This window comes from Mucilaginibacter angelicae (genome assembly GCF_042434235.1).
GTDB lineage: Bacteria > Bacteroidota > Bacteroidia > Sphingobacteriales > Sphingobacteriaceae > Mucilaginibacter > Mucilaginibacter angelicae.
The window spans coordinates 288,358-331,076 of the sequence record NZ_JBHLTS010000017.1; the positions used below are offsets into that span (position 1 = coordinate 288,358).

Here is a 42,719-nt window from a genome sequence, read left to right on the forward strand (position 1 = left end):
CCATAATGCCGGCTATGTTTTTTTTAGCATTACCGGTAATTTGGATTCCACGCCGGGCCTTTTCCAAAACCGTTTTTATCATTTTGTTCTCGGGCAGCTGTAAAAAAGCATTACCCCAAAAGTTTTCACAAAAATGGGCAACCCTGATATCAACCTCCGCACTATTGTCAGGTGAAAAATAAACATCGTCAAAGCGCCAATAATGCGGCAGATATACCCCTACCATTACAACGTCGCCGGTGTTAAACTGCCTTATGCTATCGCCAATAAACTGGGTTCCGCTACCCTTTTTAAAATGGATCAGCTCAACTTCGGGATGATAATGCCACCTGTTATTAACAGACGGAACCAAATCCTGCCGTACACTAAAAGAGCGTGCAGGGCCGGATGATACTTTTAGTAACTGTGGTTTCATATAACTTCATTTACCGTTAGCAATAATTGCATTTATTAATCCAGGGCGCCTGTTTTGATCTCGCCGGATGGTTTAGCTGCCTGCACATCTATACTTCCTTTAACTACCAGCTTAATTACAGTGGCAATGCTATCACCGGCAGTAGCAGGCAGGTTTACAGTTGTTGCCCCGTTATTTGTTTCAGTTATTAATTTAGTGCTACCGGCAAGCATGGTTGCGCTTACTACTTTGTTTTTCATCCCGGCAATTACCAGTTTACCATCTGCCGGCCAGTCAAATACAGAAAAATACAGGATGGTATTTTCTCCATCCGGCTTTAGTGTACAGCGCCCCCAGCTTAGGGGTTGCAGGGGGCTTGCCTTAGTAGCATATATAGCTTCGCCGTTTACCTTCATCCACTCACCCATTTTTTTTAATGTGGCGATACTCTCCTGCGGAAATTCACCTTCGGCCGTAGGGCCAACATTTAACAGGTAATTCCCTCCTTTTGAGGCAATATCAATTAAATTATGGATCAAAGTTTCGGGGGTTTTCCATTTATGGTCATAGCTTTTATAGCCCCAGGTCCCGTTCATGGTCATGCAGGTTTCCCAGTCCTTTCCATCCAATTCGCTCAGGTTAGGAATTTTTTGTTCGGGTGTTTTATAATCACCTGCAAAATTGGGGCGTTTAAGCCTGTCATTACTTATAATATTGGGTTGCAGTTTTAATAAGTCATGAAGTTTTTGAGCAAACTCGTCTGTCATAGCTGTTGGGGTATCCCACCATATAACAGCAACGTCGCCATAGTTAGTAAGTAGTTCTTTTACCTGCGGTACGGCTACCTTATCAATATATCCGGCCATGGTTACAGATGTTTGTACCGGATCCCAATGGCCGCTGTTTTCTTTAGTATAGGCATCGATCTTTGCCGAATCGGGGTTTGGCCAGCCCTCGCTGCTTACTTTACGGGCCGCCGCCCCTCCGGGATTATTCCAGTCCTGGGCTTGTGAATAATAAAAGCCAAGTTTTATACCATATTTACGGCAGGCTATGGCTAAAGGCTTTAAAACATCTTTACCGTAAGGTGTGGCATCAACAATATTCCATTTACTGGCGTTTGATTTGAACATAGCAAAACCGTCATGATGCTTTGCTGTTATCACAATATATTTCATACCGGCCTCTTTAGCCAGCTTTACCCAGGCATCAGCATCATATTTTACAGGGTTAAACTTTTGGGCATACTGTTGATATTCGGCTACCGGAATTTTAGCCCTGTTCATGATCCATTCCCCGCCCCGGGCCACTTCATGCCCCTTATATACGCCGCCCAGCACAGCATAATCGCCCCAGTGAATAAACATTCCAAAACGGGCTTCGCGCCACCATTTCATACGTTCATCGCGGGAGGACGTATTCTGGGCCAAAACAGTTTGTGTAAGTATATTTAAGAACAAACAAGTTATAACAAGTCTTTTCATATTGGTTTTACTTTTTGACAGGGTTTGCCGTAATGTTTATATTGGTTGCGATTATGTAATTGGTAAATGAGTAGGTATTGTACTGCTCTTATCACACAATACAATCACTGCAATGTTTAGTACTACATCAATCCTGTAATAATCTACGAAAACGTTATAGTAAGGATCCCTACGCCACGCAACCGGGGGAATGTGGCGATTGAAATAGTTGGCAGGTGATTGAATAACAACCGAAACCACATGCAGCACAAAGCCCGATATGAAGATACCGGGCTTTGCTGTTTTGTACAGGTTAGGCTATTTAGCTACAGCTTTGACGAAAATGGCGGGTTGTTCCAAATACCGGTTACTCAAAGCATGAAAGTAAAACACAGGTGTGGTAGTTAAATTTTAAGAAAGATCTTATTACGGTATAATATATACAAGAGTGTTAGCTGCACAATTACAACAGATACAGCAGCCCAAACCGGCTGCCAGTTTTGAGCAAGGTGACTGATGATCCCCCCGAAGAAATAGTTGGCTGTATGCTGAAAATCAATCATGCCCTCGGATGCGAGGTAGATCACAATAGAATTCACCCCGATAAGTACAAAGGGGAAAGCCCATTTACGCCAACCAGCAACATCTATAACCAGGTAAAATACCGACAGAAAAACAAGGCTCCAGCCACCTACAAACAACACGAAAGAACTTGTCCATAAGCGTTTGTTAATCGGGAAAACAAGATCCCAAAACATCCCCAAACCAATAAGGATGATACCTGCTGCCAGTAAACAAATGCCCTTTTTCCACATAGGCCATTTTGCAGATTCATGCTTTAAAAATTGCCCCGTAAAAATCCCCAGCATGGCAGTGCCTATAGCCGGTATGGTGGATAGTACGCCCTCCGGGTCATGAACTTTATCATGCAGCCTGCCGGGGAGCAGCAAACGGTCGATATACGATTCGAGGCTGCCGTTCATGGTTAAAACCCCGGCCCCGTAACCCTGTACTGGAATCCATTCCATAGCCGCCCAATAGCCCAGCAGCAAAATACCAAACCAGAAAATTTGCCCGCGTGTGCCAAAGTTAAGGTAGATGATACCTGCAAAAAACCAGGCAAGGCCAATACGGCCCAGTACACTTGCAAAGCGGGTGTTTTCATACCCGTTAAATTTAAACAGGCCGTTAACCATCATCCCTAAAAAAAGCAGGATTACGGCACGCCCGATCATGGAGCGGTAAATTTCGCCTTTGGCAGCAGCCGGTAAAAGATGAGGGTAAGCCACTCCATATTTTCCGGCTTTGCTCCCCATGGAATATGGCATGGAAACCCCTGCAATAAATAAAAACAAAGGGAAGATCATATCATAAAAGGTGACACCATTCCACACGGTATGGTGCAACTGGCCCGACATCCACACAAAAACCGGCCAGCCGGTGGCTTTGGCAAGGGCATGTACAACCCCTTCCCCGCTCATGATCCAAAACATATCAAAGCCACGGAGTGCATCTAATGACAATAGCCGTGCTGGTTTTGAAACCATATTTTCAGATTTATCTGTTGATGTGCTTAAACTATTCTTCTCCATTATTTAAGATCGTTGCCCATGGTTGCCCTGTATTTTTCATATAGCTGTTGTGCAACCATGGTGCTACTGCCTGCAGGTACAACAGGATAAGTTTTAGATGAATTAACCCATTGCCATTCCCAGTTGCTTATCGATTGGTCAAACAGTTTAAAGTCGGGCTCTTTACCTGTTTCAAGCGATTGTTTCAGCAATTCAAAAAACTTTTGCCAGCGCACTTTGTAAAAATCATTTAATAAGCCGCTCCATTGCCTGCATGAATATTCATGCAGCGGACTATCAGCCCCTCCCCAAAGTGTTATCAGGTTACGGGCATTTTTTTCATAAAGCGCCTTTTCCGCCGGGTTGGTTCCCCAACTACGGGCATCGGCTATCCAGGGGCCAAGCATAAAATCTTTCCGGGTGGCCAGCAGCCTGTCCATATCAGTTATCAGGTTAAGATATTCATTGCTATACTGCTCAAATGCCTTACCATCTTTATCATGATAAGCTTTGATCCATTTTAACTGGAGCGGCCTGCCGTAGTTAGCCAGTATTTGCCGGGTTACATCAACCAGGTCATAATTAAAACCGCTGCTTTGCTTACACGCGGGTATGGCTGCTATCATCTTATCCCAGGCAGGCAGCAGGTCCTTACGGTTATAGTTAAGATGCGTACGTGTCCATACAGCGGCAGAATCAAGGGTAGGCCTGCCTGTGATGATAGACTCGGCGCCGTCACGGATATCTTTACCGTTAAAAACCGTGGTGCGGAGGATCTGCCAGGCATCCTGTGCATCCTGGCTTTTTGTACCATAACGATTGAATAAGTATTGCGGCAGCCATTCATCAAGATTGACAGGTTTATTTTGCCAGGTATTTTGAGTCATTAACTCGTAAAGCACGGGGGTTTGTTCAATAGCTTCCATCGTTAACCCGATGCCTGCCATACGGCCCGACTTAGGGTCATTAAGCGCCTGTGCAGGTTGCACGGCCACGGCCTCTATCCTACCGAACAAACTGTTGTTGCCACCATAGTTATGCAGCATATTCCAGATCCATGGTTTACCGTAAAACGCTTCTGTACGTTTCCATATGGGTTCATAGTCGGTATTAAGGTCAAGCACGATCATGTGATCATTGGGCACAGCATTCAGCAGGGCTTTGATCTGTTCGTTTTGCCAAAATTTACGGTCGCTGAAAAATAACCAGCCCTGCATCACCCAAACCGCTTTAGGATCGGCCCCTTTCATGCCGTCGTAAACCCTTGCGCTCAGTTCTGACAAAAATTTTGGATCATTTGAAGGAGGCTCGTTTTCATTAAACGTGTCGGCCGAATACAGGTGATCGGTTCCATAAACTTTGGTTTGTTCCTGGATGAACTTTTTGCCGATCTCAGCAAATAAAGGGTCTTCCGAATCAAGTATATAAGTATCCGCAAAGCCGTTTTTCCAGTTGGTTTGTTTCAGTTTGGCATTTGGAAAATGCGTTTTGAACGATGCAGGAACATGGCCCGTGAACGCCGGAAGCACCGGCTTGATTCCAAGCTCCCGTTCGCGCTGCAATATTTTAACCTGCAAATCTTTATGACTGCTTATCCAGCTTGCCGGCAGCGGGCCGTCCCACTGATCAACATTGCCCATATAAAACCAGCCAAAATAAGCAGGACCTGTAAAAAAATCATTCATATCCTGACTGGTAAAGCCCATGGATTTATAAACCTTATCCCATACATACTCTTGCCCCGTTATGGCCAGCGGCATATTGATGCCATGCAGGGCCATCCAGTCAATTTCTTTCTCCCATCGTTTCCAGTCCCACCAGCTCATGCTGTAACTGTAAGTACAATAGTTAAGATAGTAGCGGTATTGGTATGGCGTGCTTTTATGGATCTTTTTAGCTGGTATGGGTAAGCTTGCAGGCAGGTTTAAGTTTGTGCCGTTCCAGGTAACCTGGCAGTGAGCGTATTCGGTGAGGTAATAATACAAGGCCGATGCTACAGCTACGCCATTGTTGCCCCTTAATATGATTTTACCTTTGGCCCCTTCTACCTCAAAAACATCCTTTGCTTCTGCCACGGATAGGGGTTGCACAATAAACTTTTGTGCACTGTACGGTATAATCCGTTTTATTAAAGCATAAGAAGATTGTACGTTTAATTGCGCTTTTACTTTAAGTGCAGCACAACACATGCCGCACAGCAATATATAAATGAAAAACTTTATTTTACCACTCATTTATTTTGATGATTTAGGATCAATGGTTTTTATGACCTGCTCCCGTTTATCGGCAGGTTGAATATCCTGCAATAATTTAACCTTAACGTTATTCAAAAACAATAAAGGCAATGTTTTAAAACCAGTAACATTGATCTTATCAGCCGCCAATTCGCTCACATCATCAAAAACAAACGGTACGCGGAAGTCTTGTCCGGTATAATTGATGTTGATCTTTTTCAGGTTGATACCTTCCGCATGCCTTGCATAAAAGGCAGATGCAGGTAATTCGCCAAACATTGAAAATTCCGGATATGCAGCTATTTTTTCAGGTATTTTAGTTAGTGAATCTATGTTGAACCATGCCACCTGCTTTTTAGCGGTACCTTTATAAGTGATATTGATATTCTCCAGCGTAACATCCTTTACCGGCGAACCGGGAATACCCGAAACCGAAGAAGGGAATATGTTATGGGCAAATTGTTCAAGCGGGCCTTCCTCATGATAGCCGGCATCCGGCTTTCCGGCCGGGATCTCAACTTTAACATCGCCAATATAAACGCGACTAATCTCACCTGCCGGCCTTACTTTATTACGTTTTCCCAGCCTGATAAATATGGCGTTACCCGTATTTTTCGCTACAACATGCCTAACGTCAATATCCTGAATAATAGCACCATCCACCGATTCAATGGCAATGGCCGAGCGGTAGGTATCATATACGTAAATATTCCGGACCGTTATTTTTTTGAACCCGCCCCATGACGCTGTACCCATTTTAAAGGCGCTGGCGCTTGAACGTATTTTGCAATTGGCTATGTATATGTTTTCGCAGGCGCCTTGCGGATCGGATGATTTCAGGCAGATCCCGTCATCGGCCACGTTAAAAAAGCTATTGGTAAGCTTAACATTTTTACAATCTACCAGGTCAATTCCATCGTTGTTTAAAAATGTATTGCTGATTACGCTGATACTGTCAATAACCATGTTGGTACAGCTTCTGTAATCCTGGATCCAGCATAAACCATTTTTAATGGTGATATTTTTAAGGGTAACCTTATCACATTTTTCAAAAACAATGAGCTTGGGCCTGTTATCTTCTTCCGGGCGTAATTGGTGCCAGTCGTTATAGGTTTTCCATTCCTTATCTTGTAAGGTGCCGGCATTCAGCATCCGGTAAATATCTTTTATCAGTGCATCACCCTGTCCATCAATAGTTCCTTTTCCGGTGATTGAAATATTTTGCTGTTTATCTGCAACAATAAGTGCAGATGCCTTTTCGGGGCCGTAGGTAATCCGTTTGGCAGATCCTAACAATTCAGCACCGGCAGCGAGGTGCAATTCTACATTCGACCGTAAATGAATAACGCTGGTTACAAATTTACCAGCCGGAAACCAAACAGTGCCCCCTCCTGCTTCAAAGGCCTTGTCAATAGCTCCCTGGATAATACGGGTATTATCCGTTTTGCCGTCAGCTACCGCTCCCAGTTTTTTGATGTTATATACCTTTGGCTGCGCAAACGCAGTATTAATAAAGACTACGGAAAACAGGAATAACAGGATTGCTCTCATACTATTTTATAAAGGCTTTTAATGATCAAAGATATATCGTACTTAAACAAATCACTTTTATCAAAAAAAAATCATAATGATCCCCCGGCCGTTTCCGGCCGGGGGATCATTACGAAGGATTATCAATAACCCGGGTTTTGTGTTAATTTAGGGTTTAACTGCATTTCTGGTCTTGGAATAGGAAAAATGCGTTTATTAGGGTCAGCGTCGGTTTTTATACCCCATGCTTTTTCAAATTGCCCAAACCTGATCATATCGTTTCTTCTCCAGCATTCCATGGCCAGCTCTCTTCCCCGTTCGTCCAATATGTCTTGTAAAGTAACAGAAGCAAGCCCGGTAGCTTTGGCACGTGCACGTACCTGGTTAACCAACGATAATGCTGTTTGGCCATTGGTAGCATTTGCTCCCCTTAATATAGCTTCAGCTTTTTCCAATAAAACATCGGCATACCTGAACATAGGCACATCGTTACTTTGGTTACGGGTGGTGCTCAGGCTATCCGGATAAAATTTATTATTTCTGTACCCTTCTTCGTTAGCAAGCTCATCATTGCCAATATCAAAAGTGGCATTGTTTTTCCATATAATATCCGGGGTAAATTCAAGCTGGTGTACAACAACTCCGTTAGGGTTAGGGCCGCTGTAGCTGGCATCAAGGCCTATATTAGTTGTGGTAATGTTAATAGGCGTTCCGTCGTTATTATATTGTTTGCCAACAAGGTATTGTTTTTTGCGAACGTCGTTAGCATCGTTAAACAGGGCGTAATACTGTTTATAGGTATATACAGGCCCATCGGGAGTGTAAGGCATTTTATACTTGGCAGCTAAATTGGGATTGATTGTCCACCGCGCATAATACATGCCCTGCGCCAGTAAGCCGTCATAGGGTATGGCAAAAATAAAATCTTTTACCGAAGGTCCGTTACTTGGTTTAAACATTCCTAAATAATCACTATCCAAACTATACTGTCCTCCCTGTATAATGTTGTCGCACATAGTAACTGCATCCTGGTACCTTGATGTTCCAATATAGTATTGGGCATTTAAATACATTTTAGCCAAAACGGCGTACGCCAGGTATTTTGTGGGCCTGCCATAAGTTGCGGCACCTACAGTTGTGCTCAAATTGGGAATTTGCGCCAGTAACTCACTTTCAATAAAAGCAAATACCGCGGCTCTTGGCTGTGTGCCCAAATTGGTGGTATCGCCAAAGGTTTTAGATATGGGTACATTGCCAAACAGGTCCATCATATAAAAATAGGATAAGGCGCGCATGGTTTTTATTTCGGCAATGGTTTGTTGTTTGGCTGCACTTTCGGGTGCTGAAGCAAATACCGACAATACCTTGTTACAGTTACTGATGGTAGTGTACCCCCATGACCAGCATGATTCTACCATGCCGTTATCCGGTGTTACGGTATGTAAATTAACGGTGGAGTATGTACCGCCATCTAACCAGTTACCGCCACGGGCCACCAGTACACTTTCGTCTGTACTAAGGTTTTGTAACAGCCAGTACTCGCGTCCCGGCGAGGTGCGGAATGAGGTATAAATAGGGCCGGTTGCCGCCACAAATTGTGCAGCTGTTGTAGGGAAATTACTGGGTGTTAGCGCAGATTTTGCGGTGACATCCAATTTTGTACAGCTTGACAGGTAAACTGCCCCAGCAAGCAAAGCTATGATGCTGAGTTTCTTATATATATTATTTATGTGGTTCATGTCAATTAAGTTTTAGGTATTATAAATCTACTTGTACGCCGGCCAGGAAGCTCCGTGTTTTAGGGTAAAAGTTATTGCTGTCTACTCCTATAAACTGGCCGCTGGCCTGGTTATTCAGGCTCAAGTTCAACTCTGGATCAACACCCTTATACTTTGTAATGATAAAGAGGTTGGTACCTGTAACATATAAACGTAACCCATGTATATAGTTGCCCTGGATTTTGGTTTTGTATGACAAGGTTGCATTACTTAACCGTACAAAAGTGCCGCTTTCAAGGTAACGGGTTGAGTATAAATTTGCATTTACATCATTAGCAGGTTCGCTCAATGTTAATTCAGGTACGCCATGTGCCGAAGCTTGCGTAGGCTGATTAAAGCTTGCCAGCGAGGCATTCATGATCTTGTTACCCCCCTGACCGCGGAAAAAGAAATTCAGGCTGAATTTTTTATAACTAAAATCGTTACCCCAGCCAAATGAATAGGTTGGCTGCGCATTACCTGCATAAGTTTGATCGGCACTTGTTGGTGTGGTAGTAGGCTGGCCATTGGCGCCCTGAAAGGTTGATACGCCATTAGTACGCCCAAGATATTTCAAAGTATAAAACTCACCAAGCGGATATCCCGATTCAATAATAGACGTTTTGATGCCACTTTGTCCCGGGCCTTCCGGATCGCCTACATAAATTTTTGAAAGGTTGGCACCCATTGAAGTGATCCTGTTTTTATTAAAAGCAATATTTCCATAACTGCTCCAGGTGAAATCCTTTGATTTTATAGGAGTTCCGTTTAAAGAGATCTCAACGCCTTTATTGCTCATACTGCCTACGTTAGCTGTAGTAGTACCCACAAAATTATTGATCAGAGCAACAGGAATATCAAAGATCATGTTGGTTGTTTTTTTATTGTAAACATCAACTGATCCGGCTAATCGTCCTTTAAGTATTGAAAAATCAATACCACCGTTTAAGGTTGACGTGGTTTCCCACTTTAAATTTGGATTAGGATTTTGAGTTATACCAACAGCATTGGTAAAGGCTCCATTATAATAAAAGTAGCCTGTTGAGCTATATAATGTTTGCGGTGTATACGGATTGAACCCTAACGCATTACCAGTTTGGCCATAACCTCCGCGGAGTTTTAAATCATCAAACAAAGTTTGTGATTTCATAAACGATTCGTCGATAACCCGCCATGCTGCCGAAACAGCTGGAAAATATCCCCAGCGGTTATTGGTGCCAAACGCGTTTGAACCATCACGACGTATAGAAGCCTGGAAAATATATTTGCCCAGATAGCTGTAATTCAGGCGCGAGTAAAATGATATCAGGCGTAACGTTAAAAGTTGTGTATTGCCAAAATCAGAACTAAGGCCGGTTTGGCTGCCTAAACCCAAACTATAATAACTGGTTGCATCAGATGGAAAACCCTGCGCTGCCGTTTGGAAGCCATTACCTGTTGTTGTTTCATCATATGAGTAACCGAACAGGGCCTTAAAATCATGCTTATCGTTCCAGTTATGGGCATAGGATAAGTAGTTTTCAAAGAGTTTTTTGGTATCCTCATAGGTTGAGCGTATAGCTTTTCCACCCAGGTTAGGCGCCAGTTCTGAAGCAGAATCGTAATAGGTATTATTATTGGTAGTTCTGCTCTGATAGGCCAGATTCAAATTATACAATAAACCAAATGGCAATTGCAGTTCGGCTTTTGTATTGGCTAATAAAAGATTGATTTTTTGTTGATAGGTATCATTGGTGATCAAACCTACCGGGTTATATCCCAATTTTAAAGTAGGGTCATTATACAATGTACCATCGGCATTATAAATTGTACGGGTTGGCAAATATTGTACTATTGATTTAAACAAGCCCGGGCTTTGACCATTTGCTGTATATAACGGAATATCGTTCACCAGCAAACCTGAATTGGTTACTGAGTTACTGACAGAAAAGTCGAGTTTCAATTTATCATTCAATGTTTTTTGAGACACGTTAAGCCTGCCGATAACGCGCTTTAAATTGCTGTTTTTTACAATACCCTGGTTATCCAGGAAATTTATACTTCCGCCATAAAGCGTTTTATCTGTGCCGCCGCCAAATGAAAGGTTATGATTTTGAGAAAAACCACTGCTGCGCTCCACTGCTTTTTGCCAATCGGTATTACCCCCGTTATCGTTAGCCGGTGTAAAACTTTGTCCGTTGGCTTTAACATAAGCCCTTAGCTGATCGGCACTGGCTACTTTAAATGAGTTGGCTATCTTATCCATTGACGCATAAGCATCATAACTCATCCTTAACTGCCCTGGTTTGGCTTTTTTGGTAGTAACAATAATTACCCCATTAGTGGCCCTGGTACCATAAATAGCAGCGGCAGAGGCATCCTTCAATACGTCAATTGAGGCGATATCTGCTGGTGCAAGTAATTTAAAATCGGCATCAGGCACACCATCAATTACATAAAAGGCTGCTGAACCCGCAGGACGTACGGTTGAAGGACCGCGGAGTGTAACTGTTGCAGCTCCGTTAGGGTTACCATCATTGGTAATATTTAAACCAGCTACCTTACCTTCTAACAAATCGGCAGGTGTTGATACCACGCCGGCGTTAAATTGCTCAGACTTAACAGTAGAAATGGCGCTGGTTAGCTGCCTTTTAGTGCTGGTACCATAACCCACTACAACAACTTCATTCAAACCTTTCTGATCCTCATTAAGTACAACGGTAAGCGTTGTTTGGTTCTCCACTGTTATCTCTTTCATTTCAAATCCAATAAAACGGAATTGAATAACACTTCCTTTTTCGGCATTTATAGTAAATGCTCCGTCGGCAGCAGTTGAGGTAATAGTTGAGGTACCTTTGATCTGCACGGTTACCCCCGGAATGGGTACGCCCTTTTTATCTACAACCTTGCCGGTAATGCGTACAGGAACAGGCTTTTCGGCTTGTTCGTTACCTGAGGGCTGACCAGGTTCCTTGATAATGATCGTATTATCATCCAGTTCGTAGGTCAGCGGCTGATCTTTAAATATTTCCACCAGCACCTGGCCAAGCTCGGCATTGGTAACATGGATAGATATAGGCCGGGCTTTTTTAATAACCTGGTTATTATACATAAACAAATACCCGGTTTGTTTTCGCAATTCCTTTAAAACCGATTTCAGGTTACCGTTTTCTTTGGAAAGGCTGACTTTTTGCGCCATAGTAGATGCGCTCAGGTGCATAGTTAGTACCAATAAAAGGACGCCCGTTAGTTTCATTATCCGTAATACCTGTTTAAAATACCTATCGTATAGGTTTCTCTCGTTAAGCCCCAGGCCAATGGGCATAGGGGCTTTAGAATGTAGAAGTTGTTTCATACATTTGAATGTTTGGGTTAAGTTTAAAATCAATGGTTACAATTGTAATTTGGGTTGATCCAATCATTTAGCCTCTTCGGGCGGAATCCGGAGGGGCTTGCTTTTTGGATACCCTTTTGCTGGAGTTATTTCGGGTGCCTGCTCATTTTTTTAAAGTTTAATTGGTTATTGGTTAAATTTTATATATTATTTCTTTTCTACAGTTACTGTATTCCCGTTTATTGTAAACTTTACGCCTCCTGTTGATTCCAGGATTTTAAACGCCCTGGAAAGGTTATTGCTCTTTTTAACCTCTCCTGTAAAATTCAAAGTTGGCTTAGGCCCTTTATAAATTACCTCAACATTGTACCATCGTGCTAATTCAAGCATTACATCGTCAAGATCGGTATTATCAAAAAGGAACAAACCATTTTTCCAGGCTACGATATCTTCGGTATCAACGGTTTTTACATCAAACTTTTTAGCATTGGCGTTATAAACTGCCTGTTGGCCGGGCACCAATAGCTGTTTCTCGTTACCGGTTGATATTTTAACGGAACCCTCTAAAAGCGTTGTTTTGTAGGGCTGTTCCTGGTAGGTGCGGATATCAAAATGTGTTCCAAGCACTTCTACCTTTTGATCTCCAAAGCTCACGATGAAAGGCATCTTCTTATTCTTAGCTACCTCAAAATAAGCTTCGCCCGTAATGGTAACATTTCTTGATTTGCCGGTAAATGCTGTCGGGTATGAAATGGAAGATTCGGCATTGAGCATAACCACGGTTCCATCAGGCAGTTGCAAATTATACTGCCCACCTCTCGGGGTCGACATGGTGTTGATGACCGGAGCCCCAGCAGCCGAACTTCCGGGTACATAAGCCAAACTTCCATTAGCAAGTTTAACTACTGCTGTATTGCCCTGCTGTACAAGCTTGCCTTTTTCTGCACCGTTAAGCTCAATTTTTGTGCCGTTGGCAAGCGTTAATATCGCTTTATTACCGCCAGGTTTAACATCCTGGTGTATTTTATCTGCGGCCAGGTCTTCCCCGCTTTTTTGCGCACGATACTGATATACGCCAAATGAAAGTGCTAAAATCAATAAGGCGGCGGCGGCATAGATTAACGGAGTCAACCGTTTTTTTATCGGGATGATATCGGTATCAGCATAAGATAAGGTGTCGTTAGCCAATGCAGCTTCCAACATTTTTTCACGGGATCCGGCAGGGAAAGGATCCTCTTCAAACTGATGTGATTTATATACTTCCTCCATCAGCCCGTGCACCAGGGCTTCCGAACCCGGCTCATTAATGAGCCGCATTAATTCATCGCGCTCTGCCGGTGTTTCGGTTTTATTAAAATATTGATGGAACAGATATCGTAATCTTTCAGACATTTTTTTTCTCTCTTACAACTAAAGAGTCAAAAAAAATCAAAAAGGGGTAGTCAATTCAAAAAAAATATAATTTATTTCAAAAAATAAGCATCTACCATAATAAACAAAAGAAAAACCAGGTCGTTTTTCTCAGAAATACTGCTTTTTATGAATTTATTGGCGGCCATGATGTGTTTCTTAACCGTTTCTGGCGAAATACTAAGCATTTTGGCAATTTCAATATGCTTTAAATTCCCAACCCTGCTTAACTCATAAACCTTTCTTTGCTGTGGGGGCAGCTTTTCAACCAGCTTATCTATCATCCGGCAAAAATTTTCTTCAGGGGGTACATCGTCCGGCAAATAGTGTTCTTCCTGGTACTGCCTTTCCCACTCCTGCTGCCTTATATGCGCGGTAGCTTTTTCCTTTAAAAAGCGGTAAGCCCTGTTTCGTGTTATGATGAAAAGATAATTGATAAAGCTATCAACTAAGATAAGGTCCTCTCTCCTGGCCCAGATTTTTACAAATACGTCCTGAACAATCTCTTCGGTAGCCTCCGTTGATTCAGTAAGCCTGAAAACATATTGACCAAGATGCTTATAATAGGCATCGAAAAGACAAGTAAACGCCCTTGCATCTCCTGAAGCAACTTTGTTCAGAATTTCATTTTCATTATGAATGGGGCGAATGGACAATGTTAAAACTAATTGAATTTAAAATTATATAAATTTTATCATTCCATTAAGTTTATTGAAAACAATTACAACAAAAATTTTACAAATAGCTTTTAAGCTCTAAACCACTTGCACCTAAAGGAAATAAAGAACCGGGCTTTATTTAATGCCCAGCCTGCTGCGCAAAAGATCGCGGTAAGTGCTGCCAATCGGGATTTTTTCGCCGTTGATGATAAGCTGATGTATTTCGATCATGGCAATATGCTTGATGGCCACCACGTACGATTTGTGCACCCGTAAAAAATCCGTTGCCGGCACCAGGTCAAAAATATCCCCCATGTTTTCACGGATCAGGATATTTCTGTCTTTCAGGTGAATAGTAATGTAGTTGCCGTCTTTTTCCAGGTACAGGATCTCGCCCACCTTAACCTGGTAGGTTTGCGGGCCACTTTTGATGAAAACAGTTGGCTCATCCTCATTGCTTCCATTATTTTTTGAAGACAGTTTAGCCGCAGCTTTATTTATTGCCGCAAGATAGCGTTCAAAGGTGATGGGTTTCAGCAGGTAATCGAGCGCATTAAGGTCATAACTCTCCACAGCATAGTGGCTGTACGCAGTGGTAAAAATGATCATTGGCCTGGGCGATAAGGTTTGCACCAGCTGCATCCCGCTGATATCGGGCATATTAATATCCAGAAAGATGAGATCTATCTTTTCGTGGTTTAAAAACTCAATCGCCTTCACCGGTTCACGAAAAGTGGCTTTCAGGTCAACCAGGCTTGTTTTGTGGCAATAGCGTTCTATCACTTCAAGCGCTTTTGGCTCATCATCAATGGCAATACAGCTTATCATTCCAGGTCAATTTCAAGTTTAACAATATATTTCCCTTCAGCCTCACTTATCTGCAGGGTATGTTTGCCGGGATATAAAAGATCGAGCCGTCGTTTTACATTTTCGAGCCCGATGCCGCTTTTTTCGTCCTCCATCTTTTTGATGGCGCTATATTTCGGGTTTATACAGGTAAAGATCAGCCTGTGATCTGAAAGCACAATGGCGATATTGATATCAGATGTATGGCCAATAGAAACACCATGTTTAAAGGCATTTTCTACAAAAGGGATAAACAGCATCGGCGCAACAGTGACATTTCCGGCATTCGCCGGCTGATCAAATAACACTTTTACCTCATCATCGGCATAACGCAATTTGTTTAGGGTGATGCAATCTTCCAGGTATGCTATCTCCTTATTAAGCGGTACGCCGCCTGCATTGCTGTCATAGATCATATAGCGCATCATGCCCGAGAGTTTGGAGATGCCATCGGCAAGCTCATCGTTCCCTTTTTCCTGCGCCATCGAAAACAGGTTATTGAGCGTATTGAATAAGAAATGCGGGTTGATTTGCGACTTCAGAAATTTAACTTCAATGCTTAACTGGTGCGCTTCAAGTTGGTTCCGTGCCAGCTCGATTCGCGCCCATTTCTTTAAAAAGAAATACGCGACGGCAAGCCCTTCAACCACAAGGAAAATAAGCAGTATGTTAAGCTGTGCATGCCTCCAGTTGCCCTTAGCGAAATATTCAGTATTTTGCCGGATTAGGGCGTCAACGCCATTCCTGTGTATTGTAATCTTTCGAAACGGAGGTTCCGGAGGTACAGCATCTTTCATGTTGGGCCCCAATAAAATCGCGTTAGCAGCGAAAATAAGGGTAAACCAGCCGGTAACAGTAGCAATCCCCATCAAGGTTTTTTTATAGCGGAGCGCTTTTTCAAATATCCACAAGATATTGCCGTAAAAAAGCAGGGCCATGAAACCAACCGTAAACACAGAAAAGCCGGAAACGACATTTGCGTTGATCTTTTGCACAATGGCGCCATTGTGGCTGACCTGCATATTGATTGTTGAACTGGTAAGCGACCTCAGGGTATAATAAACTCCTATCCAAAACGACATGTGGATTAGTATCTCGATGATATGTTTGGCTTTGATGTGCTTCATGAACAACAAATGTAAAATACGCTATGGTTCAATGGTAATAATTGTGATCAATAAACTAAATAAGATGCTGAATAATCCTTTTTGGTGATTTGAGTGTCAGGAGCATTTAAAATAAGACAAATTTTACCAGATCACAAAAATCAGGACTTCATCGGGGGCTGTCTATTGTTTGTACCAAACATTTGTGAGGGCTAAAACCCTGAGCTACAATTGTCGAAAATAAAGCACATGAAAAGACAATTGATATGGATTGTATTCCTACTTACCCTTAGCGTTAGCGTTTCGGCGCAAAAGCCTGACACTGCACGGATACAGGTACATTACAAGTTCACTCATCTGCGTGATACTTTGCGCAGGGCCAACCCTTACTCCGAAAACGTGGTGCTTTTTATTGGAAGTCACTCCTCGCATTATGCGAGCTATGACCGACTGCTGGAAAACGAATCATTAAAAAAACAAATGCAGGCACAATTGGCCAGTTCCCCCGATGGCAGCATCAGGATCAATCACAAAGTGTCAGGCCCGGAATCAGAATATTATCAATGGCCTGGAGACAAAAAACTGATACGCAAGGAACTGCTGCTGACAAGCACATATGTTATCACCGAGGCATTACCCACCATAAACTGGCATATCCTCGGCGATACCGCAATTTTTGGCGAGCTGCACTGCCAGAAAGCAATCTGTCATTTCAAAGGGCGCGATTATACAGCCTGGTTTTGCCCCGATATGCCGGTGCATGTTGGTCCGTGGAAGCTAAATGGCCTGCCAGGTGTCATCGTCGAAGCCTATGATTCAAAGAAAGAGGTTGTATTCAAGTTTGACGGGACGGAGAAAATAGTGCCGGTTATCTCTGGCCCCGGACAACCGGCAGACGAGCATCTGGTGACTTTGCTTGCATCCTTTGGCGTTGACGATGCAGGTGTGTCCCCAATTATCATCCAGGTGCCTGCTAAAGCTATTCAAACAACGGGCAAAGCCTTTATAAAACTTCAGGAGGCTATGCGTAAGGATCCAAATGCCGTTGCCAATATTCAGAATTACGATGGACCCAGACCTGTCCATATTTATTTGCCGGTCATCAACAACCCAATCGAATTACCCGAAAAATAAACACACCATAAAATTTCATTATCATGAAAACACCTTTAATATGCTGCACATTACTGATAGCAGCATTACAGACCACCCAGGCGCAAAAGCCCGACACTGCACAGTTATTAGTGCATTACAAGTTTTCCCATGTCAGGGACACCACCAACCGGGAGCACCCCTACACCGAGAACATGGTTTTGATTGTAGGTAAAAACGCTGGCGCTTACAAAAGCTATGATAAGCAACTGCAGGATGCGCTGTTCAAAAAACAGGTGCAGGAGCAGCTGGCCAACTCGGCCGACGGGCACGTAAACATCCAGCGGAGATCATCAGGTTCGGGTGCAGAATATTACCAGTTTCCGAACGAAAAAAAATTGGTGAGGAAAGAACCGTTGCTGTTCAATAATTATCTCCTAACTGAGGCTTTGCCTGCCATTAACTGGAAAATAAGCGGCGATACAGCAACCTTTGGCGGTTTGCATTGCCAGAAAGCGACAGCTCATTTTAAGGGAAGGGATTACACAGCCTGGTTTAGTCCTGACCTGCCGCTGCATTTAGGCCCATGGAAACTCAACGGACTTCCCGGGGTAATTGTGGAGGCTTATGATAGCAAAAAAGAAGTTGATTTTAAATTTGACGGGATTGAAAAAGCAGTCATTTCCACAAAAAAAGATGACCATCCTGCTAACCCGGCTTCTGATAACCAGGGACGAATGGCAGTTATGATAGGCATGGATGACACGGATGGCGATCCTAATATCATCCAGATCCCCACCAAGGCCATCAAAACCAACGAAAAGGAGTTTGCCAATTTGCAGGAAGCTATGCGAAAAGACCCTAATGCTTTTGCACAGTCGATGGTAAATGCACAATCGGCAGGCCAGAGCGGCAGCAGACCTGCACCAAAAATCGATGTAAGGATAGGCCCGCCGCTTGTGATCAATAACCCGATCGAATTACCCGAAAAGAAATGAGCACGTTTATAAAACACGTCCGGTTGCTGGTTATTGCCTTACTGTTTTCGGCGCCGCTTGCTGCTCAAAACATTCACGGTACGGTGAAAGACAGCACTGGTAAGGCTGTTCCTTATGTTAGTATCAACCTGAAAAACAGCGCTACTAATGGTATTATAAGCTATGCAATTTCTGACGTAAAAGGCACTTATACTTTGCCGCTCCCGGCCAATACGCCGGTGAGCGGCCTGGTGATCGAGGTGCGTTGCATAGGCTATAAAAATCAAAGCAAAAGCATTACGGATTTACAGGCGCCGGTCGATTTTATTTTATCTGCTTCGATCAACCAGTTACAGGCGGTAGTGATTAAAAGCAGTCGGCCGCTGCTGCGAACAAGCGGCGATACGCTGAGCTACAAAGTATCCGATTTCAGCAGCGTACAGGACAGGGTTATCGGCGATGTGATCAAAAAGCTGCCGGGCATAACGGTTGCAGCCAACGGCAGGATCAGCTATAACAATAAGCCGATCTCCAACCTGTACATCGGCGGCGATAACCTGCTTGATGATAAATACAATATTGCTACATCCACCATTCCGCAGGGCGTGGTTGATCAGGTGCAGGTGATTGAAAACCATCAGCCCGTTAAGGTGCTCCAAAATAAAGTAATGAGCGACGATGTGGCGCTCAACCTCAGCTTCAAAAAAGGTGCTAAATTACAGATGGTGGGGCAAGAGAGCATTGGCGCAGGCTTACCTGGCAATTACGACGTTAATTTGAACGCCATGATGTTTAAGGATAAGTATAAGGCAATTAATTACCTCAAAGGCAATAACACGGGTAACGATTTACAGGAGGACCTGGTATCGCACAATTTTGCTGATTACACGCAGCGGATCGATAACAATGTACCGGCTACCGTGCTATCGCTTGGTTCGGTGAATGATCCGGCTTTATCCCGTGAACGGTATTTGTTTGATAGGTCGGGGCTCCTCAACCTCAATAACCTGGTCAACTTTAAAAACCATGTGCAATTGAAAATCAACGCTTATTATTTGCATGATAGTCAGCGGCAGGATTACAGCCAGCACACCACTATCTTTTTGCCGGGCGACACTGTACGCTATAATGAAACCCAGCAAAACCGTTTCTATCCAAATATAATGCATACCCAATTCACCTTGAATATTAACCAGGACAAATATTACCTGAACGATGTGCTGCTGATGGATAATAACAGGTCGGTCAATTATTCGGACCTGAACACCAACGGCACCATGGTAAACCAGGTATTCAGAGATAATGCGCTGAGTTTTTCCAATGAGTTTAACCTCATCAAATCGCTGCGATCAAACAACATTATCCAGGCCTATTCTTATATCAGTCATTCGGCCGAGCCGGAGAGCAGAACAATCGGGCCGGACTATAACAACGCGATATTTAATAACAGTGTCCCCTACAATCAGCTGCTGCAAAATGTGAATGTGCCAACCTGGTTCACCAATAACTATATCTCTTTCAAAATACCATCGAACTTCATTACGCAAAGTTTCAGAACAGGTTTCAACATCCAATCGCAAACCATGACATCAAACCTGAATGTTGTGCAGGCAAACAACACGGTTAACCTGCAATCGGACAGTTCCATCAATCATTTAAACTGGAACAGGAAAAAACTGTATGCCGAAGCCGCTTACGATTTGCCGGGCAGTATCCTTAAAGTAAACCTGACCCTGCCTATAAGCCTGCAGCAGATTGACTATTCGGATAGTTTGTATTCATTAAAAAAGAGTTTGACACGGCTTTATTTCACCCCCCAATTAAGGGTAAAATATCAAACCGGGCTCGAGAACTATCTAACCTTTCTTTACAGTTACCGTAATGAAACAGGTACCATAGAAGATATATACCAGGGCTATATCCTGAAGGACTACCGGACGCTTTACGCCAATAATGCCGCCCTTACCGAGCGGCAGAACCAACTGGCTGCCATTGGCTTTAACTACCGGAAGGCGCTTACCTTGTTTTTCGTCAGCCTGAATGCTACTTATAACCATACTTCTTCTAATAATATTGCTTCGGCAGTGATCACCAACAACCTGCAGCAGCGTGTGGTATTGCCATACCCAAACAACACCGATTCGTGGACGCTGAGCAGTACGGTTAGCAAATATTCCTTTGCATTAAAAACCACTTTTAGTGGCGGCATACAATGGCAAAGTAACAAATCGGTGCAGATCCAGAATAATACATTGCTGCCATTCAATACTACTTCCAAAACTGTTAATATAAGCGCCGATACCAAAGTGAACGAGCAGGTAAACTTTAGCTATAAGGCCGCATTTACCCAAACAGACAGCCACTCGGCAGCCGTAGCATCAGCTTATCATATCAACCAGCTGCTTCAGCAGGCTTCGGTCAATTATACCCCTGTTACCAATTTGCAGTTCAAATTATCGGGCGAACACTATTTCACCCGCCAACAGGGCAACCCTGACCTGAAATACTTTTTTGCAGACGCCACGGCAAAATTGAGAATTGAAAAATGGAAAACCGACCTGGAGCTAAGCGCCGCCAACTTTCTGAATGTAAAAACTTACAACGCGCTTTACTTAACAGCCAATACGCTAACGGCCAGTTCGTATACCCTGCCGGGAAGGATTATACTGCTCAAACTGATGTTTAATATTTGAGTTGTTGATTTTGTTTGATTTTTTGGAGTGGGGAATGCTATATAGGCAGCCATAAATGTGTTCAGATAATTCCGTCCATTTGTTTTTAATTGCACCAAAACTCTTAAACTCTTTTACAAAAGGCACATCTGTTATGTGCCTTTTGCACCTTCCAATCCCACCTTTCACTTAAAATATTGAGTTTACTTATCCAAATTATAGGTAAAGTCAAACAGGCCAAATACATTTCCATTTTTGGGATCCCATTTGAGATCAACTTTTAACCATGGCGTTGAAGGTAGCCTTCCCCTTATCGAAGCATTAAAATAAAATCTCGTTTTTCTGTCATCAACAACAAAACCGCTGGTAGCCTTGTCAAGCTCTGCAGCCCCGCTCAGCTCTGCCATTGATTTTGTACCGCTGGTTATAAGTACCTGGTTGTAACCCGCCTGAACGGCAATTATATTACGTTTAAAATTCCTGACTGCACCGGTCGGATCATTGCTGTTAAGTGTATCGGTAAGGGAAGCCTTTAACTGCCCGCTGTTTTTAGCTTTCCATCCTCCCGTGCCGTAAAGGAAATTGAAACCGGCAACATGACTGGATAATAGAGTCCCTTTACCATGAGTGTATAAATATCCGAATGTTAGCAAGGGCTGACGGCTGACGTAATTGACAAGGTCGGTGTAATCAGTCAATACCTTTTCATTCAGGTCCTTCAAAGTCGAAACTTTGAGGCTGTCATGAAGGAAAGCATTTCCTCTTACTTCTGCATCAATAAACTTCATAAGGTCTGAAGCTTGGGCATCAGTAACATAGCCGTTAAATTTAAGCGGCGACTTGCCCAGGCTATGAATATAATCATTTATCGGACCGTTGATTATTTCATTGGCAAAGTGATCTGTAACCACATGGATCCTGACACTTACGCTGTCATTGAATGGTCTACCATTATTAATATCCACCGTTACCAACGTCAACAGGTAATTCATTGCCTGCAGATCCGAGGGCTTTCCTGTAAAAAGCCCGGGGAGAATGGCAGTAAGATCAGTTTTAGCCTTTTCTGCCGTAACCGGGTTCCGTGTTGAATAAAGCCCTTTAATATAATCTGAAATCTTAGGCTCAATCAAACTTACCACAGTAGGACGCTGACGGGCAACCGCCTTTAGCAGGATTTTATTTTCTTCATTAAAAGGTTTAATAAAGACTTTATCGTAAAAAGCCATCGCGGTATCGCGGCGATTCAAAACATTATAATTAAGCCCAAGCTGAAAAGATTTGACCTTAAAGTCCTTATCCGCACCAAGTGCGCCTATGAATTCCCCATTTCGCTGCCATGCGGTACGCAAAAAGTTGACGTTACTATACTTATCGGCCATACTGTTCAATTCAAACCAGTTCAGTTTCAGCTGCAGGCCGTTTTCATCAGTCGTAATGTTTTTGGCCGCCACCTGGAGATAATTCGTCAAAATGTCCTGAAACGTACCGGTATTGAAGGCGTGGCCATCTTTTAAAGCTTTGTCACGTATGGCTTCGGGGGCTTGCGCGGCAGCTGTACAAGCAAACGACACCGCAATAAGGGTCATTTTGAAACATGTAGTTTTCATGGTGTCAAGTTTAGGTTACGATCATGGACTGAACATTCGGCAAGATGATCCCGGAACCGAAATTATGTGGTGAATTGCTGATGACATCGCCCGAGATACTGAGCTGCACACCACCTCCCGGCCCGTTTGGGGCATTACCCGAAATAGTATAATTTAAAGCCTGCTGCGGAAGATCCAGGGTTTGAGTTCCATCACCGGAAAAGTTTAGCATCCCCAGTCCGTTCTCAAACTGTACAGTCAGGTTACCACCAATCCCGCCGGAAAAAGCTACATCGAACTGAATAGTTTTCTTCACTATTCCAATAGTTCCGCCGGCCGCACTAAAAGCCCGCAAACCATTGTTCCTAAAAGCAAAAGCATCACTTTTCTGCTGTGTTGCAATTTTTTCCTGCGTGATCTTTTCGCCTTGAATATCTTTAATGGCCTTTGTGTATCCGAGCAGGTTTGTCCAGAATGCAGAACCGCCGGAAGCCATCAGTGCGATGATAACAAAAGGAATACATGGTCCCGTAGTACTTAGCAAATAACAACCTCTTAAATCAAACTTTTCATTGAGAAAGGCGGCAGCGATCCATGAAGCAAAAAAAGCGATTAACATTACGATGATCTTCCTGCCCCACTCCCACGGGCCTTTTTCCGGTTCAACGTTTGGGGGCTGAGGCCCTGCCAAAGGCGGGATCAAAGTTTTAAAAAAAGCTACCAGTCTTTCACTGGCAAGGCTGATCGCGAGTACTATCGAGATCAGCTTCATAATTAATGTAAGATCCATAGCGATAATTTTTTATACAAAATTGCAGGGGACCGAATAGCAATTTCAGGGGGCGTAACGCAAAACGGAGGGGGTATTTTTCCCGGTACATAAAACCGTAATTATCACTATATTAGAAGAATCCAAAGGGAATAACTTTGATCCTAAACAATTTAACATCACAGAAAAATGGAACTCACAACAAGACCTTTAATTGGTGAAATCAGCGAGGCTGATGCACAAAAAATGGTAGCAGCCTATGGCGCAGACGCTAAAGGCGTATCAAAATCAGTATGGTTTGGTTTAGACCAAATAGACCAGTTGACTACGCTTTTGAAAGCAGAAAGTTTAATTGGCGCAGGGACAGATGGTTTAAGGGTATATTTCGCCCAGTATACTCAAGATACTTTAAACGGCATGGATCCTTCGAATGAAGGGAAGAACACGGTTGTTTTTGTTTCTACCAGAAAGGCAGTTGATGAAAACAATAAAGAGTTTCACGAAGATTATTTTGAAGGCCTTCAATTGCCTATACATGCAATACCGGAAAACCGGGGCGAATTATGCCAGCCCCAGTGTGCCGGTACAAAATTGTAAACACCTGATATGACGCAATACCTAACCGTTACTATTGCCTGGGAACTTATTTGTTTTGTCTCAGCCATTATCTTTCTTCGAAAGGAAAATAACTTATTGTGGAAAGCCAATATCATATTCCTCCTGATCGTAATCATTATTGAAGAAATGGGGAGGCATTTCAATATCACCGGGCAGGGCAAAAAAAATTATTTGGTTTATAACCTACTGACTATCCCTGAAGCTTTTTTTGTCAGCGGTATGTTCTATCAAATTTTAAAAGATTATACAAAACCGCTTTTGCTGGTTATTGGCGGCCTGGTATTGGTCATGGGATCTTACATTTTTGAAGGCTATAAACACCCTATTGCCCAGGAGTACCTGAACACCACCATCACTGTCATGTCGGTGGTGTTCTCCTTTTATGGGTTTCTGTATATATACCTTCTCATCAGAAGTGAAGGATATGTTGTACTGCGTAAACACGCTCCTTTCTGGTGGGCAACAGGAGCGTTAATCTATTACTTTGGCGGGCTCGCAACCGACCTGCTTTTTGCTATTTTTCATTTACAGGGACATATAAGCAGTAAGCTTTATTCGTATATTTATATGGCCCTGAACACATTGATGTATGCATTCCGGAGCTACTCCTTCCGATGCAGATATCTACAAAAGAACTCGAACTCTTTATAGTACTGATTACCGCAGTTTTTATACTTGCACCTATCACCCTGATCTTGCTGGTAAACCAATATAATCTGCGAAAAAAGAAATATGCTGACGAAAGGATTATGATGAAGCAGAATTTTGAAACGGAAATTGCCAGGGTGCGGGTGGAAGTGCATGAGCAAACCCTGGAAACGGTTGGGTCAGACCTTCATGACCATATTGGCCAGTTACTTAGCCTGACTAACCTCACCCTTAAATCTATAGACGAACACAATCCCGAAAAAACCAGGGAAAAGGTCGACTCCGCTGTTACACTAACAAGCAAATCAATCCAGGAGCTCAGGTTACTGGGCAAACTGCTCCAGGGAGAGCAAATTCTGAAAGACGGGCTGATCAATTCTATCAGGCACGAATTACAATGGCTTGCCAAATCAGGCACCTTATCTGTCGAAATTGATTGCCCCGACAATGTGGGGGCAGACCTCATTGATCCGAACCGGGCACTGATGACCTTCCGCATTTTTCAGGAAGCCATTAATAATATTATGAAACATGCTGAGGCTACCACTATTACTGTGTCAATAGATTGTTCGCCGGAAAAACTGACATTAAAAATTAATGATAACGGCTGCGGTTTCGATGTTGCTGAAAAATCAGCGATGCCCGGGCACATGGGGCTATCCAATATCATGAACCGTGCGGGTATGATCAACGCGACCGTCGAAATCCTGAGCACTCCCGAAGCCGGCACTTCCATTACTTTACACGTTCCTTATCAAGAGCACCATGGAAATGAAACCCATTAAAGTAGTTATAGTAGACGATCACATGCTTTTCCGGCGCGGCCTGATCGCATTACTGAAAGACTACGATGAGCTGGAGGTTATAGGTGAGACCGGCAACGGAAAACAGCTGCAGGAATTGTTTCAATCAGGTAAATCACCTGACGTTGTCCTGATGGATGTAAACATGCCTGTTATGGATGGCTATGAAACCACGGCCTGGCTGAAAGAACACCATCCAACCACTGCTGTACTTGCCCTGAGTATGTACGAGGACGATAACAGTGTTATTAAAATGATAAAAAGGGGCGCTGGTGGTTACGTATTAAAAGAGTGTAATCCTATAGAATTGAGAGCTGCAGTCATCGCCTTAAAAGAGCGGGGTATTTACCTTAACGAAATGGTATCCGGCAAAATGTTCCGGTCGTTCGCTAAACCCACAGATGTAAATATTTCAGCTAAAGAAAATGAATTTCTGAAACTTTGCTGCTCCGAGCTAACCTATAAAGAGATCGCTGAAAAAATGTGTATCAGCCCCAGAACGGTAGATAATCACCGTGAATCACTTTTTATAAAACTACAGGTAAAATCCCGCGTAGGATTGGTGTTATATGCTATCAAAAACGATCTTTACCAAATTTGACCTGCTCAATCTACATAATCTTCATTTTCTGGATTCGGCCATCAATAAACCCAGGCATTAACACCAACCACACATAAAATACCATACAGATAATGAAATACTTATGGTAATTTTTACTAATAATTGTTTGTATTATTCAAACATACTCAATCCATCTTTGGGTATATTTATATCAATTATTCCTGCAACCTTAAATTCATAACCATGTCACCCTTATCTTTAAAAAAACCTGCTGATATCCATATCAAGGTTACTGCCTGCAGTAACTGTGATGACGTCCAGCTTACCTGGCGCACGCTCGACAATACGAATACCGACAGCCCTGTAGACGGCTGTTTAGGGTTTATGATTGAAAGACAAAGAAAAGTAAAAACCAGGTGGGGAAAAACGGAAATCCTCCGCAACCGTGTAGGATTTGATTCATCTAATGTCGATCCTGAAAAACCGGAGTCGCTCTCACAGCCCTCGTCTATCTGGCCATTTCAACGATATAGCTGGACCGAACATGGGGCAAATAACAATGATAGTGTCCGTTACCGGATTTCCTGTATGGGGAAGAGAGCAAATACGATACCCGGAAAAACTAAACTACAGATAATCGCCAAGTCATCCTGGACCGACAAGATTGATGTGAGTGCAGCCGCCGGCGACGATATTGAAGTTTATTTTAACCGGGGAGCGGTGATGTCGCAATACATAGCCAGGATAGCCCGCGAAAAAAAATGGACAGTTGATGACATTTCTAATAACGTCAAATTAATCCAGGAACCATTACGGATTTTTCTATCCGGAGAATTAAGGATTGCCCTGCTTAAATTGCTGGATACCGTGATACAAAATCCATTTCTGGATATTCATGCTGCACTGTTTGAGTTGTCAGACCCTGAACTGATAGGTAAACTGAAACAAATAGGCCCGCGGGCACACATCATCCTATCGGACGGTGCCAACACAAAAACAACCGGAGGACATACTACTTACGTTGATGAAAACAAAGATGTACGGGGCGACCTGAAGTTAGCCGGCGTAAATGTATCAGACCGGTTGCTGGCTAAAGAGGGCTTAGGCCATAATAAAATACTGATCACTGTTGATAACCGTACAGATACAGCGATTTCTGCATGGACAGGCAGTACCAATTGGTCGCCTACAGGGCTCTGCACCCAATTAAATAACGGTATACTATTAAAAGATCCCGCTGTAGCCGATTTATATTACCAATACTGGAAAAAACTTCAGCAAGCCGGAAGCGCTTTTACACCAGACCTGGTGACCTTTAACGGCAATGTTCCCAAAACTATCGGTAACGTAAGCGCATGGTTCACAAGGACGGCCAAAGCTGCAAAGAAGGTTACTCCTGTTGATATCAAGTTCCTGCAAAACCTGGTCGATAATGCAAAAGAATCTATTCTGTATGTGATGTTCCAGCCGGGAGGTGAGCCTTTAACAAGTATCGTAAAAAAGGCTGCACAAAACGGGATGTACGTGCGGGGAGTGGTGAGTACTGTAATTGCCAGCAACCAGGAAAACTTCAGGTTATTGGACGAAGACAAAGATAAACCTTATACTACCGACCTTGTGCAACCGGAAGGAATAGGTAATGATTTTGGCTGGTGGGTAGGTGAAGTTACCAGGAATATATTTCTGAGTAAGATCGGCTTCGCAATTACACATGCCAAAATGATTGTTATAGATGCTTTTACCGATCATCCAATTGTTATTACCGGCTCCCATAATTTTTCATCAAGTGCCAGCCAGGCAAATGATGAAAATTTTGTTGTAATTGCCGGAAACAAAGCACTGGCAAAGCATTATGCGGTAGCCTGTATATCTACTTATGCCCACTATCGCTGGCGTGCTTATGTACATGACACGTTTGCTGCCGGCAAAAAGCCGTGGAGCCAGCTTAACAGCGACCCGGCCTGGCAAAACAGCTATCTGCAAAGTACCCGAACCCTGAGGGAACTTGAGGAATGGTGCTAAATTATAAAAGGCTTCCAGTCAAAACGGGAAGCCTTTATTATGAATATTTCATTATTCGGAAGCTTTTTTAATTCCCTCCCTTGGGAGGGAGGGGTGCGGCTGAAATGTGTACTGGCAGGGAGGGGTTTGTACGCCATTTCAAACGACAGGCCGATCAATGAACCCCTCCCTACACCCTCCCAAGGGAGGGAATCGCACAATCCATCGCTTTTTTATTTCTTCCGAACACCTATAGTCTATACCACCATCAAATCTACAAATTCATCAACCGGCATATTCACCAGCTTATCATAATCCAATGCAGCATTCAAAATATTTTGCTGTTGCTTTTCGTCAAAGATCCTGGCCAGGTTGATTTTAAATTTGTCAAGCAATTGTGGTATTCCCTCTTCCCGGCGACGTTTATGGCCGATTGGATATTCAACTACCACCTCGTCCAGTATGGTGCCGTCATTCAACTCTACTGTAAGGGCATTGGAAATAGAGCGTTTTTCCGGGTCGAGGTAATCTTTGGTAAACTGCGGGTCTTCCACACAGGTCATTTTATCACGCAGTATATCAATCCTTATGTCCGCAGCAATGTTATCTTCATAATCTGCCGCCGTTAACCTTCCATAGATCAAAGGCACGGCAATCATGTACTGGATACAGTGGTCCCTATCAGCAGGATTGTTTAATGGCCCCTTTTTATCAATAATACGGATAGCTGCTTCGTGGGTACGAATGGTGATTTTTTTGATATCATCTGTTGTTTTACCTGCTTCATTCAGTTTATTATGCAGGGTCATGGCTGCTTCTACCGCTGTTTGCGAATGAAACTCTGCAGGGAACGAAATTTTAAACAAGATATGTTCCATTACATAGGAGCCATAATCGCGCTGAAATTTAAACTCATTCCCTTTAAACGAAACATCATAAAAACCCCAGGTTTTGACTGTAAGCACCGAAGGATAGCCCATTTCGCCTGTTTGGGCAATTAAGGCCAGGCGTACTGCTCTTGAAGTAGCATCACCCGCAGCCCATGATTTACGGCTGCCCGTATTTGGCGAATGGCGATAGGTGCGTAACGCCTGCCCATCGACAAAGGCCAATGATACTGCATTAATCAGCTCATCCCGCGTTAGCCCGATCAGCCTCCCCACTACGGCAACAGAAGCTACTTTTACTAAAAATACGTGATCAAGGCCCACTTTGTTAAATGAATTTTCAAGCGCCAGTACGCCTTGTATTTCATGCGCTCTCACCATGGCATCCAGTACATCCTTCATCAGCAATGCAGGCTTGCCTTCTGCAACCAATGTACGGGAAAGCCAATCGGCAACGGCTAATATGCCGCCGAGGTTATCTGAGGGATGCCCCCACTCTGCGGCCAGCCAGGTATCGTTAAAATCCAGCCAGCGAACAATTGCACCGATATCAAATGCAGCTTTGATAGGATCCAGTTGGAATGATGTTCCGGGAACTTTTGCACCGTTTGGTACTATTGTCCCTTTAACAACAGGGCCCAACAGTTTGGTACAGGCAGGATAGGTTAAAGCTTCAAACCCGCATCCTAAAGTATCCAGCAGGCAGTAGTGTGCCGTTTTCCAGGCCAGGTCACTTTTAATTTCGTAGTTTAATACATAATCTACAATGTCTGTTAGTACTTTATCCGGTTGTGGTCTTTCGTTTGAGATATGGGCTGACATGAATTATTTTAGATTTTTCGGTTATTATATTCAAAGATTTCTGTTAATCGCTAATTCCTTTTTTCCAAGGGAACAAACTCTTTATTTTCTGGCCCTATATAATTAGCACTTGGGCGGATGATCTTCCCGTCCTGCCGCTGTTCGATGATATGGGCGCTCCATCCTGTAATGCGCGACACTACAAAAAGCGGTGTGAACATCAAGGTGGGTACCCCCATGAGGTGGTATGATACTGCCGAGAACCAGTCAAGATTAGGGAACATCTTTTTTTCGTTCCACAACAGGGTTTCCAGACGTTCGGCAATGTTAAACAACAGCATATCTCCCGATTCTTCCGAAAGCTTTTTTGCAACCTTTTTGATCACCACATTTCTCGGATCGGAGATGGTATATACCGGGTGTCCGAAACCAATGATCACTTCTTTGTTGGCTAAGCGCTTACGGATATCCTCTTCGGCCTCATCCGGCGAATTATAACGGCTCTGGATATCAAACGCTACCTCGTTGGCACCTCCATGTTTAGGCCCGCGCAATGCGCCGATAGCCCCGGTAACAGCCGAATAAATATCAGAACCTGTTCCGGCAATTACGCGACTGGTGAAAGTGGAGGCGTTAAACTCATGCTCGGCATACAGGTTCAAAGAGATCTGCATTGCCCTTTCCCATGATGCAGAAGGCTTGCGGCCATGCAGCAGGTGAAGAAAATGCGCACCTATGGTGTCGTCGTCGGTTTCTACCTCAATGATTTTGCCGTTATGGGCGTAATGGTACCAGTACAGCAATGCCGAACTGAAACAGGCCAGCAGCTTATCTGCAATATCCCTGGCACCCGAAACATTATGGTCATCTTTTTCGGGCTGAATACTGCCGATGGCCGAAACGGCAGAACGCATTACATCCATTGGATGTGCCGCTGCCGGAATCTGCTGCAGAATATTTTTCACCGAGTTTGGCAGACCGCGTAAGGATTTCAGTTTTGTTTTATAATTGTCCAGTTGCGGCTTGCTGGGCAGCGTGCCATAGATGAGCAGGTAGGCTACTTCTTCAAACTCGGCCTGGTCTGCAAGGTCAAGAATATTATATCCCCTGTAATGCAGGTCATTGCCGCTTTTTCCGACACTGCAAAGGGCCGTATTACCGGCAATAACCCCCGAAAGAGCCACGCTCTTTTTAGGTTTGAACGTATTTTCAGTATTACTTTCCATCCTGGTTCTTCTTAAAAAGGTCGTCTAATTTTTGCTCATAGGCATGATATCCTATGCTTTTATATAACTCTTCGCGGGTTTGCATGGTATTAAGCACATTTTTTTGGGTGCCATCTGTACGGATATGCTGATATACATTTTGGGCAGCCTTATTGGCGGCCCGAAATGCCGAAAGCGGGTAAAGTACAAGCTCCACCCCTGCCTCGCCAAGTTCTTCAACAGTATACATCGGGATCATGCCGAATTCTGTAATATTGGCTAATACCGGGATGCCGGTTGCTTCCACAAATTTCCGGTAATAGCTCAGATCGGGAACCGCTTCGGCAAAAATAAAATCGGCGCCTGCTTCCTTGTATGCAACAGCCCGTTCAAGGGTTTTCTCCAATCCTTCGTTGGCAAAGGCATCTGTTCTTGCACCTATCACAAAATGTTCGTCTGTACGGGCATCTGCCGCGGCTTTTAAACGGTCAACCATCTCGTCTTTGCTCACCACCTCCTTACCCGGGCGGTGTCCGCAGCGTTTGGCACCTACCTGATCTTCAATGTGAAGCGCGGCGGCCCCGGCTTTAATCAAAGATTTGACGGTACGGGCAACATTAAAAGCAGAAGGGCCAAAACCTGTGTCAACATCTACTAAAAGCGGCAGGTCACACACATTGGTGATCCGTTGAATATCGATCAGCACATCTTCCAGGGTTGTAATGCCCAGGTCGGGGATGCCTAACGACCCGGCGGCTACCCCGCCGCCCGATAAATAAATAGCGTTAAAGCCAGCCTGTTGTGCCAGTAAAGCATGATTGGCATTGATAGCGCCAACAATTTGCAGCGGTTTTTCTTTTTGAAGGGCATCGCGGAACTTTTGGCCCGGCGATTTAGGATTATTTGGTTGCATCGTAAACTTTTTAGAAAAAGCACGTTTGTTAAGTTCTTTTACTCAACAAAAGAACGGCAGGCAAGTTAGAAAATAAATCTAAACAAACAGGTTCTTAGCTATGGGGTTTTTAAATCAGCACCATTATAAAAACGTTTTTCAATAAGCAACCGGGCATGAAATTTCCACGTAACTAATAGTAATTACAATGTTTTGAAAAACTTATACTGGTTAGCAAAGCATTAAATGCTATTTTTTAATGAAGCACAAAACACTGATCATTTTAACACCCGGCTTTCCCGAACATGAAGGCGACAGTACCTGTATCCCGCCGCAGCAGGTTTTTGTGAAGGCGCTCAAAGAGTTACATCCGGAATTAAATATTGTGGTGCTTACCTTTCAATATCCTTTTTTCAGCCGTGAATATGAGTGGCATGGTGTTAGGGTTATTGCATTCGGCCACCCCAGCAATAGCAGGATAATCCGGCGTTTTACCGGGCTCAAAGTGCTTACCGTTTTGCATAAGCTGCACAAAGAGTCCCACATCATTGGGATGCTGAGTTTCTGGCTGGGTAAATGTGCCTATATAGGTAACATGTTTGCAAAAAAATATGATTTAAAGCATTATACCTGGCTGTTGGGACAGGATGCAAAGGCCGGAAACAAGTATTTCGCCAAAGCTAAGCCAACTGCGGATAGATTGATCGCTTTGTCTGACTTTTTGGTACGGGAGTTTACTAAAAACTATGGAATAACACCCGCGCATGTTATCCCGGTTGGTATTGATGTTACGCGTTTTAAGAAATCCTATGCAAAACGGGATATTGATATTGTCGGGGCCGGTTCATTGATCCCATTAAAACAATATAATGTTTTTTTAGAAGTGATTGCCATGCTGAAAATATCCATGCCTGATATAAAAGCAGTGATTGTTGGCGATGGATCAGAAATGAAGCACTTAAAGAAAATGGTGACAGCGCTTGACCTGGCTGATAATATTTCCTTTACCGGCAGATTGGCCCATGATGAAGTATTACAATGGATGCAGCGTTCTAAAGTATTTGTACATACGTCCAACTACGAAGGGTTCGGGGCTGTTTGCCTGGAGGCCCTGTATGCAGGGGCACAGGTAGTAAGCTTTGTAAAACCGATGGATGCAGCGATTGAAAACTGGCATATTGCTGCTGACAAGCAAACAATGGTAAAAAGGCTGGAAAAGATCTTAACAAGCCAGGAAACCACCTATCAAAGCGTTTTGCCTTTCACCATAGAACGAAACGTAAAGGCAATGGTAAAGTTATTTGATCAAAGCGAAGCAGCTACAGTACGGATCCTGCCGGCGATGGCTTCAAAGGAAAGATTGGTTTTAAAGTAATTGAGGCATAGTACACGTTTTTCCTGCCGGTTTAACTGCATGCCGGCTATCAATGCTGCCAGCATGGCTGTTTCATTCCCTGCTTCATATAAAATGCCGCAGTTGCCATTATCAGTGATCATCCTGAATGATGCGATATCAGTTACCACCGGGATACAACCGCATGACATCGCCTCGCAAATAGCTGTTCCGCTACCTTCATAGTGCGAACCTGATACTATAAAATCAGCGCTGTTATACCAGTATAAGAGATCGTCATGAGGTACCTGTCCAACCAGTATGATGGCTTCCTTTTGATGATGATCTTTCAAGAGCGCTTTTATTTCTTCCAGCAGTTCATCGGTATGATAGATCATGTAAAGCTTTGCACCCGGTTGGATCTGAATGAATTTCAGAAAGGCTTTTACAACGTTCAGCGGATCTTTATTGGCATTTAAGCGCCCAACCCATAAGAATACAGGTTGCCCTTTAGCGCCGGTTTTTGCCTGCGCCAATAACCTGTCCACAGGATAAAAAATGGATGATACTTCCATTACCTCGTGGAGTTTTTGGGCCGAGGATATATTTCCATTGGTCACCCAGGTCATCCCAAGTGCATGCGAAGCAAAAAGGTAAGCATCAATATAATGGTCGGCCAGCCGCTGTACCCATTTTTTAATACCGTTAAAAGGTTTTTCGGCATGGTGCTGTGCGATGATCCTGACACGCCTGTTCAATAGCAAGCGTAACTGCAAAAACTGTAAAGGATAAAGCAGTCCCTGCAAAAGCACCACATCCGGGTTCAGGCTTTTGATAAAGCGGTTCCGCTTAAAAGGAAACCAGCTTTTCTTTTTGCCGAAGCTGACGAACTCATGCTGTACATTTCTGTGGGTAATAGTGCCTTCAACATCAATTTCCTTTATGCTGATCACTGTTTCTGCTTCCCCTAAACATTGCAAAATCCCGGTGTAAGCGCGGGTGCGGTGAAACCAATTTTCGGCCTTGTCAAATCCGGGAGAGTAATCATAGGTTACTGAAACGTAAATCATCAATTATATGTGTAAATACCAACAAACTGCACGTGGATAAATACGGCAGGTTGGGCGCAATGGTTGCCGGGGCATTTCAGCCGGGCGGGAAACATCTTAATTGACTTTACTAAGAAGCTGTTTAAAATTGATTGCGATTATTTTTAAAATCATTGCCGTTGGTTTTAACCAACGGAACAATGAGTAGCAATAAAAGGGCTTCAGCCTAAATCCGCTTGCATAATTAGGCTAAAGCCAAAACTTTTAACTTTTTTTACCGTTGGTTAAAACCAACGGCAATGAATATTTTGCATTTTTTTAACAGCTTCTAAGATTGTTTACGGACTGCCTGATTAATAGCTATAAATTGATATTATAAGAGTTTTTGTTTTCGCACATCACAAAAGTGCTGTGCGTGCTGCCGATACTTGTAACCGAGCCCAGTTTGTTGAACACAAAATCCTGGTAGTGTTTCATGTCCCTTGCATAAACTTTAAGCAGAAAATCAAAATCTCCGGAAATATTATAACATTCAACAACTTCTTTCAAGCTCATAATATCAGTCACAAAGCTATGACCGATGCTTTTATCATGCTGTTTCAGCTTGATATTGCAAAAAACAATCAGCCCGTAATTAAGCTTTTCAGCATCGATCAATGCGATATATTTTTTGATGTAACCATTCGCCTTCAGCCGTTTTACCCTTTCAAAAACCGGCGTTGGCGAAAGGTTCACTTTGGCTGCCAGTTCTTTTATAGTTACTTCAGAATCTTCGCCCAGTAGCTTGAGCAATTGTTTGTCCGTGTCGTCCAGTTCGTCCATAGAATAATTTTCTTTTATTGTGATGATTACTATACAAACAAAGTATAACAATCTAAAATAATGACAAAATTAGATTTTTACACCTAATTAACCACCATTATATAGTTATTAAATCCAACTTATTAGATTTGCTTAGAATTTAATCCTAAGATAGGACAAAATCATAACAATAGTTCTTTACTTTCTATCAGAAAAGGTTTACCCCTTTAGCCAAGGGGTAATTAAAAGGGAACCGTGTGCAAATCACGGGCTGTCGCGCAACTGTAAATAACGCCAAAGATTTCAACCGGCAATGTCCACTGTCTGTATCAAACGGATGGGAAGGATGGCTGAAATGTTATAAGCCAGGATACCTGCCTATTTTGGAAGGACAATGCTTTCGCTGAATAAAGCAAATGGTCTGATCTGATGGTTTTCATGGGTAGTAATCTGCCTGGATGAAAGACTGCAGTATGCCCTGTTTTTCGTGAAGCATTGTAAAGTTTGTAAAAAACACTTAACTGTTTTTCTAATTAAATCTTTAAAGAAATGCTGACGCAAAACCTGGGTTATCCGCGAATAGGTAGCCAACGACAACTAAAAAAAGCCTGCGAACAATTTTGGGCAGGCAAAATCGATCTGAAAGACTTGAAAGAAGTCGCCCGTAAGATCAAAGAAGAAAACTGGCAAACCCAACTGGACGCAGGTATCGACCTGATCCCCTGTAATGATTTTAGCTTTTATGACCAGGTATTAGATACCAGTTTGATGCTGGGCGTTATCCCTCAGCGTTATTCACCGGTGCTGTCACAAGTAAAAGCTAATAGCGAAATCGACCTTTATTTCGCCATGGCCCGTGGCTATCAGAAAGACGGCCTCGACATTACCGCCATGGAAATGACCAAATGGCTGGATACCAATTACCACTATATCGTACCCGAATTTACTGCAAACCAGGAGTTCCGTATTTTTCATGAAAACGTGTTTGGCGAATACAACAGCGCCAAACAGCAACTCGGACAAAAAGCCAAACCGGTACTGGTTGGGCCGGTAAGCTACCTGCTGCAGGGTAAAGAAAAAGAGCAGGGCTTTGAGCGCATTGACCTGATCAAAAAGCTGGTTCCTGTTTACATCGATATCATTAACCGCCTGAAACAGCAGGGTGCCGAATGGATTCAGCTGGATGAGCCTTGCCTGGCGCTTGATCTTTCCAAAAAAGAAAAAGAAGCATTTGAATTTGCCTACCGGGCAATTGCCAACCGGGTAAGCGGCGTCAAGCTTTTGGTAGCTACCTATTTTGAAGCGCTATTGGACAATACACAATTAGCGGTTAACCTTCCTGTTGCAGCGCTACATGTTGATTTGGTACGTGCCCCTGAACAACTGGATGAAGTGCTTGCCCTGATCCCCGAACACCTTAAATTATCAATAGGTGTGGTTGATGGCCGCAATGTTTGGAAAAATGATTATGAAAAATCAGTAAGCCTGATCCAAAAAGCTGTTGAAAAACTGGGTACCGACAGGGTGATCGTTGCGCCTTCATGCTCGCTGCTGCATAGCCCGATAGATCTTGACCTGGAAACAGCCATCGATCCGGAAATTAAAAACTGGATGGCATTTGCTAAACAAAAACTGAACGAAGTAAGTGAACTGAAACAAATTACTGAAGGAAATAATGACTTGCTGGAAGCCAACAAAAAAGCTATCGAAAGCAGGAGGTCATCACAAAAAGTACATAAACAGGTAGTAAAAGACCGTGTTGCCGCAATCACTGCAGCTGATGCTACCCGCCAAAGTGCTTTCCCGGTACGTCAGCAAATACAGCGCGAGCGCTTTCATTTACCGTCATTCCCTACTACTACTATCGGTTCATTCCCGCAAACGGATGATATCCGCCAGCTCCGCGCCAGGTTTAAAAAAGGCGACCTAACCCTTGAACAATACGAAAAGGAAATAGAACAAGCTACCATTGATGCCATCCGCTGGCAGGAAGAGATTGGCCTGGATGTACTGGTACACGGTGAGTTTGAGCGTAACGACATGGTTGAATATTTCGGCGAGCAGCTTAACGGCTTCCTGTTCACTAAAAACGGCTGGGTACAAAGCTACGGCAGCCGTTGTGTAAAACCACCGGTTATTTATGGCGATGTAAGCCGCCCGAAAGATATGACCGTACGCTGGAGCACATTTGCCGCCGCCCAAACCAGCAGGCCAATGAAAGGCATGTTAACCGGCCCGGTAACTATTTTGCAATGGTCGTTTGTACGTGACGATCAGCCAAGAGATGTTACCACCAACCAGATCGCTTTTGCTATTCATGATGAGGTTTTAGCATTAGAGGCAGCAGGTATCGGCATTGTGCAGATAGATGAGGCAGCCATTCGCGAGGGTTTGCCTTTACGCAAAGCGAAGCGCCCGCATTACCTGGATTGGGCGGTTAATGCCTTCCGGATCACAGCAAGCGGTGTTCAGGATAAAACCCAGATCCATACCCACATGTGTTACAGCGAATTTAATGATATCATTGAACACATCGCGGCCATGGATGCCGACGTGATTACGATTGAAACATCAAGGTCACAAATGGAATTGTTGCAGGCCTTTGCCCATTTTGAATATCCGAACGAGATTGGCCCGGGCGTATACGATATCCATTCGCCCCGTGTACCAACTACCGAAGAAATGGCCTCGCTGCTGGCCAAAGCAGCCGACCTGCTGCCGGCTCAACATTTATGGGTAAACCCGGATTGTGGTTTAAAGACCCGCAAATGGCCTGAAACAAAAGCTGCCTTAGAAAACATGGTAGCCGCAGCCAAACAGGCAAGAGAGCAGATCTCTATAGAAGTATAATTTAATACTAAGGACAGCGGGAGTTGCCTCCCACTGTCCTTTTTTGAAACAGGAAGGTTAATCATGATTGTACATGTTACCCGCAGGGAACATTTTAACGCCGCGCACCGGATGTACCGGGAAGAATGGAGCGCGGAGCAAAACGAAGCCGTATTTGGCAAATGTGCAAACCCCAACTGGCATGGCCACAACTACAACCTTTTTGTAACTGTTAAAGGTGAAATCAGCTATGAAAGCGGTTACCTGATCGATTTGAAACTGCTTAAGATGATCATACAGGATCACGTGATCGAAAAGCTCGACCATAAGAACCTGAACCTGGATGTTGATTTTTTGAAAGGAAAAATGGCTACTACAGAACTGCTTTGTATGGAGATCTTTAACCAGCTGCAAGCACCGATAGAGGTGAATGAAGGCGTTTTTCTGCATTCGGTGAGGTTGCATGAAACTGAAAATAATTCAGCAGAGTATTTTGGCGGGTAAATTGTTACACTGACTAAGCAGGATGTTTTATACATTGTACCTGTAAATCAATCCCGCTATGTCATTCAAGATCAAGGCACTTTGTACAGGTGTTCTGTTATCGTTATGCTCACTGGTTTCATTAGCACAGCAAGTAAACCATCCCCCTGCAGATAAGGCAGCAGCTGATTTTAAAAAACTGTTGGAAAGGCCGCGCGTTCCGTTAAACCCCTCTTTTGAAGTAACTAAAACGGATTCGGTTATTATAGAGCATGGTTTTATTTACAGCGAAAAGAATGAACGGGTACCCATCCTGATTTATAAACCGATTACTGGTGCAAAATCATACCCGGCTGTGATTTTTTTACATGGTACAGGAGGCAAAAAGGAGGACAACAAAAAGATCTTATACCAGCTTGTTAAAAGAGGGGTCATCGGCGTAGCTATCGATGCCCGCTTTCACGGCGAACGGATTGCCGGAGGTGCGCATGGCTCCAGGGAATATGTAGCTGCTGCCACTGCTGCCTGGGAAAACAAAGATAAAGCCCGCCAAACCCATCCGTTTTTGTTTGATACAGCTTTTGACCTTTGGCGGGTAACCGACTACCTGGCAAGCAGACCGGATGTAGATGCCAATCGCATTGGTATGGGCGGCATATCAATGGGTGGTATCGAGACATGGCTTGCCGCATCAATAGATAAACGAATAAAAGTAGTGGTGCTGGATATTTCTGTACAAAGTTTCAAATGGTCCTTAGATAACGATAAATGGCAGGGGCGCGCAGGCACTATCCAGGCTGCTCACCTGCAAGCTGCTAAAGATCTTGGCGACTCGGCCTTAAACAAACAAAACGTAAAAGCTGTATGGGATAAACTGCTTCCCAATATTACCGGCGAGTTTGATTGTCCCTCACTGTTACGGCTGATGGCACCACGGCCTATCTTGATTGTAGGAACCGAAAACGATCCTAACTGTCCATTGCCCGGTGCAAACATAGCCTATGCTTCGGCCTTACAGGCGTACACATCAAAAAACGCAACTGATAAAATTAAGCGGGATGTAACCCCAAAATTATTCCATACCACTACGCCGGAGCATTTTAAAATGACACTGGATTGGTTTAGTAAGTGGCTGTAGTTTAATAACCTTGCTACTTGTTAGATGCTGTTTAAATTTGATCCGGATTATTTATGAAAAATATAAAATCATTGCCGTTGACTTCAGTCAACGGATTAATGAACGAAAAACAAAGGGCTTTAGCCGAAGTACCACTTGAATATTGGGGCTAAAGCCCGCAATGCCACCTCCTCTTACCGTTGACTAAAGTCAACGGCAATGAATAATATCAATTTTAAACAGCTTCTTTAAATATTAATCAATTTGTTCCAGCGGCAATTCATTTACCGTAGTCGCCTTATTATAAAAATCCTTAACCAGCACTGTCAGCTGACGTTTCAACTTTGACTTTTCCTTTCTCAATGCATTTACCAATCCATCATTTTCAGTGCCTCCGGTCGAAAACAAATCAATGGCAACTTGTTTGTCGTGCCATTCGCCTATAACATTCTGCACTTCATCCAGGTAAGCTTCATTAAAAGGCTGGTTGAGCACCGGTTTAACCAGTTTATAATTATAGATAAGCATTTTTAATTGCTTGCGACAGGCGTGCAGGGAAGTATCAGCATAAGGAGGCGCCAGGCAAACCGCAATCTGCTCCAGTTGCTGCCTGTAGTAAAAATCAATATGAACATCGTTGAGCTTTGGGATAGCCTTTTTAAGTTTGCGCTGTGCCCGGCGCAGCCGTTGCAGGTGTTTACCCGCACCTGCCCGGAAGTCATGTGCAGATCGCTTCATCAGGCTGCGCTGATCTTGCATTATCTCTGTGAAAGAAGGCTGTAATAACTTTATTAATTCAAGGTTTATATAGGCGTTCCTGATATTTCCGGCAGCTTTAAATAACTTCCGAACGGGCTTCAATTCCTTCTGCAATTGCCCCGCAGCTACACCGCTATCGGCCAGCACCAAAAAAGCCCGCAGTTTTTTTACTTGTACCCTAAACCGGTGCAGGTCCTCCTGTTTGCCTTTTTTATCAAAAGCTTTCAGGTGCAAACGGAGGCCCGTCCATTCACCTCTAAAATATGCCAGTTCTTCTTTTAGTTTCATGTAGAGTTATTCACAATTGTTACTAAACCAAGATACGCATAAATATGGACAAAGCATTTCTTTACTTGCCACTGCGTATACTACCTGCCTCCAATTTTTTTCATTGTTGCCTTAACCTGACTATTTCAGGAGCAGAGATGTCTGCCTGGAGGATAATTTAGTCTGCTTCGCCAATATGGTGCTTCATTACGGGTGGTTTCCGGCTGTAGTTTTACCAAAAATTAAAAGCTCAAACAATGAAAAATGCAAAAAAACTCCTTGTAAGCACCTTTATAGCAGGCGCTTTCATGGTGCATAGCACATCCGGACAAGCACAAACCAAAGCTTCGGGTGAAGTATTATCAAACGAAACTATCCGCCCTTTTAAGGTGCATATCCCCCAAAAAGAACTCACTGATCTTAAACACCGCATTGCAGCAACCCGATGGCCAGACCATGAAACCGTTGCCGACCGTTCACAAGGTGCTCAATTGGAAAAATTGCAGCCGCTTGTAAATTATTGGGGTACTGGTTACAATTGGCGCAAGGCGGAAGAAAAACTAAACGCCCTGCCGCAATTCACAACCACTATTGATGGGGTGAGCATCCACTTTATCCATGTGCGTTCTCCATATAAAAATGCTTTACCGCTCATCATTACACATGGCTGGCCCGGTTCTGTGTTTGAACTGCTCAAGATCATCGGCCCGCTTACTAACCCTACGGCATTTGGAGGCCGGGCTGAGGATGCCTTTGATGTAGTGATCCCATCCCTGCCGGGTTATGGTTTTTCAGGTAAACCAACTGAAGCCGGCTGGGGACCCGAACGTATTGCCCGCACATGGGATGTACTTATGAAACGGCTTGGATACACCCGTTATGTAGCACAGGGCGGCGACTGGGGTGCTGTTATCACCGAGGCAATGGGCAGGCAGGCCCCCGCAGGCCTGGCAGGCATTCACCTCAATTTACCGGCAACAATACCCGCCGAGATAGATGCAGCACTTAACGCCGGTGGTCCCGCTCCAGCCGGACTTTCCGAAAAAGAACGTGACGTATATAATGCGCTAAGCACTTACAGAAAAACAGGATCTGCTGCATATGGTATCATAATGACTGCGAGGCCGCAGGCCCTTGGATACAGCTTAACAGATTCACCGGCCGGCCTTGCAGCCTGGTTGCTGATCCATCCCGGCTTTTCACAATGGACATACGGTGACGCCCCTAACAAATACCCTACAAAAGATGAAGTACTGGACGATTTTACTTTGTATTGGCTCACAAACAGCAGTACTTCGGCTGCACGCCTGTATTGGGAAAATGCCGGTCGCGGCCCGATAAGCGCCACTGCACAAAAAACCGCCGATATCAAATTACCGGTAGCAATCACCGTATTTCCGGAGGATGTTTACCGTGCCCCCGAAACCTGGGCCCGTCGCGCCTACCCCAACCTTACCTATTTCCACGAGGTTGACAAAGGCGGGCACTTCGCCGCATGGGAACAACCACAATTATTTGCAGAAGAATTACGTGCAGCATTCAAATCGCTACGTTAATTTCCTTAACAGGCAACGCAGCAATTGCGTTGCCTGTTTTTAACTAAAGTTGTAACAATTAAAACCAAAAGTTATGAAAACCAACAAAAACAAACTGGCTGCTGCCATCATTATTGCTGCCCTTGCAGTTTTTACACTTCCCTCATCCGTTATTGCACAGCAAGCCGCATCAGGCCGCACCGAGTTGCAGCGGCATGACCTCAGCACTCCCGGCCGTGAAATGGTACAGGTACGCGTAGATGTTGAAAAGGGACAAGCTTACCCACAACACAAACACCCCGGCGAAGAAATTATTTACGTACTTGAAGGTGTACTGGAATACCAGTTAGAAGGCAAGCAACCGGTAACACTTAAAGCCGGCGATGTTTTATTTATCCCTTACGGTGTTGTGCATTCGGTAAAAAATGTTGGTAGCACCAAAGCAAGTGAGCTTGCTACTTATATTGTTGAAAAAGATAAGCCACTTGTTACGTTAATTAAGTAAGGGCTTAACGTTCCATCAGGGTCTCTCACAGATTTAAGTAACGTCCCATCAGGGTCTCTCGCAGAGGACCCTGATGTATACGCCATGCAGATTCGTTTTTGATGTTTAGAACGCGGTGAACCTCAGGGTCCTCTGCGAGTTAAAGTTAACCCACAAAATTATGAGCTGTTGTTAGCATAGTTAAATCCGATTACTAAGGATTGAAAAAATGAATAACCTTTCCAAAGGGTTTGCCAACCGGGCAA

The 42,719-nt window shown here is 43.7% G+C and carries 34 protein-coding genes and 1 riboswitch (1 of these 35 running past the window's edge); of the genes, 15 read left to right on the forward strand and 19 right to left on the reverse strand.

The annotated features are described in order from the left end of the window. Both ACFFGT_RS06135 and ACFFGT_RS06140 read right to left on the reverse strand, forming a co-directional pair. Positions 1-415, reverse strand: the 5' end (the start) of a protein-coding gene (locus ACFFGT_RS06135) for an AraC family transcriptional regulator (RefSeq protein ID WP_377021627.1). Its footprint begins 476 nt before the window's first position; the window shows 415 of its 891 coding nt (coding positions 1-415); it begins with the start codon at positions 413-415; the stop codon falls past the left edge of the window. 35 nt (positions 416-450) lie between these two features. Further along, positions 451-1,878 (reverse strand): alpha-L-fucosidase, encoded by a 1,428-nt coding sequence (locus ACFFGT_RS06140; RefSeq protein WP_377021628.1) that lies wholly within the window; start codon positions 1,876-1,878, stop codon positions 451-453. A gap of 240 nt (positions 1,879-2,118) precedes the next feature. Between ACFFGT_RS06140 and ACFFGT_RS06145 the strand changes: the two genes are divergently transcribed. Continuing rightward, a complete protein-coding gene (locus ACFFGT_RS06145; protein ID WP_377021629.1) occupies positions 2,119-2,265 on the forward strand; it encodes a hypothetical protein in 147 nt (48 codons plus the stop codon). Here ACFFGT_RS06145 and ACFFGT_RS06150 read toward each other — a convergent pair. The 9 genes from ACFFGT_RS06150 to ACFFGT_RS06190 form a co-directional block, all read right to left on the reverse strand. Continuing rightward, positions 2,262-3,449: an acyltransferase family protein gene (locus ACFFGT_RS06150; protein WP_377021630.1), complete on the reverse strand. Its 1,188-nt coding sequence runs from the start codon at positions 3,447-3,449 to the stop codon at positions 2,262-2,264. The two genes, ACFFGT_RS06145 and ACFFGT_RS06150, sit on opposite strands and share 4 nt — an antisense overlap. After that, complete coding sequence (locus ACFFGT_RS06155) at positions 3,449-5,662, reverse strand: alpha-N-acetylglucosaminidase (RefSeq protein WP_377021631.1); 2,214 nt, start codon at positions 5,660-5,662, stop codon at positions 3,449-3,451. The genes ACFFGT_RS06150 and ACFFGT_RS06155 overlap by 1 nt, the downstream gene beginning before the upstream one ends. Continuing rightward, positions 5,663-7,213, reverse strand: coding sequence for a glycoside hydrolase family 28 protein (locus ACFFGT_RS06160; RefSeq protein WP_377021632.1), 1,551 nt, complete (start codon positions 7,211-7,213; stop codon positions 5,663-5,665). 122 nt (positions 7,214-7,335) lie between these two features. Next, entirely contained in the window at positions 7,336-8,931 is a 1,596-nt protein-coding gene (locus tag ACFFGT_RS06165) for a RagB/SusD family nutrient uptake outer membrane protein (RefSeq protein WP_377021633.1), read from the reverse strand. 19 nt (positions 8,932-8,950) lie between these two features. Further along, positions 8,951-12,283 (reverse strand): TonB-dependent receptor, encoded by a 3,333-nt coding sequence (locus tag ACFFGT_RS06170; protein ID WP_377021634.1) that lies wholly within the window; start codon positions 12,281-12,283, stop codon positions 8,951-8,953. Positions 12,284-12,469: 186 nt separating this feature from the next. After that, complete coding sequence (locus tag ACFFGT_RS06175; RefSeq protein WP_377021635.1) at positions 12,470-13,654, reverse strand: FecR family protein; 1,185 nt, start codon at positions 13,652-13,654, stop codon at positions 12,470-12,472. Between the two features lie 71 nt (positions 13,655-13,725). Continuing rightward, positions 13,726-14,328: an RNA polymerase sigma factor gene (locus ACFFGT_RS06180; RefSeq protein WP_377021636.1), complete on the reverse strand. Its 603-nt coding sequence runs from the start codon at positions 14,326-14,328 to the stop codon at positions 13,726-13,728. Between the two features lie 138 nt (positions 14,329-14,466). After that, positions 14,467-15,159 (reverse strand): LytR/AlgR family response regulator transcription factor, encoded by a 693-nt coding sequence (locus ACFFGT_RS06185; protein WP_377021637.1) that lies wholly within the window; start codon positions 15,157-15,159, stop codon positions 14,467-14,469. Further along, on the reverse strand, positions 15,156-16,304 hold the full coding sequence (locus tag ACFFGT_RS06190) for a sensor histidine kinase (RefSeq protein WP_377021638.1): 1,149 nt from the start codon (positions 16,302-16,304) through the stop codon (positions 15,156-15,158). The genes ACFFGT_RS06185 and ACFFGT_RS06190 overlap by 4 nt, the downstream gene beginning before the upstream one ends. A gap of 228 nt (positions 16,305-16,532) precedes the next feature. On the opposite strand from ACFFGT_RS06190, the gene ACFFGT_RS06195 reads away from it, so the two are divergent. Genes ACFFGT_RS06195 through ACFFGT_RS06205 form a run of 3 tightly spaced genes read left to right on the forward strand, consistent with a single transcriptional unit; the run spans position 16,533 to position 21,045 of the window. Then, positions 16,533-17,417 carry a GLPGLI family protein gene (locus ACFFGT_RS06195; RefSeq protein ID WP_377021639.1) on the forward strand — a complete coding sequence of 295 codons (885 nt, stop codon included), beginning with the start codon at positions 16,533-16,535 and terminating at the stop codon, positions 17,415-17,417. Between the two features lie 23 nt (positions 17,418-17,440). Continuing rightward, the gene (locus tag ACFFGT_RS06200) at positions 17,441-18,373 is read left to right on the forward strand and encodes a GLPGLI family protein (protein WP_377021640.1); all 933 of its coding nucleotides are present in this window, start codon (positions 17,441-17,443) and stop codon (positions 18,371-18,373) included. Then, a complete protein-coding gene (locus ACFFGT_RS06205; protein ID WP_377021641.1) occupies positions 18,370-21,045 on the forward strand; it encodes a carboxypeptidase regulatory-like domain-containing protein in 2,676 nt (891 codons plus the stop codon). The genes ACFFGT_RS06200 and ACFFGT_RS06205 overlap by 4 nt, the downstream gene beginning before the upstream one ends. A 182-nt stretch (positions 21,046-21,227) precedes the next feature. On the opposite strand, the gene ACFFGT_RS06210 is transcribed toward ACFFGT_RS06205, so the two are convergent. Both ACFFGT_RS06210 and ACFFGT_RS06215 read right to left on the reverse strand, forming a co-directional pair. Next, positions 21,228-22,631, reverse strand: a complete 1,404-nt coding sequence (locus ACFFGT_RS06210) for a hypothetical protein (RefSeq protein ID WP_377021642.1) — start codon at positions 22,629-22,631, stop codon at positions 21,228-21,230. Between the two features lie 10 nt (positions 22,632-22,641). Continuing rightward, a complete protein-coding gene (locus tag ACFFGT_RS06215; RefSeq protein ID WP_377021643.1) occupies positions 22,642-23,400 on the reverse strand; it encodes a hypothetical protein in 759 nt (252 codons plus the stop codon). Positions 23,401-23,568: 168 nt separating this feature from the next. Between ACFFGT_RS06215 and ACFFGT_RS06220 the strand changes: the two genes are divergently transcribed. The 5 genes from ACFFGT_RS06220 to ACFFGT_RS06240 all read left to right on the forward strand — a co-directional run bounded on the left by ACFFGT_RS06220 (position 23,569) and on the right by ACFFGT_RS06240 (position 28,032). Further along, entirely contained in the window at positions 23,569-23,976 is a 408-nt protein-coding gene (locus tag ACFFGT_RS06220) for a hypothetical protein (RefSeq protein WP_377021644.1), read from the forward strand. Positions 23,977-23,985: 9 nt separating this feature from the next. Then, positions 23,986-24,648, forward strand: coding sequence for a hypothetical protein (locus tag ACFFGT_RS06225; RefSeq protein WP_377021645.1), 663 nt, complete (start codon positions 23,986-23,988; stop codon positions 24,646-24,648). Then, positions 24,612-25,430 (forward strand): sensor histidine kinase, encoded by an 819-nt coding sequence (locus ACFFGT_RS06230; RefSeq protein ID WP_377021646.1) that lies wholly within the window; start codon positions 24,612-24,614, stop codon positions 25,428-25,430. Before ACFFGT_RS06225 ends, ACFFGT_RS06230 begins: the two co-directional genes overlap by 37 nt. After that, positions 25,417-26,049: a response regulator transcription factor gene (locus tag ACFFGT_RS06235; protein ID WP_377021647.1), complete on the forward strand. Its 633-nt coding sequence runs from the start codon at positions 25,417-25,419 to the stop codon at positions 26,047-26,049. The genes ACFFGT_RS06230 and ACFFGT_RS06235 overlap by 14 nt, the downstream gene beginning before the upstream one ends. 204 nt (positions 26,050-26,253) lie before the next feature. Further along, positions 26,254-28,032 (forward strand): phospholipase D-like domain-containing protein, encoded by a 1,779-nt coding sequence (locus tag ACFFGT_RS06240; RefSeq protein WP_377021648.1) that lies wholly within the window; start codon positions 26,254-26,256, stop codon positions 28,030-28,032. Positions 28,033-28,268: 236 nt separating this feature from the next. On the opposite strand, the gene ACFFGT_RS06245 is transcribed toward ACFFGT_RS06240, so the two are convergent. Genes ACFFGT_RS06245 through prpB form a run of 3 tightly spaced genes read right to left on the reverse strand, consistent with a single transcriptional unit; the run spans position 28,269 to position 31,817 of the window. Next, positions 28,269-29,720 (reverse strand): bifunctional 2-methylcitrate dehydratase/aconitate hydratase, encoded by a 1,452-nt coding sequence (locus tag ACFFGT_RS06245; protein WP_377021649.1) that lies wholly within the window; start codon positions 29,718-29,720, stop codon positions 28,269-28,271. Positions 29,721-29,770: 50 nt separating this feature from the next. Further along, on the reverse strand, positions 29,771-30,925 hold the full coding sequence (prpC, locus tag ACFFGT_RS06250) for a bifunctional 2-methylcitrate synthase/citrate synthase (RefSeq protein ID WP_377021650.1): 1,155 nt from the start codon (positions 30,923-30,925) through the stop codon (positions 29,771-29,773). After that, entirely contained in the window at positions 30,915-31,817 is a 903-nt protein-coding gene (prpB, locus tag ACFFGT_RS06255) for a methylisocitrate lyase (protein WP_377021651.1), read from the reverse strand. The genes prpC and prpB overlap by 11 nt, the downstream gene beginning before the upstream one ends. 238 nt (positions 31,818-32,055) lie before the next feature. On the opposite strand from prpB, the gene ACFFGT_RS06260 reads away from it, so the two are divergent. Then, on the forward strand, positions 32,056-33,171 hold the full coding sequence (locus ACFFGT_RS06260) for a glycosyltransferase family 4 protein (protein WP_377021652.1): 1,116 nt from the start codon (positions 32,056-32,058) through the stop codon (positions 33,169-33,171). On the opposite strand, the gene ACFFGT_RS06265 is transcribed toward ACFFGT_RS06260, so the two are convergent. Both ACFFGT_RS06265 and ACFFGT_RS06270 read right to left on the reverse strand, forming a co-directional pair. Continuing rightward, positions 33,102-34,199 carry a glycosyltransferase family 4 protein gene (locus ACFFGT_RS06265; RefSeq protein ID WP_377021653.1) on the reverse strand — a complete coding sequence of 366 codons (1,098 nt, stop codon included), beginning with the start codon at positions 34,197-34,199 and terminating at the stop codon, positions 33,102-33,104. The two genes, ACFFGT_RS06260 and ACFFGT_RS06265, sit on opposite strands and share 70 nt — an antisense overlap. Before the next feature lie 339 nt (positions 34,200-34,538). After that, the gene (locus ACFFGT_RS06270; RefSeq protein WP_377021654.1) at positions 34,539-35,000 is read right to left on the reverse strand and encodes an Lrp/AsnC family transcriptional regulator; all 462 of its coding nucleotides are present in this window, start codon (positions 34,998-35,000) and stop codon (positions 34,539-34,541) included. Between the two features lie 177 nt (positions 35,001-35,177). Further along, a riboswitch (cobalamin riboswitch) is annotated at positions 35,178-35,375 on the forward strand. A 153-nt stretch (positions 35,376-35,528) separates the two neighbouring features. On the opposite strand from ACFFGT_RS06270, the gene metE reads away from it, so the two are divergent. From metE to ACFFGT_RS06285, 3 genes are all read left to right on the forward strand, one after another. Further along, positions 35,529-37,829, forward strand: a complete 2,301-nt coding sequence (metE, locus tag ACFFGT_RS06275; protein WP_377021655.1) for a 5-methyltetrahydropteroyltriglutamate--homocysteine S-methyltransferase — start codon at positions 35,529-35,531, stop codon at positions 37,827-37,829. Positions 37,830-37,895: 66 nt separating this feature from the next. Beyond that, positions 37,896-38,312 (forward strand): 6-pyruvoyl trahydropterin synthase family protein, encoded by a 417-nt coding sequence (locus tag ACFFGT_RS06280; protein ID WP_377021663.1) that lies wholly within the window; start codon positions 37,896-37,898, stop codon positions 38,310-38,312. Between the two features lie 58 nt (positions 38,313-38,370). After that, the gene (locus tag ACFFGT_RS06285) at positions 38,371-39,429 is read left to right on the forward strand and encodes an acetylxylan esterase (protein WP_377021656.1); all 1,059 of its coding nucleotides are present in this window, start codon (positions 38,371-38,373) and stop codon (positions 39,427-39,429) included. A gap of 234 nt (positions 39,430-39,663) precedes the next feature. Here the strand turns inward: ACFFGT_RS06285 and ACFFGT_RS06290 are convergent, their stop codons facing one another. Further along, a complete protein-coding gene (locus tag ACFFGT_RS06290) occupies positions 39,664-40,455 on the reverse strand; it encodes a CHAD domain-containing protein (protein ID WP_377021657.1) in 792 nt (263 codons plus the stop codon). 236 nt (positions 40,456-40,691) lie between these two features. Here ACFFGT_RS06290 and ACFFGT_RS06295 point away from each other — a divergent pair, with 236 nt between their 5' ends. Together ACFFGT_RS06295 and ACFFGT_RS06300 are read left to right on the forward strand one after the other, a co-directional pair. Then, positions 40,692-41,990, forward strand: coding sequence for an epoxide hydrolase family protein (locus ACFFGT_RS06295; protein WP_377021658.1), 1,299 nt, complete (start codon positions 40,692-40,694; stop codon positions 41,988-41,990). A gap of 73 nt (positions 41,991-42,063) precedes the next feature. Beyond that, positions 42,064-42,474, forward strand: a complete 411-nt coding sequence (locus ACFFGT_RS06300; protein ID WP_377021659.1) for a cupin domain-containing protein — start codon at positions 42,064-42,066, stop codon at positions 42,472-42,474. The last annotated feature ends 245 nt before the right edge of the window (positions 42,475-42,719 follow it).

Bases quoted from the DNA above. Each gene is read 5' to 3' on its own strand.
- ACFFGT_RS06220 (WP_377021644.1), top strand. From the start codon at position 23,569: ATGGAACTCACAACAAGACCTTTAATTGGTGAAATCAGCGAGGCTGAT.
- prpB (WP_377021651.1), bottom strand. From the start codon at position 31,817: ATGCAACCAAATAATCCTAAATCGCCGGGCCAAAAGTTCCGCGATGCC.
- ACFFGT_RS06215 (WP_377021643.1), bottom strand. From the start codon at position 23,400: ATGGATCTTACATTAATTATGAAGCTGATCTCGATAGTACTCGCGATC.
- ACFFGT_RS06170 (WP_377021634.1), bottom strand. From the start codon at position 12,283: ATGAAACAACTTCTACATTCTAAAGCCCCTATGCCCATTGGCCTGGGG.
- ACFFGT_RS06185 (WP_377021637.1), bottom strand. From the start codon at position 15,159: ATGATAAGCTGTATTGCCATTGATGATGAGCCAAAAGCGCTTGAAGTG.
- ACFFGT_RS06245 (WP_377021649.1), bottom strand. From the start codon at position 29,720: ATGTCAGCCCATATCTCAAACGAAAGACCACAACCGGATAAAGTACTA.
- ACFFGT_RS06165 (WP_377021633.1), bottom strand. From the start codon at position 8,931: ATGAACCACATAAATAATATATATAAGAAACTCAGCATCATAGCTTTG.
- ACFFGT_RS06190 (WP_377021638.1), bottom strand. From the start codon at position 16,304: ATGAAGCACATCAAAGCCAAACATATCATCGAGATACTAATCCACATG.
- prpC (WP_377021650.1), bottom strand. From the start codon at position 30,925: ATGGAAAGTAATACTGAAAATACGTTCAAACCTAAAAAGAGCGTGGCT.
- ACFFGT_RS06285 (WP_377021656.1), top strand. From the start codon at position 38,371: ATGTCATTCAAGATCAAGGCACTTTGTACAGGTGTTCTGTTATCGTTA.
- ACFFGT_RS06200 (WP_377021640.1), top strand. From the start codon at position 17,441: ATGAAAACACCTTTAATATGCTGCACATTACTGATAGCAGCATTACAG.
- ACFFGT_RS06160 (WP_377021632.1), bottom strand. From the start codon at position 7,213: ATGAGAGCAATCCTGTTATTCCTGTTTTCCGTAGTCTTTATTAATACT.
- ACFFGT_RS06175 (WP_377021635.1), bottom strand. From the start codon at position 13,654: ATGTCTGAAAGATTACGATATCTGTTCCATCAATATTTTAATAAAACC.
- ACFFGT_RS06240 (WP_377021648.1), top strand. From the start codon at position 26,254: ATGTCACCCTTATCTTTAAAAAAACCTGCTGATATCCATATCAAGGTT.
- ACFFGT_RS06140 (WP_377021628.1), bottom strand. From the start codon at position 1,878: ATGAAAAGACTTGTTATAACTTGTTTGTTCTTAAATATACTTACACAA.
- ACFFGT_RS06265 (WP_377021653.1), bottom strand. From the start codon at position 34,199: ATGATTTACGTTTCAGTAACCTATGATTACTCTCCCGGATTTGACAAG.
- ACFFGT_RS06300 (WP_377021659.1), top strand. From the start codon at position 42,064: ATGAAAACCAACAAAAACAAACTGGCTGCTGCCATCATTATTGCTGCC.
- ACFFGT_RS06290 (WP_377021657.1), bottom strand. From the start codon at position 40,455: ATGAAACTAAAAGAAGAACTGGCATATTTTAGAGGTGAATGGACGGGC.
- ACFFGT_RS06145 (WP_377021629.1), top strand. From the start codon at position 2,119: ATGCAGCACAAAGCCCGATATGAAGATACCGGGCTTTGCTGTTTTGTA.
- ACFFGT_RS06230 (WP_377021646.1), top strand. From the start codon at position 24,612: ATGCAGATATCTACAAAAGAACTCGAACTCTTTATAGTACTGATTACC.
- metE (WP_377021655.1), top strand. From the start codon at position 35,529: ATGCTGACGCAAAACCTGGGTTATCCGCGAATAGGTAGCCAACGACAA.
- ACFFGT_RS06155 (WP_377021631.1), bottom strand. From the start codon at position 5,662: ATGAGTGGTAAAATAAAGTTTTTCATTTATATATTGCTGTGCGGCATG.
- ACFFGT_RS06225 (WP_377021645.1), top strand. From the start codon at position 23,986: ATGACGCAATACCTAACCGTTACTATTGCCTGGGAACTTATTTGTTTT.
- ACFFGT_RS06235 (WP_377021647.1), top strand. From the start codon at position 25,417: ATGAAACCCATTAAAGTAGTTATAGTAGACGATCACATGCTTTTCCGG.
- ACFFGT_RS06295 (WP_377021658.1), top strand. From the start codon at position 40,692: ATGAAAAATGCAAAAAAACTCCTTGTAAGCACCTTTATAGCAGGCGCT.
- ACFFGT_RS06195 (WP_377021639.1), top strand. From the start codon at position 16,533: ATGAAAAGACAATTGATATGGATTGTATTCCTACTTACCCTTAGCGTT.
- ACFFGT_RS06270 (WP_377021654.1), bottom strand. From the start codon at position 35,000: ATGGACGAACTGGACGACACGGACAAACAATTGCTCAAGCTACTGGGC.
- ACFFGT_RS06205 (WP_377021641.1), top strand. From the start codon at position 18,370: ATGAGCACGTTTATAAAACACGTCCGGTTGCTGGTTATTGCCTTACTG.
- ACFFGT_RS06210 (WP_377021642.1), bottom strand. From the start codon at position 22,631: ATGAAAACTACATGTTTCAAAATGACCCTTATTGCGGTGTCGTTTGCT.
- ACFFGT_RS06260 (WP_377021652.1), top strand. From the start codon at position 32,056: ATGAAGCACAAAACACTGATCATTTTAACACCCGGCTTTCCCGAACAT.
- ACFFGT_RS06150 (WP_377021630.1), bottom strand. From the start codon at position 3,449: ATGGAGAAGAATAGTTTAAGCACATCAACAGATAAATCTGAAAATATG.